The following is a 54,700-nucleotide window of genomic DNA, read 5'->3' as shown; positions in this document are numbered from 1 at the left end:
GTCTTCGTTGATCACCCGCAACGGGCCGAAGCTGACGTAACGGGGGTCGTAGTAGTTGGCAAAGGAGAAGGTATGGCGCGAGGACAGCCAGCCATGCTCGGCCAGGCCACGGGTAGCGCTCTTGCGGATCTGCAGCATGATGGAATCTCCTTGTTCGATGGTTTCGATGGGGCGGGGTGGTCGGTGACCGCTGTGTTTTCCCGTTGGAGAGAAGTATCCGCTTGCGCCCGGGGTTTGAAAAACGGATAGTTTTGACGGCCATCATCGAAAAATTCGAATGCTCAAGCTCAGCCTCGATGCCCTGCAGATCCTGGATGCCATCGACCGCCGTGGCTCCTTTGCCGGCGCCGGCAAGGCCCTGCACAAGGTGCCCTCGACGATTTCCTATACCGTGGCCAAGCTGGAGGAGGATCTGGGTGTGCAGCTGTTCGACCGGGTCGGCCCACGTGCAGAGCTGACCGAGGCCGGGCGCGCGCTGCTGGACGAAGGCCGGCATCTGCTGCGCGCGGCCCGCGAGCTGGAGCTGCGGGTGCGCCGGGTGGCGTCGGGTTGGGAGACCGAACTGACCCTGGCGGTGGATTCGGTGTTCCCGACCTGGCTGCTTGGGCCGGATATCGCCGCATTCCGTGAGGCCGAGGCACCGACCCGGTTGCGGTTGATCGGCGAGGCCCTGTCCGGCACCTGGGAGGCCCTGCTCGACCGCCGTGCGGACCTGTTGGTCGGCGCGCCGGGCGAAGGGCCCAGTGGTGGCGGCTATGTGGTCGAGCCGCTGGGCACGGTGGAGTTCGTGTTCGCGGTCGCACCCGAACATCCGTTGGCCAACGTGTCGGGCGTCCTGGGTCGCGAGCAGCTGGTCGAGCATTGCGCGATCGCCGTTTCCGATTCGGCGCGCAGGCTGCTGCCGCGCACGGTGGGCCTGTTGATGGGGCAGGAGATGCTGACGGTGCCGGACATGGCCAGTAAATTGAAGCTGCAGTGCGAAGGCGTGGGCTTCGGCTTCCTGCCCGAGCCGTGCGCGCGCGCTGCAGTGGCGCGCGGCCAGCTGGTGATCCGTGAGGTGGAGGAGCACAAGCCGGAAGAGACCTTCTGGCTGGCCTGGCGCACCGGTGAGGATGGCGCGGCATTGCGCTGGTGGCGCGAGCGCTTGCGCAGGCCGGAGCTGCTGTCGCAGTGGTGGGAGGCAATGGCCAGGGGGTAGGGCTTTGGCAGGGCTGCGCCCTGCACCCGCCGAGGCCAAAGCAACAGCAACAGCGTGCATTCCGTGAGATGGCGGGGTGGGTCCGGTTGCGGGGGACGCCGTGAATCCGTCCATGGAGGCTCGGTCGCCGCATCCATGCGGCTCACGCCCCCGCAACCGGACCCACCCCGCCTTTGACAGTTTCCGGCGATCTGTCGGTGCTGGTGCGGTCGGTGGGTGTCGACCTTGGTCGACACGGTAGATCCACGCCATGCGTGGATGCTCTTCGATCAATTGTCGAAATGTTCGAACTCGATGGAGATTCATCCACGCATGGCGTGGATCCATCAGATCGCGGAAATCTGTCAGAGGTGGGGCGGTGTCGGAGTGCGGGGTGTCAGCCGCATGGATGCGGCTGCCAAGCCTACATGGACGTACTTGCGGCGTCCCCGCACTCCGACACCGCCCCGCCATCCCACGGAATGCGCGCTGTTGCTGTTGCTCCGGCTCTGGCTGTGGCCTCTGAAGGTGCAGGGCGCAGCCCTGCCGAAAAACACGCATAAAAAAACAGCAGGCCGAGGCCTGCTGTTTCGGTGTAATGGTGCGCCCGGAGAGATTCGAACTCCCGACCGCCTGGTTCGTAGCCAGGTACTCTATCCAACTGAGCTACGGGCGCCAATTACATAAACTTGTTGTGCCGACTGTGTATGGTGCGCCCGGAGAGATTCGAACTCCCGACCGCCTGGTTCGTAGCCAGGTACTCTATCCAACTGAGCTACGGGCGCGCGGTACACAATCAACTTACTGCCTAATTTTACTGCATTTTCAGCGGCGGATGCTGAAAACCTGTCGAGTGGTGCGCCCGGAGAGATTCGAACTCCCGACCGCCTGGTTCGTAGCCAGGTACTCTATCCAACTGAGCTACGGGCGCCCTGCGACAGGAGCGGAATTATGCGGATGTCGGCGCACACCGTCAACAGTTTTGTGAAAATTTTCATCCAACTGAATGAAAAAGCTGTCCGCCACGGCATCCGGTGCCTTGAGCCAGGCGAAGTGATCGGCGCGCGTGCCCAGTTCCTGCGCGGACAGCACGCGCAGCTTCGCGTCCACATTCGGCAGCTTTGCCAGCAACGCCTGCATCGACCCGGTCGGGGCCAACCAGTCGTGTTCCATCAGCACGGCCTGGGCGCTGCCGTGCACGCGCGCCATCTGTGCGTCGAGGTCTTCACCCATGCCCGCGGCGGCGTAGTGGTTGTTCAGGCCGACGCGCGCCCAGTCGGCGATCAGTCCGCGTGCTTCGGTGCCACCGAAGCCGAGACGACGGCCATGCAGCACGCCCTGGCGCTGCGCGATCCACGGCAGGAAACGGTAAACCAGTGGCAGCAGCCAGCCGCGCGGTGGCGGGAATCCACGCCAGAACGGTGAGCCGCTGGCCGCCAACCACAAGTGGTGGAAATGCAGAGGGTTGCGGCCGGCATGCACGCAGGCCAGCTGCCCGCCCAGGCTGTGGCCACCGATGATCCAGGGCAGGGGGCCTGCTTCCTCGTCGGCGGCCGCCATGACCGCTTGGCTGGCCGGCAGATCCTGCTCGAGTACCTCGCGATAGCCCCAGTCGTGCGCGCGCGACGGGCGTAGTGAGCTGCTGCCGTTGCCGCGCCACTCATGCAGGTAGACCGCCACGCCCTTCGCTGCCAGCGCCTGTGCCAGCGGCAGGTAGTGGCGCGCGGCCACACCCAGCGCTGGCAGCCACAACAAGCGGGCGATGGCCTGTGCGGGCATGCAGGCCATCACTTCGTAGCGATGCCCGTCGTTGCACTGCACTGGAAGGAGGGCCGGCGTCAGGTTCATGCGTGCGGTGCAGCGCCGAAGTGGTCGAGCACCAGCACCTCGCTGCGGCCGGGGGCATAGCCCTGCTGCAGGCCGCGCGCAACGTAGTCGATGCCGGCTTCGCAGGCGTTGGCCAGGCTCAGGCCGTTGCACAGCTGCGCGGCGATGGCCGAGGCCAGCGTGCAGCCAGTGCCGTGCGCATCCAGCGGCAGGCGGGCGTGGATGAATTCTTCGCTGCTCACGCCGTCGAAGTAGCGGTCGATCACGCGGTTGCCTTCCTGCAGGTGGCCACCTTTCAGTAGCACCGCACCGGCGCCCAGGTCGAGCAGGGCGGAGGCTACCTGTTCGGCGTCATCGCCGTTCCCGATCTTCCATCCGGCCAGCAGCTCCGCTTCCGGCGTGTTCGGGGTGATCAGCGTGGCCAGCGGGATCAGCCGCTCACGCATTGCCTGCAGAGCGTTGTCTTCCAGCAGGCGCGCGCCGCTGGTGGCGACCATCACGGGGTCCAGCACTACGTGCGGCGGGCGATGGCGCTCCAACGCATCGGCGACGGCATTGATCACCTCGGTGTTGGCCAGCATGCCCAGCTTCACCGCATGGATGTCGAAGTCATCGAAGCAGGCATCCAGTTGTGTACGCAGGAAATCGATCGGCGGCACGTGCACGGCTATGACGCCACGGGTGTTCTGTGCGGTCAGTGCGGCGATCGCGGAGAGCCCGTGCACGCGATGTGCTGCAAAGGCCTTCAGGTCGGCCTGGATGCCTGCGCCACCGCCGGAGTCGGAGCCGGCGATGGTGAGGGCAGATACGGGAGTGGTCGGGCTCATCCAGCGATTGTGCCGTGGTCCGGCAGGGGAAGGTAGATCCACGCCATGCGTGGATGCCTTTGATCCGTCAGGCGGGGTCAGATCCCTTTTCCGCAGGAAAAGGGATCTGACCCCCAGAGTGCGGCCCTCAATGCCGCCAGCGCGCCCACTGCTGGTACACCACATAACCCAGGCCGGTCAGGCCGGTGAGCAGGGCGGGAGCAAGCAGGGCGTCGTACTGCCAGCGCGCGAACAGCCAGGCGCCGATCACGCCGCCGGCAAGGAAGCCACTGATGATCAGGCCGCTGAGGGTCAGTCGTCGCACCTGCAACGGCAGCCCGCGCAGCAGGTGGCCCAGGCCGATGCCGAGATCGGTGAACATGCCGCTGAGATGGGTGGTGCGTACCACCGCGCCGCTGAAGGTCGTAGCCATTGCATTCTGCAGGCCGCAGGCCATGGCGGCGGCCAGTGCGCCCCAGATCTGGTGCTCTTCAAACAGCGGAATGGCCACCAGCAAAAGAGCCGATTCCAGCGCCAGTGCCACGCCGTAGCGCCGGCCCAGCTGCAGGGTGCTGTCCTGGATCAGCAGGCCGCTGAGCATCGCGCCCAGCGAGAACGCGATCAGCAGGCCCCACAGGTGGCCGACCGCGCGCCAGTCGCCCTGGGCCAATGCCATGCCGAGCTGGCTGGTGCTGCCGGTCATGTGGCTGACCGCCTGATGCTCGAACCCGAGGAAGCCGACCACGTTGACCATGCCGGCCACGCACGAGAGTGCGACCGCGCCGATCCAGACCCAGGTGGGCAGGCGTATTCCCATCGGCGAGGCCCCTCAGGGCCCGCCGAAGCCGCCGTTGAACTGCAGCTCGCTGAAGGTGTTGCTGGCCGGGTCGAACACGGCGCCCCAGAACTGTGCGCCGCCATCGCAGAAGCGGATCGCTTCACGGGCCGGATTGACGCCGCTGTCGTCAGGCAGGTGGAAGGCGTTGATGTAGATCAGCCGCTTGCCGGCGCTTTCGATGCCGACGTACTGGCGGTCGAAGTCCAGCACCTTCGGGACCTGCGCTTCCAGCGACGACAGCTTCGCCTCCAGCTGGTCGACCTGCTGCCGGCTGGGCGCCCAGTAACCCGACACCCGCCCGGCCTCGCGGCCGGGGCTGGGGCGCGAGCAGGTGTCGAGCACCTGCGCGGCGATGATCGGGCGGGTGACCACCCAGGACTGGCCGGTGCGCTCGGCGGTGGGCACGCTGGCCGGGCCGCGCGTGGTCGTACAGGCACCGAGCACGGCGGCGAGGGTGATCGCAGCCGTGGGCAGCAACAGGCGCGTGCATCGGTTCACAACACCTCCGAAGCGTAATCGGCCAGGCGCGAACGCTCGCCACGGCGCAGGGTGATGTGCGCACTATGCGGCCAGTTCTTGAAGCGGTCCACCGCGTAGGTCAGGCCCGAAGTGGTCTCGGTCAGGTACGGGGTGTCGATCTGCTCGACGTTGCCCAGGCAGACGATCTTGGTGCCGGGGCCAGCGCGGGTGATCAGCGTCTTCATCTGCTTGGGGGTGAGGTTCTGCGCCTCGTCCAGGATCAGGTAGCGTGACAGGAAGGTGCGGCCGCGCATGAAGTTCATCGAGCGGATCTTGATGCGGCTGGCCAGCAGGTCGTTGGTGGCCTGGCGGCCCCAGGTGCCGCCTTCCTGGTTGTGCGTGAGCACTTCCAGGTTGTCGGTCAACGCGCCCATCCACGGCGTCATCTTCTCTTCCTCGGTACCGGGCAGGAAGCCGATGTCCTCGCCCACGCTGACCGTGGCGCGGGTCATGATGATCTCGCGGTAGCGCTGCTGGTCCATCGTCTGCGCCAGGCCGGCGGCCAGTGCCAGCAGGGTCTTGCCGGTGCCGGCGGTGCCCAGCAGCGTGACAAAGTCGATCTCCGGGTCCATCAGTGCGTTGAGGGCGAAGTTCTGCTCGCGGTTGCGTGCGCTGATGCCCCACACGGCGTGGCTGCCGTGGCGGAAATCATCGACCAGCGACAGCACCACCTTGCCATCGCCGACGACGCGGCTGACGCGCAGCTCGACTTCATCCTCGCCTGGCAGGTAGACGTACTGGTTCGGATACCACTCCTCGCCGTCCTGTGCCTGGATTTCGTAATGCGAGCGGCCCTTGTCGCTCCAGCTGCGCAGGTCGTCGCCGTGGCGTTTCCAGAAGTCTTCCGGCAGCTCGGTAGCGCCGGTGTAGAGCAGGCTGAAATCGTCCAGCGCGCGGTCGTTCTCGTAGTCCTCGGACACGATACCGGCGATGGCGGCCTTGATCCGCAGGTTGATGTCCTTGGAGACGAACACCACCGGCAGGTCGGGGGTTTCTTCCTTCAGGGCCAGGATCGCGCCGAGGATGGCGTTGTCCGGGATCACCTTGCCGAAGCTCTTGCCAGCATCGAAATGACTGGTCTGGAAGCGCAGCTTGCCGGCGCTCTGCTTGCCGCGCAGCTGCAGGCCATTGGGCCGCTGCAGCGGAATGCCGTCGGCCAGGTTGTCCAGCCCGGAGGCCTGCACCAGCTCGTTGAGGAAGCGGCTCACCTGGCGGGCGTTGCGGCTCGCCTCGGAGGTGCCCTTCTTGCCGTTGTCCAGCTCTTCGATCACCTGCATGGGCAGGTAGACGTCGTGCTCCTCGAATTTGAACAGCGCGGTGGGATCGTGCATCAGCACGTTGGTATCCAGCACGTAGATGCGCTTGCCTCGGGTCATCGTCGATTCCTGGTTACGGACAGGGAAAAACCACCACGGCCTGCTGCGGGGCAGGGTGATGGCAGACACAGTAGGCAGTGGGACTCACTTGGACTGGGAGGCCTTCAGTTCGGCGAGAACGGCATCGGCATGGCCGGCAACCTTGACCTTGCGCCAGGACTGCACGATGCGGCTGTCGGGGGAAATCAGGAAGGTACTGCGTTCGATGCCACGTACCTGCTTGCCGTACATGTTCTTCATCCTGATCACGTCGAAGGCGCTGCACAGCGCTTCGTCGCCATCGCTGACCAGCGGGAAGTTGAAGCCCTGCTTGGCACAGAAGTTGTCGTGCGACTTCACCGAGTCGCGCGAGACGCCCAGCACGACGGCGCCGGCTTTCCTGAACTTCGGCAGCAGGGCGTTGAAGTCGATGCCTTCGGTGGTGCAGCCCGGGGTGCTGTCTTTGGGATAGAAGTACAGCACCAGCCATTGGCCGGCATAGTCGCCGAGGGTGGCCTGGTCGCCGCCGGACAGGGCCAGCGGCAGGGAGAGGGTGGTGCTGTCCAGGGTGTCGCCGTTGTTCATGAGGTCCTTCTGTCGAGCCTGGGTTCTTGCCATTACAGCTACATGAAACGCCACGCGCCCGTGAGAGACGCGCGAAGAATCAGAACTTCATCGGATCCATGATCGCGTCCAGGTTCAGGTGGTCGCAGAACTCGAGGAAATCGTCGCGCAGCGCGGCGATGTGCATGTTGGCCGGCACGCCGATGGTGACCTGTGCGCTGAACATTTCCGCGCCGGTCTGCATGGCGCGGTAGCGCGTGCTCTGCAGGTTCTCGATGGTGATGCCCTGGCGGTCGAAGAAGTCGGCCAGCTGGAACAGGATGCCCGGCTTGTCGGCGGCGATCACTTCGACGATGTACGGCAGCAGGTTGGACTGCGCCTGCTTGGCGGCGGTGCGGTACCAGACCAGCTTCAGGCCTTCCTCGCGCTCCAGCCGGGTCAGCATCGCTTCAAGCTTGGCCACCGAGTCCCAGGAGCCGGTGGCCAGGGCGGTGACCGAGACATCGCGGCCGACCGTGGCCAGGCGTGCATCCACCAGATTGCAGCCGCTGTCGGCGATGCGGCGGGTGACGGACAGCAGGGGGGACTCCGGATGCGTCGTATAGGCGTTGATCAGGAGGTGGTTTTCGCTCGGCGCGGGGCGCGGGGTGGTGTCGGTCAAGGCGATTCCGGGTAATGCATGCGTTAGTCTGAATGCCCGCCAGAGGCGGGGATCCACCGGTGTCCAGCATACTTGCCCGTGCTTTCGCGCCGCAAGTAACATTCAAGTCGCCCCCGGCCTTTCGTGGCGGGCGTTTTCCCTTCCCAGCCAAGAGCAGCACGTCCTTGTCCCTTTCCGGCCTCATCACCGCGCTGGCGACCCCGTTCCGGGCCGACGGCGCCCTCGATCCCGACGGTTGGCAGCGCCTGCTGCACCTGCAACTGGAAGGTGGCGTCCATGGCGTTGTCGTAGCCGGCTCTACCGGCGAAGCGGCAACGCTCACCGACGCCGAGTACGACCTGCTGCTGGCCAGCGCGGTCGAGCGCATCGGCGGCCGCATTCCGGTCCTGGCCGGTACCGGCCTTTCGGGCACTGCCAAGACCATCGAACAGACCCGTCGTGCCGCCGCCCTCGGCGCCAGCCACGCGCTGGTGGTCACGCCGCCGTACGTGCGCCCCACCCAGGCCGGTCTGATCGCGCACTACCGTGCGGTGGCCGACCAAGGCGGGCTGCCGGTCGTGCTGTACAACGTGCCCGGCCGTACCGGTTGCGACATGCAGCCTGAGACCGTGGCCGAGCTGGCCAGCCACCCCAACATCGTCGGCATCAAGGAGGCGGTGGGTGACACCGGCCGGGTGCAGGCGCTGCTCGCCCTGCGCAGCCCACAGTTCGCCGTGCTCAGCGGTGACGACGGTACGGCCGCGCGTTCGATCCAGGCCGGTATCGACGGCCTGATCTCAGTGGGTTCCAACGTGCTTCCCGGTGCCTACCGCCGGATGTGCGAGCTGGCCGCCGCACACGACCACGAAGCCACCGCGTCGTGGGATGCGCGCCTGCATCCCTTCCATGATTTCTGCGGCGTCGAACCGAACCCGATCCCGGTCAAGGCGCTGCTGCGCCGCATCGGCATCGGTCACGACCTGCGCCTGCCACTGCTGCCGTTGTCGGCAGCGCATCATCCGGCTGCCGACCATCTTGCCGGCGACATCGCCGCCCTCGAAGCCCTTTCCAGCCACTGACCTTCCGTCTTGGTCTGACCCAGGAGATTCACATGCGTCAATCCGTTTCCACCGTCCGCGTGCTGTCCTATGCCCTGCTTGCCGTGGCGGTCGCTGCCGGCACCACCGGCTGCTTCAAGCGCGGCGCCAAGGGCGACTACGCCCTGGCCCCGGAAATGCGTCCGCTGGAAGTGCCGCCGGACCTGAACCTGCCCAATGCCACCACCGACAACAAGGTGCCGACGTTGGCCTCGGCCACCAAGCCGGCGGCGCCGGTTGCTGCGGCTCCGGCAGCCGGCAGCACCGGTTTCACCATTGCCGGTGGCAAGGATGAAGCCTTCGCCAAGGTCGGTACCGCACTGGAAGGCGTGGAGGGCGTGACCATCGCCAGCCGCGCGCAGTTGCTGGGTTCGTACGACGTGGCCTACGAGGGCAGCAACTTCCTGGTCCGCGTAGTGGCCGTCGATGCCGGCGCCTACATCTCCGCGGTTGACCCGCGTGGCCTGCCGGCCACCGCCGAAGCGCCGGTGAAGCTGATCGCCGCGCTGAAGGCGAAGCTCGCCCAGTAAGGGCTGGTCGGATGGCTGCGGGCCTTGGTCCGCACCCGCTCTGGTAGCGGCCGACCTTGGTCGGCGCTTTTGTGCCAACCAAGGTTGGCACCTACCAGGTTGCGCGGTTGGCACCTGCCGGAGCGCACGGTTGGGGTCTGCCGAAGAACAGAAAAGGGCGCCCATGGGCGCCCTTTTCGTTACCGCCGTGGGCGCTTCTCAGCGCTCCAGCAGCTTCAGCTTGTCCGGCTTGCCATCCCATTCGCCGGCGTCGGCGGGCGGGTCCTTGCGCACGGTCAGCACCGGCCATTCCTTCGCCAGCTCGGCGTTGAGGGCAACGAAGCCTTCCTGTCCGGCAGGAACATCGTCCTCCGGGAAGATCGCATTGACCGGGCACTCCGGCTCGCAAAGGGTGCAGTCGATGCACTCATCCGGGTCGATCACCAGGAAGTTCGGGCCTTCGTGGAAGCAATCCACGGGGCACACTTCCACGCAATCGGTGTGTTTGCACTTGATGCAGTTTTCGGTGACGACAAAGGGCATGGGCTTGGGGGTGGATCGATTCCTGAACCTGCCAATTCTAGAACAGGTTGGCCCCCGGTGTCGGCGCGGGGCGCAGAACGGGCGTCTGGCAGGCGCGACCGTGGGAGTCATTGGCGGCACGGCGGGGGCTGTGCGACGCTGCGGGGCACTCGGTCGCCCACCGTGGCCGGACTCCCTTCCCAGCAGGATCGTCCATGTCCCAAACCCAGCCCAGCACCGCGCCCCATGGCGGTGAGAACACTGCATTCATCGTCCTGATCAGCTGCGTGGCCACCCTTGGTGGATTCCTGTTCGGTTTCGACAGTGGTGTCATCAATGGCACGGTCGATGGCCTCCGCCAGGCCTTCAACTCCAGTGAGGCGGCGCTCGGTTTCGAAGTCGCCTCGATGCTGCTGGGCTGCGCGATCGGCGCCTTCCTGGCGGGGTGGCTGGGTGATCGCCTGGGACGCCGCGGTGTCCTGATCGTGTCAGCGCTGATGTTCCTTGTCTCGGCGCTCGGTGCCGGCGCGGCCCACGCGTCCTGGCTGTTCATCGCCGCCCGCGTGCTGGGCGGTTTCGCGGTGGGCGCGGCCAGCGTGATGTCACCGGCCTACATCGCCGAAGTCGCCTCGGCGCGTTACCGCGGCCGGCTGGCCACGGTGCAGCAGATGGCGATCATCTGCGGCTTGTTTGCGGCCTTCCTCAGCAATTACCTGCTGGCGCGTGCCGCCGGCGCCTCGACCGAGCCCCTGTGGCTGGGCCATGAGGCCTGGCGCTGGATGTTCTGGATGCAGGTGCTGCCCTCGGGGCTGTTCCTCCTGTTGTTGCTGGTGATCCCGGAAAGCCCCCGTTTCCTGGTGTTGAAGGGGCGCCAGGGGCAGGCGAAGACGGTGCTGGCGCGGCTGTACGGCGAGGCCGCGGCCACGGCCAAGCAGGCCGAGATCGAGGCGAGCCTGGCCCAGGACCAGCACAAGCCGCGCTTCGGCGACCTGCGCAACAAGGCCACCGGCAAGCTGCGCCCGATCCTCTGGGTGGGTATCGGCCTGGCCATGTTCCAGCAGGTGGTCGGCATCAACGTGGTGTTCTACTACGGCGCGGTGCTGTGGCAGGCGGTGGGTTTCTCGGAAAGCGACGCGCTGCTGATCAACGTGTTGTCTGGCGCGCTGAGCATCGGTGCCTGCCTGCTGACGGTACTGCTGATCGACCGCATCGGGCGCAGGCCGCTGCTGTGGATCGGTTCGGTCGGCATGTCGGTGGCGCTGGTGCTGATGGTGGTGGCGTTTGCCAGCGGCAGCCTCGTCGATGGGCGCCTGCAGCTGTCCGATGGCATGGGGCGGCTGGCGCTGGTGGCAGCCAACGTCTACGTGGTGTTCTTCAACATGTCCTGGGGCCCGGTGATGTGGGTGATGCTGGGCGAGATGTTCCCCAACCAGATCCGCGGCCCGGCGCTGGCGGTGGCGGGTGCGGCGCAATGGACCTCGAACTTCGCGATCACCGTGACGTTCCCGATGCTGCTGGCCGGCATCGGCCTGGCCGGCGCCTATGGCATCTACGCCGTCGCGGCGATCCTCTCGATCGTCTTCGTGGTCCGCTACGTGCGCGAGACCAAGGGCAAGGAGCTGGAGCAGATGGAAGGCTGACGGCCGGCCTGTGTTTCTGCGCCTCCTTTCTTCGTGGGGAGGCGGCAGGCCAGCCGATCCAGGACACGCCGTGAACCCATCCATGGGGGGTCGATGGCGCCATCCATGGCGCCATCGAGCCCCCATGGATGGGCTTTAGCGTGTCCAGGCCAGGGTGGCCCGCCCCCTCAACGCAGGAAAAGGGAGGCGCTACTGCGACCAAACCGATCGATGCCAATGCAAACCCCGGAAAACAGAAAAGCCCGCACAAGGCGGGCTTTTTCCGGTTCCTGCTGCGGCGACTGGCGCTCCCTAGGGGACTCGAACCCCTGTTTTAGCCTTGAGAGGGCCACGTCCTAACCACTAGACGAAGGGAGCGTAACTGTGTCGCTGCCGAGGCAGGAGCGCTAGTATATGCACCTCGATGCCATTGGGCAATCCCGAAACTTCAACCGGAAGCGCCAACATCATTTCCCCTGCTACATCACCGTTCAGCCTGCGCGTCATCCCGCGCGACCAGCACACGATCTCCCGCAAGGACATCAGCCCGAACGCCCTGCGCGTGCTTTATCGCCTGCGCGATGCCGGCTTCGGCGCCTACCTTGTCGGCGGCGCGGTGCGCGACCTGCTGGTCAATGGCCAACCCAAGGATTTCGACGTGGCCACCGATGCCACGCCCGAACAGGTCAAGCAGCTGTTCCGCAACTGCCGCCTGATCGGTCGTCGGTTCCGCCTCGCCCACGTTGTGTTCGGCCGCGAAATCATCGAAGTCGCCACCTTCCGTGCCAACAGCGATGACGGCAGCGGCGACCGCGAGATGGAAAACGGCATGCTCGTGCGCGACAACGTGTACGGCACCATCGAAGACGACGCGGTCCGCCGAGACTTCACCTGCAACGCCCTGTACTACGCCATCGAGGACTTCTCGGTGCGCGACTACACCGGCGGCTTCGAAGACGTCCAGGCGCGCCTGATGAAACTGATCGGCGATCCCGAGCAGCGTTATCGGGAAGACCCGGTGCGCATGCTGCGTGCGGTGCGCCTGGCGGCCAAGCTCGGCTTCCAGATCGAAGAGGGTACCGCCGCGCCCATCCCGCACCTGGCCGGCCTGCTCAACGAAGCCGCGCCGGCGCGCCTGTTCGAGGAAGTGCTCAAGCTGTTCCTGTCCGGGCACGGCGTGGCCAGCTTCGAAGGCCTTGAGCGTTACGGCCTGCTCGACGTGCTGTTCCCGGAGAGCGCCAGGGCGCTGAAGTCCAACCGCACCGGCGCGCTGCGCCGCATGCTGGTCGAGGGCCTGGCCAACACCGATGCTCGCGTGGCCAACGACGAGCCGGTCTCGCCGGCGTTCCTGTTCGCATTGCTGCTGTGGCCGGCGTTCTGCCGCGCACAGGCGACCCTGCTCAAGCAGGGAGTGGCACCGGAAGAGGCGCAGCGCCGCGCCGCCGACCGGGTCACCGTGCAGCAGCTCAGCACCATCGCGCTGCCGCGCCGCTTCTCGCTGCCGATGCAGGAGATCTGGCTGCTGCAGTCGCGCTTCAGCTCGCGCCAGCGCAAGCGCGTATTCCGTACCCTGACCCACCCGCGCTTCCGCGCCGCGTTCGATTTCCTCAGCCTGCGCCAGGTCGCTTCGTCCGAGCATGCAGTGGATGTCGAGTTCTGGCGCGAAGCACAGGCGCAGTCCGGTCGCGAGCTGGAGTCGTCGCTGGATGCGATGCACAGTGAAGACGGCGATGACGAGAGCGGGGCACCGCGCAAGCGCCGCCGTCGCCGTCGACGTCCCGGTGCTGCTGCGGCGGGCGAGTAAGCGATGACCCTCGCCTGGATCGGCCTCGGCGCCAACCTTGGCGACGCGGCCGCGACCGTGGGCGCGGCGATTGCCGCGCTGGACGGCCTGCCGGGAACGCGCCTGCGACAGGCCTCGCGGCTCTATGCAACCCCGGCCTGGGGCAATGAAGACCAGCCGCCGTTCGTCAATGCCGTGGCTGCGGTCGAAACCACCTTGGCGGCCGATGAGTTGCTGCAGGCCATGCTGGCGCTGGAGCGGGGCTTTGGCCGCGTGCGCGATCCGGCGGTGCACTGGGGGCCGCGCGCGCTGGACCTGGACCTGCTGCTGTATGGCACGCAGGTGACCGACCTGCCCGGCCTGCAGGTACCTCATCCCTATCTGCACGAGCGTGCCTTCGTGTTGGTGCCACTGGCCGAAATCGCGCCTGATCTGGCCATTCCCGGTCATGGCAGCGTGCGGGATGCAGTGGTGCGGGTGGATGCCTGCGGGATTGCGCCGATAGGGTGATAATGACCGGGTTATCTCCCCCGGTTATCAGCACATGAGCACCCACGCAGACAGCAAGCCCTGGACCGTTCCCGCCCTGGCCGAGGCCAAGCGCAATGGCCAGAAGCTGGTCATGTTGACCGCCTACGACGCCGGCTTCGCCCGCACCTTCGATGCCAACGGCGTCGATCTGATCCTGATCGGCGATTCGCTGGGCATGGTCGTGCAGGGTCATGATTCGACCCTGCCGGTGACCGTGGCCGACATGGTCTACCACACCCGCGCCGTGGCCCGCGTGCTGCAGCGTGCGCTGCTGGTGGCCGACCTGCCGTTCGGTGCCGATGCCACCCCGGAACGCGCGCTGGATGCCTCGCTGCAGCTGCTGCAGGCCGGTGCCGAGATGGTCAAGATCGAAGGTGCCGGCTTCAAGGTCGACATCATCCGCTACCTGGTCGAGCGCGAGATTCCGGTCTGCGCGCACCTGGGCCTGACCCCGCAATCGGTGCTGCGCCTGGGCGGCTTCAAGATCCAGGGCCGCGGCGATGCTGCGCGCCAGCTGGTGGAGGATGCCAAGGCCGTGGCCGCCGCAGGCGCCAGCATCATGGTGCTTGAATGCGTGCCGACCCCGGTCGCCGCCGAAGTGACCGCTGCGGTGGATGTGCCGACCATCGGTATCGGTGCTGGCCCGCAGTGCGATGGCCAGGTGCTGGTGCTGCACGATTTCCTCGGCCTGGACAGTGGCCATCGCCGTCCCAAGTTCGTCAAGGATTTCCTTGCCGAAGGCGGCTCGGTGGCCGGTGCCACCCGCGCATTTGCCGACGCCGTGCGCGACGGCAGCTTCCCCGACGAACAGCACGCGTACGCCCAATGATCCAGACCTTCAACGAGCTCGGCGCGCTGCGCGGGCAGATCGCCCAGTGGAAGCGCGAGGGCCTGCGCGTGGCGCTGGTGCCGACCATGGGCAACCTGCATGGGGGCCACCATTCGCTGGTGACCCTGGCCCGCCAGTACGCCGACAAGGTGGTGGCGAGCATCTTCGTCAACCCGACCCAGTTCGGCCCCAACGAGGATTTCAGCCGCTACCCGCGCACGCCCGAGGCCGACGTGGCCGGGCTGGAACAGGTCGGCTGCGATGCCGTGTGGCTGCCCAGCGTGGAGGCGATGTATCCGCTGGGCGTGGACAGGACCACGCGCATGCACGCGCCGGGTGTCAGTGAAGTGCTGGAAGGTGCCAGCCGCCCGGGCCACTTCGATGGCGTGTGCACGGTGGTGGCGCGCCTGTTCCTGCAGGTGCAGCCGGACGTGGCCGTGTTCGGCCGCAAGGACTACCAGCAGCTTGCCGTGATCAAGCAGATGGTGGCCGAGCTGTCGTTCCCGATCCAGATCGTCGGTGCGGAGATCGTGCGGGACGAGGATGGCCTGGCCAAGAGTTCGCGTAACCAGTACCTGAGCGCCGAACAGCGCCCGGTCGCGGCCACCATCCACCGCACCCTGCTGGGGATGCGCGAAGGCTACGTGGCCGGGCAGGCACGTGATCGCATCGAGGCTGAGGCCACTGCCGCATTGCAGGCGGCCGGTTTCCAGGTTGACTACGCGGTGCTGCGCACTCCGGAGCTGGCCGAGCCGACCTTCGACGGCGGCGGCCGGGTGGCGCTGATCGCCGCACGGCTGGGTACCACCCGGCTGATCGACAACCTGGAGTTCTGAACTCCGGCGGCGCCGCGCGATGCATGGGGTCAGATCCCTTTCCCAGGGGAAAAGGGATCCGCCTCCGGTTTCACCGCCTACCTGAACAGGTTGCCGGCCGTAATGCCCGGCGCTGTGCGGGTGCTAGAATCCGCTCTTTCCTTTGCCGTTGCAGCGCCCCCATGCACCTGTCCCTGCTCAAGACCAAGATCCACCGCGCCACCGTCACCCATTCCGAGCTGAACTACGAAGGCTCGATCGCCATCGATGACAACCTGCTGGCTGCCACTGGCATCCGCGAGTTCGAACAGGTGCACATCTGGGACGTGACCAACGGTGCGCGCTTCTCGACCTATGCCATCCGCGCCGAAGCCGGCAGCGGCGTTGTCTCGCTCAACGGTGGCGCCGCGCGCCACGTGCAGGTCGGTGACATCATCATCATCGCCGCGTTCGCCAGCATGACCGAGCAGGAAGCTGACAGCTTCAAGCCGAAGCTGGTGTACGTTGATGGCAAGAACCAGATCACCCACACCAACGACACGATCCCGACCCAGGCCGCATGACAACGAACAACGGATTCGACTCGCTGCATTCCCACGCCCAGCGCCTGAAGGGCGCAAGCATTCCCAGCCTGCTCGCCGCCGAACCCGGCCGCGTGCAGGACCTGGCGCTGCGGGTCGGTCCGTTGTACGTCAACTTCGCCCGGCAGAAATACGATGCCGCGGCGCTGCAGGCGTTGCTGGCGCTGGCTGCCGAGCGTGATGTCGGTGGCGCCATCACCCGCCTGTTCCGTGGCGAGCAGGTCAATCTGACCGAAGGTCGCGCCGCGCTGCACACCGCGCTGCGTGGCGACGTGGTCGATGCGCCGGTGGCGGCCGAGGCCTATGCCACCGCGCATGGCATCCGCCAGCGCATGGGCGTGCTGGTGCGCGCGCTGGAAGACAGCGGCGTGACCGATGTGGTCAGTGTCGGCATCGGGGGTTCCGACCTCGGCCCGCGCCTGGTCGCCGATGCGCTGCGCCCGGTCAGCGGTGCGCGCCTGCGCGTGCATTTCGTGTCGAACGTGGACGGCGCCGCCATGCAGCGCACGCTGGCCACGCTGGATCCGGCGAAGACCGCCGGCATCCTGATCTCCAAGACCTTCGGCACGCAGGAAACGCTGCTCAACGGCCAGATCCTGCACGACTGGCTGGGTGGCAGCGAGCGCCTGTATGCGGTCAGCGCCAATCCGGAGCGCGCCGCCAAGGCCTTCGCGATCGCCGCCGATCGCGTGCTGCCGATGTGGGACTGGGTCGGTGGCCGTTATTCGCTGTGGTCGGCGGTCGGTTTCCCGATTGCGCTGGCAATCGGCTTCGAACGTTTTGAACAGTTGCTGGAAGGCGCGGCGCAGATGGATGCGCATGCGCTGGATGCACCGCTGGAGCGCAACCTGCCGGTGCTGCACGGCCTCACCGACATCTGGAACCGCAACCTGCTGGGCCATGCCACGCACGCGGTGATGACCTACGACCAGCGCCTGGCGCTGCTGCCGGCTTACCTTCAGCAGCTGGTGATGGAAAGCCTGGGCAAGCGCGTGCAGCGCGACGGCCAGCCGGTCACCGTCGACACCGTGCCGGTGTGGTGGGGTGGGGCGGGCACCGATGTGCAGCACAGCTTCTTCCAGGCGTTGCACCAGGGCACCAGCGTCGTTCCGGCCGACTTCATCGGCTGTGTGCACAACGATGATCCCTATACGATCAATCACCAGGCCTTGCTGGCCAACCTGCTGGCGCAGACCGAAGCGCTGGCCAATGGCCAGGGCAGCGAAGATCCGCACCGCGACTACCCGGGGGGCCGGCCGAGCACGCTGATCCTGCTCGACGCGCTGACCCCGCAGGCGCTGGGTGCACTGATCGCCATGTACGAGCACGCTGTGTACGTGCAGTCGGTGATCTGGAACATCAACGCCTTCGACCAGTTCGGTGTCGAACTGGGCAAGCAGCTGGCCAGTGGCCTGCTGCCGGCGCTGCAGGGCGAGGATGTGGCGGTTGCCGACCCGATGACCCGCGAGATCCTGGCGCAGTTGAAGGGCTGATGCCCGGGTAGTGCCGGCCGCTGGCCGGCATCCAGGCGATGCTTCAATCGTTCACGAGGTTGCCGGCCAGCGGCCGGCACTACCGGCGCATGGCGTGGCGTCTCACCGGCTCGGATCGCGTTCCGGGCTGGGCCGCTTGGCCAGCTTGCGCTGCAGTGAGCGCCGGTGCATGCCGAGCAGGCGTGCGGCCGCTGACACGTTGCCGCCGGTCTCGTGCATCGCCTGCTGGATGTGTTCCCACTGCAGGCGGCTGATCGGCGTCATCGCATCGGGCACTTCCATTTCGCCATCGTCGGCCGGGCCGTCGTCCTCTTCACCGAGGGCGCGCAGGATCATCGGCACCGTGGCCGGCTTCGGCAGGTAATCATCCGCGCCCAGCTTGATCGCCTCCACTGCGGTGGCGATGCTGGCATAGCCGGTCACCAGCAGGATGCGCATGTCCGCGCGCAGTGCGCGCAGCGGCTGGATCAGCGCCAGGCCGGAATCGCTGCCCAGCTTCAGGTCGATCAGCGCGAACGCCGGCGGATGCTGGCGGGCCAGTGCCAGGGCACTGGCGGCATCCTGTGCGGTCTGTGTTTCCAGGCCCTTGCGGGCCAGGCTGCGCTGCAGGGTGCGCAGGTACAGCTCGTCGTCGTCGACCAGCAGACCAAGGGTTGAGGCGCTCATGGGGTTTCCTCGCGTGGGGCCAGCGGCAGGCGGAAGCCGACGCGGCTGCCGGCCCCCTGGGCCGGGCGCATCCACATCTCGCCGTCGAGGCGTTCGATGGTGGCATGGGACAGGGCCAGGCCGACGCCCATGCCCTCGCTCTTGCTGCTGCCGAACAGCTTGCCCGGCAGCACGGCGGCACGGGCGTCGAAACCATGGCCGTAGTCGCGTACTTCGCCGATCAGGTCGTCGCCCTCGATGCGCAGGTCCAGGTCCACGCGCGGCCGGCCGGCCTTCTCGCCGGCATCGGCGGCATTGTTGAGCAGGACCATCAACAGATGGCCTACGCCCGGGTCGAGCGGCAGCCGCAGCGGCGCATCGTCATTGCGGTGCAGGTCGATGGTCGGCCGCACCAGGCGCCATTGTTCAAGTACCTGCTGGGCGCTGGAATGGCTGCGGCCCGGCGCGTCGGCCGAGGCTGGTGCGGCCAGCGCCAGCACACGTTCCCGGCACTGCACCAGCAGCTCGCGCAGGGTTTCCATGTCTTCGCGCACTTCAGGCTCTTCGCTGCGCTCGGCGACATCGTCGGCGAGCAGGGTCATGGTCGCCAGCGGTGTGTTCAGCTCATGCGCGACCGAGGCGGCATGGGTGGCCAGGGCGACGATGCCCTCGTTGCGGGCGAAGCGCTCACGCAGCGCCGACAGTTCCAGTTCGCGCTCCCGCAGGGCCAGTGCCAGGCGGGTGGAGAAGGCCAGCACCACTGTGGCGGAAATCAGGAAGTTGGCGACCACGCCCCAGCGATTGAGGTCCTGAGAGCGGAAGTAGCCGTCCGGCAGCGCCTGCCCGAAAATGCCGCTGGCGGCGTAGCCGAGCAGGCAGGCCAGCGCGACCGCCAGTGCCCAGCGCAGGGGCAGGGCGAAGGCGGCCAGCGCGATCAGGATCAGGAACAGTGAGCTGAACGGGTTGGCCATGCCGCCGCTCCAGCCCACCATCCAGGTCAGGATGATCACGTCCACCAGGATATGGCCGAATGCGGTCAGCGGCGCAGTGTCGGCCGCTTCCGGGCGCAGCTGGGTATAGACGTTGAACAGGGCCAGCACCGCCACGCCGGCCCACAACGGCAGCTGCGGCAACGGCAGGCCCAGCACCCAGGTCGCGACCAGGATGGTGGCGGCCTGGCCGCCTACGGCAAGCCAGCGCAGGCTGCACAGGGTACGGAGAAACGGGGCGTCGGGACCGGTCATTCACGCTCATCGTATGCGTTCATGCGTGTACATGCCTGCGACAATCGGCCGCAGCCGTGCCGCAGGCTGAATGCGAGTCACCCCGAATGCGGGAGTGGGCGGTAGAATGCGCCCATGCACGACGCCGTCACCCGCCCGACTCCCCCCTCCGATGCCACCGCCTGGCCCCGTCGCCAGACCCATGCCGTCCAGATCGGCGGGGTCACCGTAGGCGGAGGCAAGCCGGTGGTGGTGCAGTCGATGACCAACACCGATACCTCCGACGTGGCCTCCAGCGTGAAGCAGGTGGCCGAGTTGTGGCGTGCAGGTTCGGAGATGGTGCGGTTGACCGTCAACACCGTGGAAGCCGCTGCGGCCATTCCGCGCATCGTCGACAAGCTGGCGATGATGGGTATCGATGTACCGCTGATCGGTGACTTCCACTACAACGGCCACCAGCTGCTCACTGCCGAACCGGCATGTGCGGAAGCGTTGGCCAAGTACCGCATCAACCCGGGCAATGTCGGCTTCGGCAAGAAGAAGGACCTGCAGTTCGCCCAGTTGATCGAGTTCGCGATCCGCTACAACAAGCCGGTGCGCATCGGTGCCAACTGGGGCTCGCTGGACCAGGCCCTGGCGGCCAGGCTGATGGACGAGAACAACCTGCGCGAGCAGCCCTGGGACGCCGGCCGCGTGCTGCGTGAGGCGCTGATCCGTTCGGCGCTGGATTCGGCCGAGCAGGCCGTGGAACTGGGCCTGCCGCGCGATCGGATCGTGCTGTCGGCCAAGGTCAGTGGCGTGCAGGAACTGATCGCGGTGTACCGCGACCTGGCGCAGCGCTCGGACTTCGCCCTGCACCTGGGCCTGACCGAAGCCGGTATCGGCAGCAAGGGCATCGTCGCCTCGTCGGCAGCGCTGAGCGTGCTGCTGCAGGAAGGCATCGGTGACACTATCCGCATCTCGCTGACCCCGGAACCGGGCCAGTCGCGCACGCAGGAAGTGATCGTCGCCCAGGAACTGCTGCAGACCACCGGCCAGCGCGCCTTCACGCCGCTGGTCACGGCCTGCCCGGGCTGCGGCCGCACCACCTCCGAGTTCTTCCAGGAACTGGCCAAAGTGGTGCAGAACCATGTGCGCGAGAAGATGCCGCTGTGGAAGATCCACCACCCGGGTGCGGAGAACATGACCCTGGCGGTGATGGGCTGCATTGTCAATGGGCCGGGTGAGTCGCGCCATGCCAACATCGGCATCTCCCTGCCGGGCACGGGCGAGACGCCGGCAGCACCGGTATTCGTCGATGGCGAGAAGAAGGTGACCCTGCGTGGCGACAACATCGCCCAGGAGTTCGTCGCCCTGATCGACGATTACGTCGAACACAAATATGTCCGAAGCGCCGGATAAGCCTGCGATCCTCGCCGCTCCGGAGTCGGCCTCCGGTTTCCGCCACTGGATGGCGCGCAACGCCTGGCGCCTGGTCCTGCTGTTCGGTGGCGTACTGCTGCCGTTGGCGGGCTTCGTCGCCTTGGCTGACGAAGTGCACGAATTTGAATCGTTCCATTTCGATGCGCCGCTGCTGTGGCAGATGCATGGCCTGCATTCGCCATGGCTGGACCGCTTCTTCGTGCTCATCTCGAAACTGGGCTACGAGTGGTTCCTGATCCCTGCTGACGTGCTGATCATCGGTGCGCTGCTGGGCTACCGGCGCTGGCGCGAGGCGACCTTCGTCGCGGTCAGTTTCGCGGGATCGGCGTTGCTGAACATGGGCAGCAAGCACTTCTTCCAGCGCCAGCGCCCCAGCCTGTGGGAGTCGATTGCGCCGGAATCGACGTTCAGCTTCCCCAGCGGGCACGCCATGGGCTCGATGACCCTTGCCGCGACCCTGGTGCTGCTGGCCTGGAATACCCGCTGGCGCTGGCCGGTACTGCTGCTGGCGCCCCCGTTCAGCCTGCTGGTGAGCGTCTCACGGGTCTATCTGGGCGTGCATTATCCCTCGGACATCCTGGCCGGATGGTGTGCCGCGCTGGTTTGGGTGGTAGGGTGCTATCTGGTCATGTTCAGTCGCCGGCATCCTTGGCGACGTCGGGATTCGCCGCCAGCGACGGCCAGCGAAGCATCATCACAGGGGGGTGACGTGGATGACCCTTCCGGGGCGTCTACGTAATAGATCAGTTGTTTCGTTGCAGCAGGTTCTGCAAGACAGGGGGCAAGCACAACGCGCGTTACTGTGATGCGCAAGGCAGAACGCCTGGATCGCGTCCCGGACGCGCTTGCAGGGGTATCGGCGCCCTGCCTAGCTTGACCTGCAATGGCCCCATTCGAAGAGGTACGTGAATGACGATTCGAGTCTACCTGGTGGATGACCATGCGCTGGTCCGCACCGGGATGAAGATGATCCTGTCGGGGGAGACCGACATCGAGGTGGTGGGCGAAGCCGAGACGGGTGAAGACGCACTGCGCGACGTCCGCCAGCTGTTGCCGGACGTGGTGCTGTGCGACCTGCACCTGCCCGGTGTGAGTGGCATGGAAGTGACCGAGCGCATCGTCCGCAGCCACCGCAACACCCGCGTGGTGATCGTATCGGTGCTGGAAGACGGGCCGCTGCCGAAGCGCTTGCTGGAGGCGGGGGCCGCGGGCTACATCGGCAAGGGCTGCGATGCACAGGAGCTGCTGCGCGCGGTGCGCGATGTGGCCATGGGCCGTCGCTACCTGGGCACCAGCATCGCGCAGAACCTGGCCCTGTCGACGGTGGAGGGCAATGGATCGCCGTTCGACAGCCTGTCGCCGCGCGAACTGGAAGTAGCCTTGCTGCTGACCCAGGGCCTGCGCCAGGAAGACATCGCGCGGCGCCTGAGCCTGAGTGCCAAGACGGTGAACACGCACAAGGCGCGGTTGTTCGAGAAGATGGGGATCCACGACAACATCGCGCTGGCGCGCATGGCCAGCCAGTACGGGCTGGTGGATCCGGCGCGGCCGTTGTAAGGGTTTCGGCCAACGGCTGAGCCCCTCGCGGTGGTGCGGTTGGATTTCTGGGGTTGGCCCTGCGGAGGGACCGCGCAGGGGACGCCGTGAATCCATCGCTGAAGGCTCGGCGCGCCATCCATGGCGCTTACGCCCCTGCGCAATCCCTCCGCAGGGCTACCGACAGTTTCCGTGCGCCGCCACCGCGGAATGAAGATTGAAGAGCAGGAGCGGGTCGCGCGCTGTGCGCGCTCGCAGCCTGGGGTCGGATCCCTTTCCCGGCGGGAAAGGGCTCTGACCCCGATCTTCATGTCAGTGGCCGCGCACGCGCTTGATGATCTTCGCGGCGTCGGCGGCGCTGGCGCGCACCTTGTCCCATTCGCCGTCGGCAATCCAGTTGCCCGGCACCATCCACGAACCACCGATGCAGACCACGTTCTTCTGCTCGAGGTACTCGGCGGCGGTGTTCTCGGTGATGCCGCCGGTCGGGCACAGCTTGAGGTCGGCAACCGGGCCGGCCAGTCCCTTGATCATCGCCAGCCCGCCCACGGCTGTGGCCGGGAACAGCTTGCACACGCGGAAACCGCGGGCGTAGAGCGACAGCAGCTCGGTCGGCGTCGCCGCACCCGGCACCACCGGCAGCGGCGCAGCGGCAAGTGCATCAGCCAGCGCCGGCGGCGTCCCCGGGGTCACCAGGAAGTCAGCACCCGCATCGATCGACTGCTGCATCTGCTCCACGGTCAGCACCGTACCGGCGCCCACCACCACGTCCGGCAGCTCGCGCTTGAGCATTGCCAGCGCTTCCATCGCCACCGGCGTGCGCAGCGTCAGCTCGATCGCCGGCAGACCACCTTCCAGCAGCGCCGCACTGACCGCTCGCGCCTGGTCCAGCGTATGAATCGTCACCACCGGCAGGATGCCCGCCGCATGCAACAGCTCCGCCGCCTTCACCTGATGTTGTTCGATACCCATGCTTTTGCCCTTGCCTTTGCTCTTCTTGATTCAGTGGCCGCAGCGCAAATGACGCGCCGGGAATTGTCCAAGGGCAGTAGAGCGCCCTGGCCGGGACCGTGAGCGGCATGAATGCCGCGATCGAGCCCCCATGGGTGAGGGCGCTTTGCTTGCGAAGCACCGCTTTGCAAGCGCCCGAACGCCCAACCACCAGCGGTTGGGCCGGCCCCGTAGGGGGTTTACGGCGTGTCCCGGCCAGGGCGCTCTACTGCCCAAGCCGGGAAGCCTGCCGCGGCTTTTCGCGTCAGGCGTCTTTCGCCTCATGCGGCGCCGCCGCCGCTGCGGCATCGTGCCCCAGCTCATACTCCGCGTCGTACTCCCACGGCCCGCCATCGGCCGCCGCCGGCCCGCACGAAATCGAAATCGCGCCCTGGTCGGCCGGGCCCACCACGCGACGGTTGATCGCGAACAGGTTGCGGCCCAGGTCATGCGCGGCCGGCGCGGTGTTCGGCGCCAGCGGACGTGCTGCCCATTCCGCCGCGTCCACCAGCACTTCCAGCGTGCCGGCCTCGCCGTCGAGGCGGATCATGTCGCCCTCGCGGACCTTGGCCAGCGGGCCACCACGCGCCGCTTCCGGCGTCACATGGATGGCCGCCGGGATCTTGCCCGACGCACCGGACAGGCGGCCGTCGGTGACCAGCGCCACGCGCCGGCCCTGGTTCTGCAGCAGGCCCAGCAGCGGTGCCAGCGAATGCAGTTCGGGCATGCCGTTGGCACGCGGGCCCTGGTAGCGCACCACCGCCACGAAGTCCTGCGGCAGCAGGCCACCGGCGTGCAGCTTGTTCAATACCTGCGGTGCATCGACCACCACCGCAGGTGCTTCGATCGTCCGGTACTGCGGTTTCACCGCCGACAGCTTGATCAGCGACTTGCCGAGGTTGCCACGCAGCAGGCGCAGGCCACCCTGGTGCTCGAACGGATTGTCGACGCCACGAACCACTTCGTCATCGGCGCTGTGTTCCAGGCCCGGCAGGTAGACCAGCCGGCCGTCACGCAGTTGCGGCTCGCGCGCATAGTCGGACATGCCGCCACGCGCGACGCTGACCAGATCGCCGTGCATCAGGCCCGCCTTGATCAGCTCGCCGAACACGAAGGCCGGGCCGCCAGCGGCCGCGAAACGGTTCACGTCGGCCTCGCCGTTCGGGTAGACACGGGCCAGCAGCGGAATCAGCTGCGACAGTTCGTCGAAGTCGTCCCAGGTCAGCACGATGCCGGCCGCACGCGCCACCGCGATCCAGTGGATGGTGTGGTTGGTCGAACCGCCAGTGGCCATCAGCGCGATGACCGCGTTGATGATCGCGCGCTCGTCGATGATCCGGCCCAGCGGGCGGAAGTCGTCGCCCAGTGCGGTGATGTCCAGCGCGCGTTCGGTTGCCTCGCGGGTCAGGGCGTCGCGCAGCGGCGTGCCCGGATTGACGAACGATGCGCCCGGCAACTGCACGCCCATGGCTTCCAGCAGCACCTGGTTGGAGTTGGCCGTGCCGTAGAAGGTGCAGGTGCCCGCACCGTGGTACGACGCGGACTCGGCTTCCAGCAGCTCTTCGCGGGTGGCCTCACCGGCGGCGTAGCGCTCGCGCACTTCGGCCTTCTGCTTGTTCGGGATGCCCGGGGTCATCGGGCCGGCCGGTACGAACACCGCCGGCAGATGGCCGAAGGCCAGCGCACCGATCAGCAGGCCCGGCACGATCTTGTCGCACACGCCGAGGTAGACGGTGGTATCGAACATGTCATGGCTGAGGCCGATGGCCGTGGCCTGGGCAATGACATCGCGCGAGAACAGCGACAGCTCCATGCCACCACGGCCCTGGGTGACACCGTCGCACATCGCAGGGACGCCGCCGGCGACCTGTGCGGTGGCGCCCAGCTCGCGGGCGATGTCGCGGATCTGTTCGGGATAGGTCTCGAACGGCTGGTGGGCCGACAGCATGTCGTTGTAGGCGGTGATGATGCCCAGGTTCGGCGTCACGCCGCCGCGCAGGCGGCTCTTGTCGGTGCCGCCGCAGGCGGCGAACCCGTGGGCGAGGTTGCCGCAACTCAGGCGGCTGCGGAACGGGCCCTCACGCAGGGAGGCATCGATCGCGGCCAGATAGGCGGCGCGCGAGGCGGCGCTGCGGCGGATGACGCGCTCAGTGATGGCTTGCAGTTGAGGATGGAGGCTCATTGGCTACCGGCGTTCATGGTGGCGAGAGGCAAGCGGCGGCACGGCGCCGCCGCCGACATCAATCAGCCCAGTGGACGCGCAGGCGCGCGCCTTCCAGGTTGATCGCATTGAGTATCGGGTACTGCTGGGCGTCGTTGCTGTCCAGCGCCTGGCGCAGTACCTGCAGCTTCTGCTTGCCACGCAGCAGCAGCAGGCGCTGGCGGCACTGGCGCAGGCCGTGCGGGGTCAGCGTGATGCGCAGCGGCCACTGGTTCGCGCCTGGGCAGCCGGTGGCATCCAGCGCGGCATAGGGCAGGGTGCTTTCCAGTGCGCGTGCGAGGTCTTTCGAGCCAGGGAACAGCGAGGCGGTGTGCCCGTCGTTGCCCATGCCCAGCGCTACCAGGCTCGGCGGCTGGCTGTGCTGCGCCTGCAGGTTGGCGGTGTACACGCATTCGGGCAGTGGCTTGCCGATCCGTACCAGCGGATCGAAGTGGGCGCCCTCGGTGCGCTTGAGCAGGTGCTCGCGCACCAGCCAGGCGTTGCTGTCGCGATCCTGCGGCGACAGCCAGCGCTCGTCGGCCAGGCTCACTTCAACCCGGTCCCAGTGCACGTCCAGCTCGGCCAGTGCCTGGTAGACCGGGGCCGGCGTGGTGCCGCCGGACAACAGGATGCGGGCGCGGCCCACTTCATTGATGTCGTGGTTGAGGGTGCGTGCCATCTCAGCGGCCACCGCTTCGATCCAGCCGTCGGCGTCGCTGTGCTGGATGAACTCGATGCGGTTGTCGTGGAAGCTGGGGTTCATGCGGCAACTCCTGGTGCGTCACGTTCGGCGTCGGTGGCATAGGCGGCGGCGCCCAGCAGTCCGGCGTGGGGATGCATCACCGCCAACGAGGGCACGCGCGCCATGATCGAGGAGAAGCGGCCCTTGTGTTCGAAGCGCTGGCGGAAACCGGAGTGCTGCAGCGAATCGAGCATCTTCGGGGTCAGGCCTCCGGTCAGGAACACGCCATCCCAGGCGCCCTGGGTGAGCACCAGGTCACCGGCGATGGCGCCGAACACGGCGCAGAACACGTCCACGGTGCGCATTGCCTGCGGATCACCGTGCAGGGCACGGGCGGTCACGTCCACCGGCTGCAGCTGGCCCGGGTCGATACCGGCCATCTCGCACACGGCGCGGTGGATGTTGACCAGGCCGGGGCCACAGATCAGGCGCTCGTTGGAGACGCGGCCGAACTGTTCGGACAGGATCTCGAGGATGCGGATCTCTTCCGGAGTTCCCGGCGGGAAACTGACATGGCCGCCTTCGGTTTCCAGCGGATAGCAGCGGCCGTGGCGCATGATCAGGCCGCCCACGCCGAGGCCGGTACCCGGCCCGATCACTGCGTAGTTGCGCGGCTGGCCCGGCTTGCCCGGAACCCAGGCGGCACCGCCGACCTGGACCACGTCCTCGGGCTGCAGCAGTGAGATCGCCATCGCCTGTGCGGCAAAGTCGTTGATCAGGTGCAGTTCGTCGAAACCGAGCATCGCTGCGGTGCGGTTGCGCGAGATCACCCACGGATGGTTGGTGATGCGCGCTTCATCGCCATCAACGCGACCGGCCACTGCGAACACGCCGCGGCTTGCGCTGGCGCCGATCTGTTCCAGGTGGTGGCGCGCGGCATCACCCAGCGAAGGGAACTCCGCCACCGCGTATTCGCGGATGCTGTCCTTCCGCAGCGGCGCGTCCTGCGAGGTATCGGCCAGGGCGAAGCGGGCGTTGGTGCCGCCGATGTCGGCCACCAGCACCGGCTGCGAGCTGGCGCTCATGCCGACGCTCCGCTGTCCGGTGCGTCCACGCCCTGCGGCAGGAACTCGCCGGCATTGCTCGGGCCCCATTGGCCGGCGGGGTAGGGCTCCAGCGGCAGCTTGGCGTCCTTCCACGCGTCGGCGACGCTGTCGATCCAGGCCCACGCTGCACGCACTTCGTCGTCGCGCACGAACAGCGTGTGATTGCCATTGAAGGCATCCAGGAACAGGCGCTCGTACGCGATGCGGCGATGCAGGCCGGTTGGCACTGACAGTTCCAGTTCCAGCGGATGCAGTTCCAGTGCGCCCCATTCCGGGCCGGCCAGGCTGCTCATCAGGCCCAGTTCGATGTTTTCCTGCGGCTGCAGCTGGAACACCAGGCGGTTCGGTGCGGCCTGCGCGCGCTGCGGGCGCTCGAACAGCCAATGGGTGACCGGCTTCAGCGTGACCACCACGCGGGTGGTGCGCTCGGGCAGGCGCTTGCCGGTGACCAGATGGAACGGCACGCCGCTCCAGCGCCAGTTGTCGATATGCGCGGTGACACCGGCGAAGGTTTCCACGTCGCTGCCTTCCGGCGGCTGGTAAGCCTGCGCCGGCTGGCCGTTGATGGTGCCGGCGGTGTAGCGGCCGCGGATGCTGTCACGCGCGGCGTGCTTCGCGTCGAGCGGGCGAAGGGCGCGCAGCACCTTGACCTTCTCGTCGCGGATGCGGTCGGCTTCCAGCGACGCCGGCGGCTCCATCGCCACCATGCACAGCAGCTGCAGGATGTGGCTCTGCACCATGTCGCGCAGCGCGCCGGAGCGGGCGTAGTAGGCGTCACGGCCGTCCACGCCTTCGCTCTCGGCCACCAGTATGTGCACCGATTCGATGTAGTTGCGGTTCCACACCGCTTCCAGCAGCGTATTGCCGAAGCGCAGCGCGATCAGGTTCTGCACTGCCGCCTTGCCCAGGTAGTGGTCGAGGCGGAACACGCGGTCCTCGTCGATCCACTGGCCGATGGTGCTGATGATTTCCTCGGCGCTCTCGCTGTCGCTGCCGATCGGCTTCTCCAGCATCAGGCGTGCCGGCGCGGCGAGGGCGCCGCCCTTGGCCAGGCCTTCGCAGGTGGAAATGTACAGGCCCGGCGGAATGGCGAGGTAGCTGACGCACTTGCGGTGCACCAGGTCGGAGACCGCAGCGGCAACCGAGTCGACGTCGCGCAGGTCCACCGAACGGTAGTCGATGCGGCGCAGCAGGGCAGCGATGTCGTCCTGCGTGGCCATCGGCATGGCCTGCTGCAGGCGCGGCCGCAGGATGTCATGGAAGGCTTCGGTGTCATGCCCGGACAGGGCCAGTGCGCGGATGCGGAAGTCCTCCGGCAGCAGGCCGTCGCCAAGCAGGCGAAGCAGCGAAGGGAACAGGTAGCGCTGGGCCAGATCACCTGTGGCACCGAACAGGAAGAGGGTGTCGTGCATCGCTCGAGTTTCAGATCCGGGTGACATCGTTGTCAATCGCTTCATGGCTGGGTTCGGGGGACATCCGCGCAACTGCCTGTCCGAGGTTCGTCAGGGGCGATCTCCGGAGTTGCGGAAGACCGTTCCATTCGAAACCACTACCTCGGCGGAACCTTCGTTCAACCGCCGACGCAGATCGGTGCGCACCGATCATCGGATAGTGCCACGTGAAAACGTTTACATGGCAGAATGGGCAACTGTATTCGATTGCAGTGCTCGCCGTCATGCGGCAGGCGCGCAATCATCACTGCCATCGGGAGGGCCGAGGCAGTCCCAAAAGACAGCCCGGCTTCGGGCGGACCGGATAGGTGATATGGCAAAAGTGCAGTTGCAGGGTGTGCGCAAGGTCTATGACAACGGCCAGGTCGCGGTGAAGGACGCCACCTTCGAGGTCGCCGATGGCGAGCTGATGGTGCTGGTCGGTCCGTCCGGCTGTGGCAAGTCGACCCTGTTGCGGATGGTGGCGGGCCTGGAAGAGATCAGCGGTGGCACGCTGACCATTGGTGATCGCGTGGTCAACGACGTGGCGCCGAAGGATCGCGACATCGCCATGGTGTTCCAGAGCTACGCGTTGTATCCGCACATGACCGTGGCCGAGAACCTGGCCTTCGGCCTGAAGCTGCGCGGGCATGACAAGGCGACCATCGACAAGCGCATTGCCGAGGCGGCGCAGACGCTGGGCCTGACCGAGATGATGGACAAGCTGCCCAAGGCGATGTCCGGTGGCCAGCGCCAGCGCGTGGCACTGGGCCGGGCGCTGGTGCGCGAGCCGGCGGTGTTCCTGCTCGACGAGCCGCTGTCCAACCTCGACGCCAAGCTGCGCCACAGCGTGCGTACCGAGATCGCGCAGCTGCACCGCAAGCTGGGCACCACCATGATCTACGTGACGCACGACCAGGTCGAAGCGATGACCCTGGGCCAGCGCATCGTGGTGCTGAAGGACGGCATCATCCAGCAGATCGATACGCCGATGGCGCTCTACGATCGCCCGGCCAACCTGTTCGTGGCCGGTTTCCTCGGCAGCCCGGCGATGAACGTGCTGCGTGGCACGCTGCAGGGCGATGCCGGCGGCGTGAGCGTGGTCGACGGCGAATGGCGTGCACCGCTGGGCCAGGCGACGATCGATCCGGCATGGCTGCAGAAGCCGATCGCGGTGGGCGTGCGCCCGGAGCACCTGCAGCCGGCGGCTGCCGATGATGCGCATGCATTCACCGCGCGCATCGAAGGCATCGAGCCGGTCGGCAACGAGATCTTCGTCAATCTGAGCAGTGGCCAGCATGCGCTGACCATGCGCGTGGCACCGCAGTCGCTGCCAGCAGTGAGCGAGCAGATCCGCGTGGCGATTCACCCGCAGGGCCTGCATTTCTTCAACCCGGAAACCGGCGAGCGGCTCTGATTCTGTAGAGCCGAGCCCATGCTCGGCTACTTCGTTGCAGTGCGGACCAACGGTCCGCACCCACCGGGTCGGTCAGTAGATCCACGCCGTGCGTGGATGAGGGCGCGTCAGATTCAGCGGGCCAGGCCATCCAGCAGCGGCACGCGCTGCGCAATGGCATCACCCACCTGCAGCTCGGCGTCGCCAGCTTCCAGCGGCAGCACCGCCAGCGCCAGGTCATCGGCTACGCTGGCGATCGTGCCCAGCGTCGCGCCGTCCTGCAGCACGCCATCGCCGGCCTGTGCCGGTGCCGCAGTATGCAGCAGCTGCACCGCGCGCTTGGCCTTGCCGAGGAAGTGGGTGCGGGCGACGATTTCCTGGCCCGGGTAGCAGCCTTTCTTCACGCTGTAGCCATTCAGGCGGTCCAGGCCCAGCTGCTGCGGGGTCCACACTTCGCGCTGGCTTTCGTCCAGGCGCGGCAATCCGTAGCGCAGGTCGGCCTGGCGCCAGGCGAGGGCGAAGGTGGCCTCATCGGTTTCGCTGCCGGATGCAACGGCAGCCGCCGCCCCGATGCGCAGGGTGCGCGGCAGGGCGTCGCTGCCCAGGTCCAGCTCCCAGCCGTCACCTGCAGCGAGCGCGATCGCGGCGCCGCTGGCAGCCTCGGGTGCAGTGAACGCACCGGCCACGGCCAGATCGCTGCGCACCTGTACCTTCACCTTGCGACGGAACACGAAGCGCTGCAGTTGCGACGCAATCGCATCGGCATCGCCGTCGGCCAGCACCAGCATCACGTGATCGTCGGCCAGCCGGAGCAGCTGGAACACTGCCAGGGTGCGGCCCTTGGCACTCAGCCAGGCGCTCCACTGCCAGTGCAGCAGGGGCAGGGCGGTGACATCGCTGCTGAATTGGGCGTGGGCGAAGGCGGCCGCATCCGGGCCCTGCAGGCTCAGCAGCTGGTGGCCGGGCAGGCGCGGATATCCGACGAAAGCAGGGGGCAGGTTGTCAGGCACGTGAACGAGGTCTAAAATTTGTGCGTTGCGAGACCGAACATGATAGGCCAAACAACCCCCACTCCCGACGACGAATCTGAAGCCCCGCTGGTCCCCGCGGCACCCGTGCCCGTGGAACAGGAAAAAGCAGAGGAATTCGGCGGCCGCGGCGGACTTGATCCGGTGCGGTATGGCGATTGGGAGAAAAACGGACGCTGCATCGATTTCTGATCAGCATTGAGCCAACGCGGCCGCGTGCCGCCCAGCCGAGACAACGAGCCCAGCGAATGGCGACCAGACAACGCCCACTTTCCCCGCACCTTCAGGTGTATCGCTGGCAGATTCAGATGGCCACCTCGATCCTGCATCGAGCCACTGGCATCTTTCTGTCTGTTGGTGCCCTCATCATCGCTGCCGGCCTGCTGGCCCTGATGATGGGGCCCGAGTCCTGGAACTGCTTCACCGGCCATGCCGGGGCCTGGTATGGCCGCGTGTTCCTGTTCGCGTGGACATGGTCGTTCGCCTATCACCTGTGCAATGGCATCCGCCATGTAGTGCAGGACTTCGCCATCGGCTTCAGCATCCCTGCCTTCATCCGCAGCAGCTGGCTGTCGGTCATCGGCAGCCTGGTGATCACCCTTCTGGTGTGGGCCTATGTGATGTTCGGAGGTGCCGCGTGAGCAAGTTCCGTACCCCGCTGAAGAACGTGCGCGGCCTGGGCTCGGCCAAGACCGGCACCGAGCATTTCGTGCACCAGCGCCTGACCGCCGCCGCGCTGGTGGTGCTGGGCATCTGGTTCCTGGTCTTCGTACTGGGCCTGCTGGGCTCGGATTACGCGACCGCCGCCGCCGCCGTGGCCAAGCCGTGGAATGCAGTGCCGCTGATCGGCCTGCTGATCGCCATGTTCTGGCACGCGCAGCTCGGCATGCAGGTCGTGCTGGAAGACTACATCCACGAATCGCTGCTGGCCCTGGTGCTGCAGACCGCGGTGAAGTTCGTCGCCGTGCTCGGCATGATCGTCAGTGTGTTTGCGGTGGGCCGCATCGCCCTCGGCGTTGCCTGAGCCCAGGCACCTACACAGGAATCCAGATTAGATGTCCGCTTACAAGATCACCGAACACAAGTACGACATGGTCGTGGTCGGCGCCGGCGGTGCCGGCCTGCGCGCCACGTTCGGCCTGGCCGCCAAGGGCCTGCAGACCGTGTGCCTGACCAAGGTCTTCCCGACCCGTTCGCACACCGTCGCCGCCCAGGGCGGTATTTCGGCCGCACTCGGCAACATGGGCGAGGACGACTGGCGCTACCACTTCTTCGACACCATCAAGGGTTCGGACTGGCTGGGTGACCAGGACGCCATCGAGTACATGTGCCGTGAGGCCATCCCGGCCATTATCGAACTCGAACACTACGGCGTGCCGTTCTCGCGCACCGCCGAAGGCAAGATCTACCAGCGTCCGTTCGGTGGCATGACCACCAAGTACGGCGAAGGCCCGGCGGCGCAGCGTACCTGCGCGGCGGCCGACCGTACCGGCCACGCGATGCTGCACACCCTGTACCAGCAGTCGCTGAAGCACGATGCGCGCTTCATGATCGAGTACTTCGCGCTCGACCTGATCTTCGACGACGAAGGCGCCTGCCGCGGCGTGCTGGCCCTGGACATGTCCGATGGCACGCTGCACCTGTTCCGCGCCCAGGGCGTGGTGCTGGCCACCGGCGGCTACGGCCGTGCCTACTTCAGCGCTACCTCGGCGCACACCTGCACCGGCGACGGTGGCGGCCTGGCCATGCGTGCCGGCATCGCCATGCAGGACATGGAGTTCGTGCAGTTCCACCCGACCGGCATCTACGGCGCCGGCTGCCTGATCACCGAGGGTGTCCGCGGTGAAGGCGGCATCCTGCGCAACAGCAGCGGCGAGCGCTTCATGGAGCGCTATGCACCGCACTACAAGGACCTGGCCTCGCGCGACGTGGTCAGCCGTTCGATGACCATCGAGATCCGCGAAGGCCGCGGCGTCGGCGAGCACAAGGATCACATCCTGCTCGACCTGACCCACCTCGGCCCGGGCGTGATCGACGAGAAGCTGCCGGGCATCGCCGAGAGCGCCCGCATCTTCGCCGGCGTCGACGTGCACAAGCAGCCGATCCCGGTCATTCCGACCGTGCACTACAACATGGGCGGCATCCCGACCAACTACCACGGTGAAGTGGTGCAGAAGGTCGGCGACAACGACAACGCCGTGGTGCCGGGGCTGTACGCCATCGGCGAAGCGGCCTGCGTGTCCGTGCACGGCGCCAACCGCCTGGGCTCGAACTCGCTGCTCGACCTGGTGGTGTTCGGCCGTGCGGTGGCCAACCGCTGCGCCGAGACCATCAAGCCGGGCGCCGCGCACAAGCCGCTGCCGGCCGATGCCTGCGACAAGGCGCTGGGCCTGCTGGACAAGCTGCGCCACGCCAACGGCGATACCCCGACCTCGGTCATCCGCGACCGCATGCAGCGCACCATGCAGGCCGACGCGGCCGTCTTCCGCACCAGCCAGACGCTGAAGGAAGGCTGCGAGAAGATGGACAAGATCTTCGACTCGTTCCAGGACGTGAAGGTCTCCGACCGTTCGCTGGTCTGGAACTCGGACCTGATCGAGACCTACGAGCTGAACAACCTGCTGCTCAACGCGGTGGCGACGATCAACTCGGCTGAACAGCGCAAGGAAAGCCGTGGTGCGCATGCGCACGAGGACTATCCGGACCGCGACGACGTCAACTGGCAGAAGCACACCCTGGTCAGCGTCGACGAGAAGGGCAAGTGCAGCTTCGACTACCGTCCGGTGCACATGTACACGTTGACCGACGACGTGTCCGTGGTGCCGCCGAAGCCGCGCGTGTACTGATCCGACCCCGCCTACCATGCAATCCGCGCCCACGGGCGCGGGCCGCCTGAGCCAACGAGAGCAGCCATGGCCGAGTTTTCACTCCCCAAGAATTCCAAGATCACGAAGGGCAAGCACTTCCCCGTCAAGAACGGCGGCAAGAATGTGCGCACCTTCAAGATCTACCGCTGGAGTCCGGACGACGACAGCAACCCGCGCACCGATACCTATGAAGTCGATCTGGACGCCTGTGGCCCGATGGTCCTGGACGCCCTGATCAAGATCAAGAACGAGATCGACCCGACCCTGACCTTCCGCCGCTCCTGCCGCGAAGGCATCTGTGGTTCGTGCGCGATGAACATCGACGGCACCAACACCCTGGCCTGCACCCGAGCCATCTCGGACTGCGGCAAGAAGGAAGTGCCGATCTACCCGTTGCCGCACATGAACGTGGTCAAGGATCTGGTTCCGGACCTGACCCACTTCTACGCGCAGTACGCCTCGATCAAGCCGTGGATCCGCACCCAGACCCCGGCACCGCCGGACCGTGAGCGCCTGCAGTCGCCGGAAGACCGCAAGAAGCTCGACGGCCTGTATGAGTGCATCCTGTGCGCCTGCTGCTCGACCAGCTGCCCGAGCTACTGGTGGAACGGCGAGCGTTACCTGGGCCCGGCGATCCTGCTGCAGGCCTATCGCTGGATCATCGACTCGCGCGATGAGGACACCGGCGCGCGCCTGGACGATCTGGAAGATCCGTTCAAGCTGTACCGCTGCCACACCATCATGAACTGTGCCCGGACCTGCCCGAAGGGCCTGAACCCGGCGCTGGCGATCGCCGAGATCAAGAAGCTGATGATGGAGCGCCGCGCCTGATACACGGCGCAGGGTAGATGCATGACCCCAGTAGAGCCACGCCATGCGTGGCTTTGCTGTATCTGGAGAAGCACGATGGAAGACGATGTCCTGCTGAAGAAGCTGCGCTGGCGCTGCCGCCGCGGCATGCGAGAACTGGACCAGCTGTTTGGCCGCTACCTGGACCACGAATGGCGCACTGCGCCGACCGAAGAGCGCGAGGTTTTCCTGTTCCTGCTCGACTGCGAGGACGATAAGTTGTGGCGCTGGTTCATGGGCTATGAGGCCTGCCCGCATGCGCACGCGATCCCCCTCATGCAGAAGATCCTCGCCCTCAAGCCTTGAGTGGCGCCCCTCGCGGCTGCAGGCCGCCGCCCAGGTCGTGGTGCTGCTGGCCGCCCCCTGGTTGCTGCGTGCCTCCGATCTGCCTGCGCGGCTGCTGATGCCCGCGCTGCTGCTGGCCTGGGGCGTCGGGTTGGCCGAACTGGCCTGGCGCCAGCGCCGGCCGCGCGTGCAGGTGCTTCTGCCTCCGCTTCCCGGGCCACTGCAGGTGGCCGGGCGGGACGTCGATACGCCAAGGCTGGTCGTGCGTGGCCCATGGCTGTTGTTGCTGTGGCGTGAGGATCGGCGCCGCCGGCGCCTGCTGTTCTGGCCGGATGTGCTCGATTCCGGGCAGCGACGTGAACTGCGACTGGCCGTGGCCGCACGCAGCGTTTCCCGTCAGCCCCGGTCGATGGCACCATAAGCTGAATTGACCGGCGTGCCTGCATGTTCAAACCCATTCCCGTGGCCATTGGCCTGCGCTACCTGCGCGCCAAGCGCCGCAACGGCTTCATCTCCTTCATCTCGATGGCATCGATCCTGGGCATCGCGCTCGGCGTTACGGTGCTGATCACCACTCTGGCGGTGATGAGCGGTTTCCAGAAGGAAATCCGCAGTCGCCTGCTGCAGATGACCGCACACACCACCATCAGCCGCGACGGTGAACCGATGCCGGACTGGATGCGCGTGGTCGATGTCGCCCGCAAGGATCCGCGCGTGGCGGGTGCCGCGCCGTACATCGAGATCCAGTCGATGATCAGCGGCCCGCGCGTGCAGGGTGCGATCATCCAGGGCATCGATCCGGCCCTGGAGCCGAAAGTCTCGGTGATCGACAGGAAGGTCACCAAGGGCAGCTATGACAGCCTCAAGCCGGGCAGCTTCAACCTGCTGCTGGGCAAGGAGCTGGCGATCTGGCTGGGCGTGGACGTTGGCGACCAGGTGCTGGTGACTTTTGCCGAAGTGCAGGGTACGCCTGCCGGTGCAGTGCCACGGATGAAGCGCTTCACCGTCAGCGGCATCTTCGAGGCCGGGTACAACGAGGTCGATCGCGGCGTCGGCTTCGCCAACATGCAGGACCTTGAGCGCGTGCTGCGTAGCGACGGCGCCACCGGCGTGCGGCTGAAGCTGCACGACATGGACCGTTCGCTGGAAGTGGGCGTGGACCTGGCGCAGAGCCTCGGTGGCGCCTATCGCGTGAGTGACTGGACGCAGCAGAACGCCAATCTCTACCACTCGCTGCGCATGGAGAAGGTGGTGATGGGCATCCTGCTGTCGCTGATCATCGCCATGGGGGCCTTCAACCTGGTGTCCTCGCAGGTGATGCTGGTGACCGACAAGCAGGCCGACATTGCCATCCTGCGCACCCTGGGCCTGACCCCGGGCGGGGTGATGCAGGTGTTCATGGTGCAGGGCTCGTTGATCGGCATCTTCGGCACGCTGGCCGGCCTGATCGGTGGCATCACCCTGACCCTCAACCTGGAACGCATCCTCGGCGCCATCGAGAGCGTGTTCAACGTCAAGCTGCTGCCGGAGGATGTGTACTACATCACCGGCCTGCCGACCGACATGCAGACCGGCGACGTGGTGGCGATCACAGTGGTCGCGCTGCTGATGAGCTTCCTGGCCACCCTGTATCCCGCCTGGCGGGCAGCACGCACCCAGCCGGCGGAGGCCCTGCGTTATGAATAAGGTCGTCAACCGCGGCGATGAAGTGATCCGCGCCGAAGCGCTGGGCAAGACCTATGCCGAAGGGCGCATGCAGACGCCGGTGTTCGATGGGCTGGACCTGACCGTGACTGCTGGCGAGACTGTGGCGATCATCGGTGCCTCCGGTGCCGGCAAGAGCACGCTGCTGCACCTGCTGGGCGGCCTGGACATTCCGACTGCCGGCGAAGTGTATGTGACCGGCCAGCGCATGTCGGCGCTGTCGGATACCGCGCGCGGTCTGCTGCGCAACCAGGCGCTGGGCTTCGTCTACCAGTTTCATCACCTGCTGCCGGAATTCACCGCGCTGGAAAACGTGATGATGCCGGTGCTGCTGGCCGGCACCGCCGTGGCCGAGGCGAGCAGCCGGGCGACCACGCTGCTGGAAGCGGTCGGCCTCGGCCATCGCCTGGACCACAAGCCGGGCGAGCTGTCCGGCGGCGAACGCCAACGTGCCGCAGTGGCGCGTGCGCTGGTCAACCATCCGGCCTGCGTGCTCGGCGACGAGCCGACCGGCAACCTGGATGACCGCACCGCCGGCACCGTGTTCGAGCTGATGCTGGAACTCAACCGCGCGCGCCATACCAGCCTGGTGCTGGTGACCCACGACCGCAGCCTGGCGCGGCGCCTGGACCGGGTGCTGGAGCTGCGCGAAGGGCGCCTGCACGCGCTGGCCCACGCCGACGTCTGAGTGCTGGGACCGCTTTGGTAGAGGCCGGCCTTGGTCGGCTGCTCCTGCAGGGCAAGCGCCAACCAAGGTTGGCGTCTCCCGTGGTCCGGCCAGTAGCCGCCGACCGGCGGCTGAATGGGGCGCGAGCCGTCGCGCCGGCGTTGCCAGCCCAGGCGCATGATGGCGACAGTTCCCCGAGGAGATCGCCATGAAGACCCCGATCCTGATGGCCGGACTCTGCCTGGCACTGGCCGCCTGTGCGACGACCGGCCGGCTCAGCAGTACCGAGAAACTGGATCTGTACCGTGCCCACGCCGGCGCGCCGCAGAACGACATGCAGTTCTTTGGCAGCCTCAATGGCTGGACCGAGCTGGGCGACAGTGCGCTGGCGGTGTGGACCCGTCCCAGCGAAGCCTATCTGCTGGAGTTGAATGGTCCCTGCCAGGACCTGCCGTATGCGACCGCCATCGGTCTGACCAGCAGCATGGGCCGTGTGTCGTCGCGCTTTGACAAAGTGCTGGTACGCGACCCCACCGGCGGCCCGCGCCTGCCGTGCTTCATCAACAGCATCCGCAAGCTGGATGTGAAGGCACTGCGCGCGTCCGAGCAGGAGCTGCGCCAGGCGCAGGTGCAGGAGCGCGAGGAAAACACCGCACCGGCGAAATGATCGAAAAAGGGGACGGAGGGGATTAAGTCGTTTGTGGCACAAACGACTTAATCCCCTCCGTCCCCTTTTGGGTTGTCAGGTTTCCGGGGTGAAGCCGGCCGGCTTTTCCGCGTCCTTCTCGAACAGGAACTTGACCAGTTCGCCTTCAAGGAACGCACGATGTTCCGGCGTGCGCGGCGACAGCCGGTTCTCGTTGATCAGCATGGTCTGGTGGGCCAGCCACGCGGCCCAGGCCTGCTTGCCGATGTTGTTGAAGATGCGCTGGCCCAGCTCGCCGGGGTAGGGCACGAAGTCCAGGCCCTCGGCATCGCGTTGTTCGTACTGGCAGAAGACGGTTCGGGGCATGGCATTCACTCGTGGTTACGGGGTTTGCTGGAATTTCGTTTCGGCGTCTTGATCGTGGCGCCGTCGAGCAGTTTGCGGATCGGTGCCGGCAGGCCCAATGCGGGTAGCTCGTCGTTGGCGACCCAGCGCAGCGTGGGTTCTTCCACACGCAGGCCGCGCACCTTCCGTGACAATACCTGCAGGTGCAGCCTGTAGTGGCTGAAGGTGTGCTGCAGCACCGGCAGTTCCTCTGCATCTTCCAGCGAGCCGTCGACATGTGCGTCGAACCAGTCCTGCAGGTCGCTGCCGGCCTCGGCCTGCGGCAGCGTCCACAGCTGCGCCCAGATGCCGGTGTCCGGCCGCTTCTGCAGCAGCACGCGTTGCTGGGCGTCGCGCAGCAGCAGGGCGACCGCTTCGCGTTCGGGCAGGGTCTTGCTGGGCTTGGGCGTGGGCAGTTCAGTGGTGCGGCCTTCGCGCCGCGCCACGCACGCGTCCTGCAGCGGGCAGATCACGCAGGCCGGCTTGGCCCGGCTGCATACCGTCGCGCCCAGATCCATCTGCGCCTGGGTGTAATCGGCCATGCGCCCGGCCGGCACCTGCGCGACGTGCGTCTGGGCAATCGCCCACAGTTGTTTCTCGATGGCCGGCAGGCCGGGAAAGCCGTCGATGCCGTGGTAGCGGCTGAGCACGCGCTTGACGTTGCCGTCGAGAATCGCGAACCGATCGTTCCATGCCTGGCTGAGGATCGCACCGGCGGTGCTGCGGCCGATGCCGGGCAGGGCATGCAATGCATCGAAATCGCGCGGCAGGTCGCCGTCGTGCAGTTCCACGCAGCGCTTTGCGGCGGCATGCAGGTTGCGTGCGCGGGCGTAGTAGCCGAGCCCGGCCCACTGCGCCATCACCGCGTCATTGCTGGCGGCGGCGAGCTCGGGCAGGGTTGGGAAGTGCTGCAGGAACCGCTGGAAGTACGGGATGACCGTGGCCACCTGGGTCTGCTGCAGCATGATCTCCGACAACCAGACCCGATAGGGGCTGCGCGGGTGCTGCCAGGGCAGGTCATGGCGACCGTGGTCGTCGAACCAGTGCAGCAGGCGGGCGACGAAGTCGTCTTCCTTGGCAGTGTCGGCGCTGGCGTGCGGCTGGCGGGGCATGAGTGTTCCGGAAGGAGGCAGCCACCCATGGGGTGGCTCTACCAGATCGCAGTAGAGCCACGCCATGCGTGGCTGCACGGTGTATCAGGCGCCCAATGCTTCGGGCAGCAGGGCGTCGACGAAGGCTTCCGGGTCGAATACACGCAGGTCTTCCGGGCGCTCGCCAATGCCGGCGAAGCGGATCGGAATGCCGAACTCGCGGGCCAGTGCGAACACCACGCCGCCCTTGGCGGTGCCGTCCAGCTTGGTCACCACCAGGCCGGTCACGTTCACTGCGGCATTGAACTGGCGCAGCTGCGACAGCGCGTTCTGGCCGGTGGTGCCGTCGATCACCATCAGCACCTCGTGCGGGGCGGTGGGGTCGATCTTGCCGAGCACGCGGCGGATCTTGCCCAGCTCGTTCATCAGCCCGGACTGGGTGTGCAGGCGGCCGGCGGTATCGGCGATCAGCACCGAGGTGCCGCGGGCCTTGCCGGCCTGCAGCGCGTCGAATGCCACCGAAGCGGCATCGGCGTTCTGCCCCTGCGCAACCACGGCCACGCCGTTGCGCTCGCCCCAGGCCTGCAGCTGGGCCACGGCGGCGGCGCGGAAGGTATCGCCGGCAGCCAGCATCAGGCTGTGGCCGTCATCCTTGAAGCGCTTGGCCAGCTTGCCGATGGTGGTGGTCTTGCCGACGCCGTTGACGCCGACGGTGAGCACTACGAAGGGCTTGGCATTGCGGTCGATCACCAGCGGCTTGGCCACCGGCTGCAGGATCGCGATCAGCTCGGCGCGCAGCGCGGCCAGCAGCGCATTGGCGTCGGCGAACTCGCGCGACTTCATGCGCTTGCGCAGGCCCTCGACCAGATCGGTGGTGGCGCCCACGCCGACGTCGGCGGTGATCAGGGCGGTTTCCAGCTCGTCCAGCAGATCGTCGTCGAGCTTGGGGTTGCGCGAGAACAGGCCGCCGAAGCTGCGCGCGATGACGCTGTTGCGCAGGCGCTCGCGCCAGCCGGGCTTGCCGGCGGGCGCCGGAGGGGCATCCACCAGCGCAGGCAGGTCGGTGGCCGGGGCGGTGGGTTCCTCGACCGGAATGACCGGAGCCAGAGGAGCCAGCACAGCGGCCGCAGCGAGCGCTTCAGCCTGGACGTCCTCGGGCGCGGTGGCCGGCTGCGCAGCTGGCACGGCAGGCACTTCGGCGACCGGGGCCGATTCCGGTGCAGGTGCGGGTGCATTGGCTTCGACCACCGCGGCGGTGGGTGCGTCTTCGGCCGGGGCGGCCGACGGGAACGCCGCCGCCAGCTCTTCAGCCGAGTAGTGCTGGGTCTTGGACGCCTCCGTGGTGGGGGCATCCTGGGGCTTCTTGCGGCGGAAAAAACTGAGCATTGGCAAAAGGCGCTGAAATCAGAGGGATATGCTACCACTCGGGCCTGTCGGGCCGATGTGGACTCAAGGTCGCGGCCGGCCGGCCGTTAACCGGTCCGGAGGGTTGCGCGGAGCGGCCCGGAGACCGCCATGAACAACGTGATGGGAATCGCCCTCGGCGGGATGCGTGCGGCCCAGCAGGGCGTGCAGGTGGCAGCGCACAACGTGGCCAATCTGGCCACCCCCGATGCGCAGCGCCTGCAGTTGCAGCGCGGTGCCACTGGACAGGGTGGGGTGCAGGCCTCGGTGACTGCCTCCGGCGCTGATGTCGGTGCACCGCTGGGAGATCTGCTGGCGGCGAAAGCCGAGGTGGTGGCCTTCGCCGCCAATGCGTCGGTGATCCGCCGCCAGGACCCGTTGCTGGGTTCGCTGCTGGATCGGGAAGCCTGAGCCCCCTCGGCAGGCGCGAACCGCCGCCCTTGGTGGGTGCCAACCCTGGTTGGCATGCTTACCCGCCCTGGCAGGTGCCAACCTTGGTTGGCACGCAGACCCCGTTCTGGTAGGTGCCAACCTTGGTTGGCACGCTTTTGGGGCGCCAACCAAGGTTGGCCTCTACCAAGGCACCGCTGGGCCATGCCCGGCGACCACCGCCTCGATCAGGCCGACAGCTCCAGCAGCAGCTTGTTCAGGCGCGCCACATAGGCACCCGGATCCTTCAGGCTGTCACCGGCGGCCAGCGCGGCCTGGTCGAACAGCACCCGGCCGAGGTCGTCGAAGCGCGCGCCATCGGCTTCGGCGTCGAGCTTGGCGATCAGCGGATGGCCCGGGTTGATCTCCAGCACCGGCTTGCTGTCCGGCACCTTCTGCCCGCTGGCTTCCAGGATCTGGCGCATCTGCAGGCCCAGGTCCTGCTCGCCGATGGCCAGCACCGCCGGCGAATCGGTCAGGCGGTGCGACACGCGCACCTCGGCCACTTCGTCACCCAGGACCGTCTTGAGCCGCTCGACCAGGCCCTGCTTGTCCTTTGCTGCCGCTTCCTGTGCCTGCTTGTCCGCATCGGTTTCCAGTGCGCCCAGGTCGAGATCGCCACGGGCGATGTCGACGAAGCCCTTGCCGTCGAAATCGGTCAGGTAGCCCATCAGCCACTCGTCGATGCGGTCGGTCAGCAGCAGCACTTCCACGCCCTTCTTGCGGAACACTTCCAGGTGCGGACTGTTGCGTACCTGGCTGTAGCTCTCGCCGGTGAGGTAGTAGATCTTGTCCTGGCCTTCGGTCATGCGGCCGATGTAATCGGCCAGCGACACGCTCTGCGCATCGCCGTCGCCGCGGGTGGAGGCGAAGCGCAGCAGGCCGGCCACCTTCTCGCGGTTGTTGTAGTCCTCGGCCGGGCCTTCCTTCAGTACCTGGCCGAATTCCTTCCAGAACGTGGCGTACTGCTCGGGCTTGTCGGTGGCCAGCTTCTCCAGCATGTCCAGCGAACGCTTGGTCAGCGCCGATTTCATCGAATCGATGACCGGGCCGGACTGCAGGATCTCGCGCGAGACGTTCAGCGACAGGTCGTTGGAATCGACCACGCCCTTGATGAAGCGCAGGTACAGCGGCAGGAACTGCTCGGCCTGGTCCATCACGAACACGCGCTGCACGTACAGTTTCAGGCCCTTGGGCGCATCGCGGTGGTACAGGTCGAACGGCGCGCGGCCGGGCACGTACAGCAGCGAGGTGTACTCCAGCTTGCCCTCGACCTTGTTGTGGCTCCACGCCAGCGGGTCGCTATGGTCGTGCGCTACGTGCTTGTAGAACTCGGTGTACTCGGCGTCGCTGATCTCGGTGCGCGGGCGGGTCCACAGCGCGCTGGCGCGGTTGACGGTCTCCCACTCGACGGCGGCGCCTTCTTCGCCACCTTCCTTCGGCATCTGGATCGGCAGACCGATGTGGTCCGAGTACTTCTTGAGGATGCTGCGCAGGCGCCAGCCATCGGCGAAGTCGTGCTCGCCTTCCTTCAGGTGCAGCACGATGCGGGTACCGCGCTCGGCCTTGTCGACGGTGGCCACTTCGAAATCGCCTTCGCCACGCGAGGTCCAGCGCACGCCTTCGGCCGCAGCCAGGCCGGCGCGGCGCGAGGTCACTTCCACTTCGTCGGCGACGATGAAAGCGCTGTAGAAGCCGACGCCGAACTGGCCGATCAGCTGCGAATCCTTCTTCTGGTCGCCGGACAGCTGCCGCAGGAAGTCGCCGGTGCCGGACTTGGCGATGGTGCCGAGGTGGGCGATGGCTTCGGCGCGGCTCATGCCAATGCCGTTGTCTTCGATGGTGATGGTGTGGGCGGCGGCGTCGAAGCTGACGCGCACGCGCAGCTCGCTGTCGCCTTCCAGCAGCGCCGGTTGGGTCAGGGCCTCGAAGCGTAGCTTGTCGGCGGCGTCGGCAGCGTTGGAGACCAGCTCGCGCAGGAAGATTTCCTTGTTGGAGTACAGCGAGTGGATCATCAGCTGCAGCAGTTGCTTGACTTCGGTCTGGAAGCCAAGGGTTTCGGTCTGGGTGGTCTCGGTCATCGATAGGGCTCCATGTGCAATGCCGCGCCAGCGCGTGCGGCCTCGCCAAGGGGTAGGGGTGATTGTCCCGAAATCAAGGGGTTGTTCGGCCGGGCTGCGCCCGGCACCCGCAGAGGCCAGAGCAACAGCCGAAGCACAGCGGGCTATCCGTGGGATGGCGGGGCGGTGTCGGATTGCGGGGACGCCGTGAACCCGTCCTTGGGGGCTTGGCCGCGGCATCCATGCCGCGGACACCGCGCAATCCGACACCGCCCCGCCTTCGATAGTTGGCCGGCGGCCAGTAGATCCACGCCATGCGTGGATGGAATCTCTCAGATATCGAAATCCAAACCAGGGTCAGATCCGTTTTCCGCAGGAAAACGGATCTGACCCCGCCTGCATGTCGAGCATCGGATCGCGTCTGGGGTAGAGCCCCCTGAGTCAGGGGGCGGCCGCGAAGCGGCGGGGGTATGGAAGCTGGTAAGTGGGGCCCGCGTTTCGCGCAGCGAAGCGTGGGAGCGACAGCGCGCATGCGTTGGCGCGTCCCCGGCCGCGGGCCGGCCGAACTACAATCCCACTCATGCTGAAATTCTTGAATACCTCCCGCCGGGGGCGCCAATGAGCGGCCGTGGGGGCAACGACGGCCAGGTCCGCATCATCGGCGGTCGCTGGCGCAATACCCGCTTGCCGGTGCCGACCCTGCCGGGGCTTCGGCCCAGCAGCGACCGTGTGCGCGAGACCCTGTTCAACTGGCTGATGCCCAAGCTGGGCGGGGCCCGCGTCCTGGACCTGTTCGCAGGCAGCGGCGCATTGGGGCTGGAAGCCGTCTCGCGCGGTGCCGCCCACGCCACCCTGGTCGAGCGCGATGCGCAGCTGGGACGCAACCTGACCGCCGCCGTGGCCAAGCTGCAGGCCAGCGACCAGATCAGCGTCGTGCAGGCCGATGCCCTGCGCTGGCTGCAGGGTGCGCAGGCGCAGCAGGCCGATCTGGTGTTCATCGACCCGCCATTCGCCGATGGCCTGTGGCAGGACGTGCTGGCCCAGCTGCCGCGGCACCTGGCCGCCGATGCCTGGCTGTACCTGGAATCGCCGGCCGGCCACGTGCCGGTGCTGCCGCAGGGCTGGCTGCTGCACCGCGAGGGCGGCACCCGTGAGGTGCGCTTTGCCCTGTACCGCCGTGCCACTGCTACACTTTGACCTCATCTGAACATCTGCTACCGCCCATGACCGTGGCCAACCGCCGCATTGCCGTCTATCCCGGCACGTTCGACCCGATCACCAACGGTCACATCGACCTTGTGAGCCGGGCCGCGCCGCTGTTCGAAAAGGTCGTGGTCGGCGTGGCGCAGAGCCCGTCGAAGGGCCCGGCGCTGCCGCTGGAGCAGCGCGTGCAGCTGGCGCGGGGCGCGCTGGGCCACCATGGCAACGTCGAGGTCATCGGCTTCGATACCCTGCTGGCCCATTTCGTACGCTCGGTCCAGGGCGGGGTGCTGCTGCGCGGCCTGCGCGCGGTGTCCGACTTCGAGTACGAATTCCAGATGGCCAGCATGAACCGCCACCTGATCCCCGAGGTCGAGACCTTGTTCCTGACCCCGGCCGAGCAGCACAGCTTCATTTCGTCCTCGCTGGTCCGCGAGATCGCGCGCCTGGGCGGCGACGTGTCCGGTTTCGTGCCGGCCGCGGTGCTCGAAGCCCTGCGCAAGGTCCGCGAAGCGAAGTCGGCACAGTCGTAAGCCCCGCTGTACCCGCACCCCATTACGTACACCACCACGCACCATTCCGGGAGGAAACCCATGAACACCACCATGCGCGCGATGCTGATCGCTTCGTTGGCCCTGGCCTTCACCGCCTGCAAGAAGGAAGAGGCCGCTCCGGTCGACGAAGCCAAGCAGGCCTTGGTCGCTCCGGCCAAGGATGACGATGCCGGCTGGAAGAAGTACCTGCAGGAAGTGGCGATCCAGAACATGGGCAACATCACCAACAGCCCGTTCCTGTATTACCTCTCGCCGGAATCGGACCCGGACTTCCAGGCCAAGTACGAGCGCCAGACCGAGAGCGCGACCCAGGCCGTGGCCCGTGGCGTGCAGCCGGGCAACATGCTGGCCTTCGGTTCGTCGGCCTCGGGCAAGATGGCTGACATGATCCAGGCCGTGTTCAAGGACGTGTCGCCGGATTCGATGAAGGGCGTGCGCGTCGTCTTCATCGGCCAGTCGGCCGACAACGCCCGCGTGCAGGCGGCGATCCAGCCGACCGGTGCCGAGTACATTTTCGTCGAAGCCAAGTAATACCGAGCCATGGCGGCCATGCTCCGGCATGGCCCGGGCGGCGTCCTGCAAGGGCGCCGCTGATGACCTGACCGGCCCGCGCGCCCGCGCTGGCCGGTCCTTTGTCCCAAGGCGCGGGCGAGGAGTATCGCCATGTCGCTGAAAATCAACGAGCTCTGCGTCAACTGCGACGTCTGCGAGCCGGCCTGCCCGAACCAGGCCATTTCGATGGGTGAAACCATCTACGTGATCGACCCTGCCCGCTGCACCGAATGCGTGGGCCATTTCGACGAACCACAGTGCGTGGTCGTCTGCCCGGTCGAGTGCATCGACCCGGATCCGGAGATCGTGGAAACGGAAGACCAGTTGCTGGCCAAGCTGCGCCAACTGCAGCACGATCACCCCGAACTCTACGCGGAGCCCCCATCCGAATGAAGACGCTGATCGTCCGCCCCCTGTTGCTGCTCGGCCTGCTGCTGAGCCCGGTTGCCTGGGCCGACGGCCCGGCCCGTGCCGAACGCCCCGATGGCGCGGCCATTGCCAGCGGCCACGCGCTGGCCACCCAGGCCGGCATCGATATCCTGGCGCAGGGCGGCAACGCCTTCGACGCTGCGGTGGCGGTCTCGTCCACGCTGGCGGTGGTCGAGCCGATCAGTTCCGGACTCGGCGGCGGCGGCTTCTTCCTTCTGCACGAAGCGGCCACCGGCAAGGACGTGATGCTGGATGCACGCGAGACCGCACCGGCGGCGGCCACGCCGCAGGCCTTCCTCGACAAGCAGGGCAACCTCGACCGCGACCGCTCGGTCAACGGTGCGTGGTCGGCGGGTATTCCCGGCCTGCCTGCGGCGCTGGTCGAACTGTCGGCCAAGCACGGCAAGCTGCCGCTGTCTGCATCGCTGCAGCCAGCCATCCGCATCGCGCGCGAAGGCTTCCCGGTGTACGACCGCATGGCCAAGGGCTATGCGTCGCGCCGTGAAGTGATGGAGCGCTATCCCGGCACGCGTGAAGTCTATCTGCGCAACGGCAAGCCGATCGCCAGCGGTGACCTGTTCAGGCAGCCGGAGCTGGCGCAGACGCTGGAGCGCCTGGCCGCTGGAGGTTTCGACGGCTTCTACAAGGGCCAGACCGGAAAGCTGTTGCTGGCGGGCGTCAAGCAGGCCGGCGGCAAGTGGACCGCCGAAGAGCTGGCCGGCTATCGCGTGAAGCAGCGCGAGCCGATCGTGTTCAACTACAACGGCTGGAAGATCACCACCGCGCCGCCGCCGTCGTCCGGTGGCATCGCGCTGGCCAGCATGCTGCAGATCCTGGAAGGCTGGGACATCAGGAAGATGGATCCGGCGCACCGTACCCACCTGGTGGTGGAGTCGATGCGCCGTGCCTACCGCGACCGTACGTTCTTCCTCGGCGATCCGGACTTCGTGCAGATCCCGCAGAAGGTGCTGACCAGCAAGGACTACGCACAGGGCCTGCGGGCGACCATCCATCCGGAAAAGGCCACGCCCAGCGACCTGCTGTCGGGCAACCCGACGCCGCTGGAAGACGACGAGACCACGCACTTCTCGATCATCGACCGCGACGGCAACCGCGTCGGCGCCACCCAGACCGTCAACCTGCTGTACGGCTCGGGGCTCATTCCCAAAGGCAGCGGTGTGCTGCTGAACAACGAGATGGACGATTTCGCGCTGAAGCCGGGTACGCCCAATGCCTTCGGCGTGATGGGCTACGAGGCCAATGCGCCGAAGCCGGGCAAGCGCATGCTCAGCTCGATGACGCCGACCTTCATGGAAAACAGCGACAAGGTGATCGTGCTGGGCACGCCGGGTGGCAGCCGCATCATCACCATGGTGCTGCTGGGCATCCTCGGCTACGACGCCGGCCTGGACGCGCAGCAGGTTGCCGCGCTGCCGCGCTACCACCACCAGTGGCTGCCGGATCTGATCGAAGCCGAGGACGATGCGTTCGACGCGGCGACGGTGAAGCAGCTGCAGGCGATGGGCCACAGGATCGACCTGCCGGGCAATGTCGCCGCCGGCGGTCGCGGTTCCAGCCACGTGTGGGGCAACCTGCAGACCGTGGAATGGGACCGCAAGGCGAACAAGCTGTTCGGCGGCAGCGACCCGCGCAATCCGGTGGGCAGTGCCCAGGTCGTGCCGGCCCACTGATGTGGCGGTGCCGGCCACTGGCCGGCAATGTGGCAGATCACCAGGACCCCGCCAACCGGCGGGGTTTCCTGTTTCCTTTCTAGCGATTATTTAACAGTCCGGCGCCGATAATCGACGCATGAAACTCTGGTCTATTCGTGGAAACTCGCAGCGCCTGGACGGCGGCGCGATGTTCGGCAACGCGCCGCGTGCGTTGTGGGAAAAATGGGCGGCTCCGGACGAGCTCAATCGCATCGAGCTGGCCTGCCGTGCGCTGCTTGCCAGTCCGCTGGAAGGCAAGACAGTACTGTTTGAAACCGGTATCGGTGCGTTCTTCGACCCGCGCATGCGCGAGCGTTATGGCGTGCAGGAAAGCCAGCACGTGCTGATCGATTCACTGCGCGAAGCGGGTTTCGAGCACGAGGACATCGACGTGGTGGTGCTCAGCCACCTGCACTTCGATCATGCCGGCGGCCTGCTTGCCGCATGGAGCGAAGGGCGTGAGCCCGAACTGCTGTTCCCCAACGCAACCTATGTGGTTGGTGCGCAGCATTGGCAGCGCGCCGTGCGGCCACACCCGCGCGATCGGGCCAGTTTCATTCCTGAGCTGCCCGGCCTGCTGCAGGCCAGTGGCCGCCTGGAAGTAGTGGAGGGGGAGTACTCGAAGGCGCTCGGCCGCAGCGTGCGCTTCAGCTACAGCGATGGGCATACGCCGGGGCTGATGCTGGCCGAGATCGTTGGCCACGCGCATGCCGGTGAAGATGCGCACGGTGGCGTGGTGTTCTGTGCCGACCTCATACCAGGTCGTTCATGGGTGCACGTGCCGATCACCATGGGCTATGACCGCAATGCCGAATTGCTGATCGACGAGAAACGGCAGTTCCTTGAAGACAAGCTGGCGCGCAACGTGCGGCTGTTCTTCACCCACGACCCGCAGGTGGCGCTGGCGCAGCTGGGCCGTGATGACAAGGGACGTTTCGTGACCCTGCACGAACAGGGCGAGCTGAAGGCGCGCGCCCTGGGTTAATGGCAGAGCCGAGCGTGGGCTCGGCTCTACATCACTCGTCGTTACGACGCCTTCAGGCAGCTGCTCATGAAGGTCTTGCGCGCATCGCCGGCCAGCTTCTTCGCGCCCGCGTCAGCGTTGCATTTGCGCATGCGTTCCTGCTGCGTATTGACCGGCTTGGTTTCGGCGGCCTGGCCACTGAGGCAGGAGCTCTGCGCGGTCTTGTAGGCATCCCCCTTCAAGCCCTTGTTCTTGGCCGAGCATTCGGCCATGCGCTGCTGCTGCGGGGTGGTGGCATTGGCAGTCAGGGGCAGGCCGACCAGCAGGACGGCGGCCAGCAGGAAAGAGGCTTTCATCGGGAGCTCCAAGCGGTGGCGGGTGCGCGGAGCATTCGCTTCCGACCGGTAAGGCCACGTGAAGAATCACGCGTCGGCCACACCCGCGTCCACGGGCGTTCACGTGACGCGGCGAAGCGGGCCGGCGAACGGTTGTCGGGTCAGAGCACTCTCCTGCGGAGAGGGATCCGACCACGGTTCGCCGGATCAGCCGACGCGAGTGCCGAAGATGCGGTCACCCGCGTCGCCCAGTCCGGGCAGGATGTAGCCCTTGTCGTTGAGCTGGGCATCGATGGCCGCAGTGTAGATTTCCACGTCCGGATGGACGGCCTTCACTGCTTCGATGCCTTCGGGCGCGGCCACCAGGAAGATGCCCTTGATGCGACGGGCGCCGGCGCGCTTGAGCATGTCGATGGTGGCGATCAGCGTGCCGCCGGTGGCCAGCATCGGGTCGAGGATCAGTGCGTCGCGCTCTTCCAGGCGGCCGGTCAGGCGCTCGAAGTAGGGTACCGGCTGCAGGGTTTCTTCGTCGCGCTGCAGGCCGACCACGCTGACACGGGCGGCCGGAATCAGCGACAGCACGCCGCTGAGCATGCCCAGGCCGGCACGCAGGATCGGCACCACGGTGATCTTGGCGCCGGCAATGCGCTGCACCGTCACCGGGCCGGCCCACCCGGCCAGGGTGTGCGGCTCGGTATCCAGGTCGGCGGTGGCCTCGTAGGCCAGCAGCGTACCCAGCTCGTTGGCCAGTTCGCGGAAATCCTTGGTGCTGAGCGCAGCGTTGCGCATCAGGCCGATCTTGTGCTGCACCAGCGGGTGGCGCACTTCGACGATCTTCATGGTCGGGAAGGGGAATAGGGAGAGAGGCCGCCATTTTGCCGGATTGGCGGGGCGAAGCCCAAACCGGGCCCGGGGCCGCTGTACATGAATTGTGCAGAGGCATGTCACGGCCATGCAACCTTGCGGACATACCGTGCAGACCCATTCTTAACAGGAATGGGGATTCCCAGTGCATATCAAGACTCCGTTGGCCGTTGCCATCACCCTGACCCTGGCGATGGGGGCCGCCGCCCCGCTGCAGGCCGCCGGGCAGCAGGCGGTAGCCGCCACCGGCGCCGTGGCGGCCGACGCGGTCGACCTGGACCGTATCGAGGTGCGCGCCCAGCTCGAATCGCAGATCCGCGCGGTCGACCTCAAGCGCGGCAGCGACGCCATCGAAGACGCGGTGTCCTCCGATGCCCTGGGCCAGTACCCGGACAAGAACGTGGCCGAGTCGCTGCAGCGCCTGCCGGGCATCAGCGTGACCCGTGACCAGGGTGAGGGCCGTTTCGTGGTCATCCGTGGCCTGGACGCCAATCTCAACAGCGTCAGCGTGGATGGCATCGCCGTGGGCACGCCGGAGGATTCCAGCCGTGCCGCGCCGCTGGACGTGATCCCGTCCGATTCCACCGAACGCCTGCGCGTGGTGAAGTCGCCGACCCCGGACATGCCCGGTGATGCCATCGGCGGTGCCGTGCTGGTGGAATCGGCCTCGGCCTTCGACCGCGACGGTCGCAGCCTGCGTGGCAAGATCGAGGGCAGCCACCAGCAGCTGTCCGGGGAGACCAGCCCGAAGGCGGCCTTCAACTACAGCGAAGTGTTCAACGACACCTTCGGCGTGGCGCTGGGCGTGAACTACCAGAAGCGCCGGTTCGAGTCGGACAACACCGAAGTGGAGTACGACGGCGAGGACGATGCCGCCCCCGGTGACGTGACCGCGATCAACCTGCAGCACCGTAAGTACGAGATCGAGCGCAAGCGCATCGGCGCCAACCTCAACCTCGACTGGCGGCCGGACGAAGACAGCAGGTACTACCTGCGCACGCTGTACAGCCAGTTCGACGATGCGGAGACCCGCCAGCGCGTGATCTTCAACTTCGACGACGCGAAGATGGTCAAGACCGGCACCGACCAGTACCGCCTGGATGGCATGCCGAAGGACTCGATCGACAAGCGCATGCGCTACCGCACCAAGAAGGAAAACACCTTCGCGGCCAGCCTGGGCGGCGAGAACAAGTTGACCAACGCCGTGGTTGATTACCGGATCGGCTACACCCGTACCGAAGAGCGCGTGAACGACGAGATGGAGGCGCGTTTCAAGCTCAACGGCAAGGCGTTCAACGGCAGCCTGGACCAGAGCAGCCGGCTGCCCAGCTACAGCTTCGACAACCCGCAGTGGCTGGACAACAGCAATTACGCGTTCGACCGCTTCGTGCTATCGCCCAAGCAGGTGAACGACAAGGAGCACAGCGCGCAGGTCAACGTGCGCTTCGACGGCGACAGCAGCAGCATCAAGTTCGGTCTGCTCGGCCGCTGGCGCGACCGCGACGTGAATGTGGATGAGCGCGAACTGCGCGTCGGCCCGAAGGTGGCGCTGGCGGGCTGGACCACCTCCTCGCCCGAACATCGCCACGGCAACTTCGGCGACGGCATGGATTCGGCGGCGATGCGTGCCTTCTGGGCGGCCAATGGCAGCCAGTACAGCGCCCGCCCGCAGGACGTCGGCGGCAATGCGATGACGTCGCTGGAAGAGGATTACGTGGCCAGCGAAGACATCTTCGCCAGCTACGCCATGGGTACCTGGGACGTGGGCGCGCTGCGCCTCATCGGCGGCGTGCGCGTGGAGAACACCCGCTTCAAGGCGATCGGCAACCAGGTGGACGTGGCCGCCAACGGCCGCAGCTTCACCGTCACCCCGCGCGTGGCCAACAGCAGCTACACCAACGTGCTGCCGGGCCTGCACCTGCGCTATGACGCGGCTGATGACTGGGTGCTGCGCGCCTCGGCCAACAAGACCGTATCGCGCCCGTCCTTCGGCGACGTCTCGCCGCGCGTGGGTTACAGCCGTGGTGACGAGGAAGTGCGCCTGGGTAACCCGGAACTGGATCCGTACGAGTCGAAGAACATCGACCTGTCGTTGGAGAAGTACATCGGCAGCAGCGGCATCGTTTCGCTGGGCCTGTTCCACAAGTCGATCGATGGCTACATCGTCGAAACCGTGCGCACCAATGATCCGGCCTACGGTGGATTCGATGTGACGCAGCCGATCAATGGTCGCAAGGCCACCGTGCGTGGTGCGGAGTTCAACTGGCAGCAGCAGCTGGCCTTCCTGCCGGACGGCCTGGATGGCCTGCTGGTCGGCGCCAGTGGCACCTGGCTGGATACAAAGTTCGATGCCGGCATCAAGGACCGTGCGGGCGAGGACTTCACGCTGCCGCGCGCTTCCAAGCATGTCTACAGCGCACACATCGGCTATGAAAAGTATGGTGTAAGCACGCGCCTGGCGGCCGTGTACCGCAGCGAGTACCTGGACAGCATCGGCAAGGGGCGCGCATTCGACATCTACGTGGCACCCAACACCCAGCTCGATTTCTCGCTTGACTACAAGTTCACCCCGCGCGTGAGCGTGTACTTCGAGGCGCAGAACCTGCTGGACAAGCCGTTGGAGCTGTACCAGGGCACCCGTTCGCGCACCCTGCAGCTGGAAGAGTACGGCCGCACCTATGCGCTGGGCCTGAAGGTGGCGCTGTGATGGGGCGTGGCGTCACTGTCCTGGCCGCCGCGCTGGCGGCTACGCTGGTCGCCGGCTGCACGCCGGCCACCGGCAACGATCCGGTTGCGGGAGCGGCCTCGCCGGCCGCCAGTGGCGAGCGCAAGGTTGCCACCATCGCCGAAGCGTTCCTGTCACCGATGACCCCGGCCGACAACATCGACTCGCCGGCGGCCTGGCGCGCGCCGGACGGCGTACTGTGGCTGATCGCCACTGCCAAGGCCACCGACAAGCTGGTGGTCTACGACGGCAGCACCGGCCAGCACCTGCGTGACGTCGGCAGCAGCGGCACCGCACCGGGGCAGTTCGACCGCCCAAACGGCATCGCGGTGACCGACGACCTGCTGTGGATCGTGGAGCGCGACAATCACCGCGTGCAGGTACTGCGCCTGCCGGACTTCGCGCCGCTGGCGACGTTCGCGGCGGACGACCTGCGCAAGCCTTACGGGCTGTGGGTCGACCGCCGTGCCGATGGCTACAGCGTCTACGTCACCGACTCCTGGGACAACGGCGAGGATGCACAGGGGCGCGACATCCTGCCGCCGCTGGCCGAGCTGGACAAGCGCGTGCGCCAGTATCACGTGACCCGCAATGGTGAGAAGGTCGACGCGAAGCGGGTGGCCAGCATCGGCGATACCACCGAGACTGGTGCGCTGCGCGTGGTCGAGTCGATCTGGGGCGATCCCGAGAACGACCGCCTGCTGATCGCCGAAGAGGACGAGAGCTACGCCAGCGAGTTCAAGGTCTACACCCTCGCGGGCCGCTTCACCGGCACCACCTTCGGCCGCGACGTGTTCAAGGCACAGGCCGAAGGCGTGGCCCTGCGCACCTGCGGCAAGGATGGCTGGTGGATCACCACCGAACAGGGCAAGCAGCGCAGCGTGTTCCATCTGTTCGACCGGCACACGCTGAAGCCGGTCGGCGCGTTCCAGGGCAATACCGTGGCCAACACCGATGGCATCTGGATGATGCAGCAAGCCAGCACGCGCTTCCCGCACGGTGCGCTTTATGCCGTGCATGACGACCAGGGCGTGGTGGCGTTCGACTGGGAGAGCATCGCCAAGCAACTGGCGTTGCCGCTGGAGTGTGGCGCATGAGCCGGCAGCGCGTGATGCGCACGCTGGCCCTGGGTCTGCTGCTGGCGCTGCCGTCGCTGTCGTTCGCGGCGGCTGAGCCGAATACCCAGGTGCCGGCAGGTAGCCGCCACTACGCAGCGACGACGGTGCCGGACCGCATCGTCGCCTCGCCGGCGGTCGATCCCAGCCATGGGTTCGCAGTGGCCTGGCGCACCGATGGCAGCGTGCAGGCGCCGCTGCTGGAGATCGCAATGGCCGCAGATTCGCCGGCCATCGAAGGCATCCGCCAGGTTCGTGCGACGACCCGCGCGCTGCAGACCGAGAACGGCCTGTCGCACCACCATCGTGCAGATATCGATGGCCTGCAGCCGGATACCCAGTACGTCTACCGTGTGCAGGGAAACGGCAGTTGGAGTGCATGGAACCAGCTGCGCACGCTGGCTGCCGCCGACCAGCCGCTGACCCTGCTTTACTTCGGCGATACCCAGAACAAGAACGTCAGCCATGTCAGTCGCGTGGTGCGTGCCGCGCAGAAGGCCGCACCGCAGGCACGCATGAGCCTGTTTGCCGGCGACCTGGTCAGCGGCGGCGACAACATGGATGACAGCGAGTGGGGCGAGTGGTTTGCTGCCGTCGGCTGGCTGGCGCAGGAAACGTTCGTGGCGCCGGCCATAGGCAATCATGAGTACTTCGAGGAATTCGAGGACACCCCGCAGGAGCGCCGCGTGCTGGGCCGCCAC

At 66.8% G+C, this 54,700-nt stretch carries 57 protein-coding genes and 4 tRNA genes (2 of these 61 only partly in view); 34 read left to right on the top strand and 27 right to left on the bottom strand.

What is annotated here, in order from left to right:
• On the bottom strand, nt 1-138 hold the beginning of the coding sequence (locus tag AC5P7S_RS04765; protein ID WP_005416106.1) for a pirin family protein. The gene continues 564 nt to the left of window position 1, outside the view; 138 of the gene's 702 nt are visible here — the first part of the coding sequence; its start codon is at nt 136-138; its stop codon lies off the left edge, out of view.
• A gap of 139 nt (nt 139-277) precedes the next feature.
• Here AC5P7S_RS04765 and AC5P7S_RS04760 point away from each other — a divergent pair, with 139 nt between their 5' ends.
• Nucleotides 278-1,198, top strand: coding sequence for a LysR family transcriptional regulator (locus AC5P7S_RS04760; protein ID WP_095377457.1), 921 nt, complete (start codon nt 278-280; stop codon nt 1,196-1,198).
• 578 nt (nt 1,199-1,776) lie between these two features.
• Here AC5P7S_RS04760 and AC5P7S_RS04755 read toward each other — a convergent pair.
• From AC5P7S_RS04755 to AC5P7S_RS04710, 10 genes are all read right to left on the bottom strand, one after another.
• Nucleotides 1,777-1,853, bottom strand: a tRNA-Arg gene (locus AC5P7S_RS04755).
• A 32-nt stretch (nt 1,854-1,885) separates the two neighbouring features.
• A tRNA-Arg gene (locus tag AC5P7S_RS04750) sits at nt 1,886-1,962 on the bottom strand.
• A gap of 69 nt (nt 1,963-2,031) precedes the next feature.
• Nucleotides 2,032-2,108, bottom strand: a tRNA-Arg gene (locus AC5P7S_RS04745).
• On the bottom strand, nt 2,099-3,025 hold the full coding sequence (locus tag AC5P7S_RS04740) for an alpha/beta hydrolase family protein (protein ID WP_053500057.1): 927 nt from the start codon (nt 3,023-3,025) through the stop codon (nt 2,099-2,101). The genes AC5P7S_RS04745 and AC5P7S_RS04740 overlap by 10 nt, the downstream gene beginning before the upstream one ends.
• Nucleotides 3,022-3,831 carry a bifunctional hydroxymethylpyrimidine kinase/phosphomethylpyrimidine kinase gene (thiD, locus tag AC5P7S_RS04735; protein ID WP_095377456.1) on the bottom strand — a complete coding sequence of 270 codons (810 nt, stop codon included), beginning with the start codon at nt 3,829-3,831 and terminating at the stop codon, nt 3,022-3,024. Before thiD ends, AC5P7S_RS04740 begins: the two co-directional genes overlap by 4 nt.
• Nucleotides 3,832-3,958: 127 nt before the next feature.
• Nucleotides 3,959-4,627, bottom strand: a complete 669-nt coding sequence (locus AC5P7S_RS04730) for a YoaK family protein (protein WP_053500054.1) — start codon at nt 4,625-4,627, stop codon at nt 3,959-3,961.
• Nucleotides 4,628-4,639: 12 nt separating this feature from the next.
• Nucleotides 4,640-5,146, bottom strand: coding sequence for a hypothetical protein (locus AC5P7S_RS04725; RefSeq protein ID WP_495213608.1), 507 nt, complete (start codon nt 5,144-5,146; stop codon nt 4,640-4,642).
• On the bottom strand, nt 5,143-6,543 hold the full coding sequence (locus tag AC5P7S_RS04720; RefSeq protein WP_005416112.1) for a PhoH family protein: 1,401 nt from the start codon (nt 6,541-6,543) through the stop codon (nt 5,143-5,145). The genes AC5P7S_RS04725 and AC5P7S_RS04720 overlap by 4 nt, the downstream gene beginning before the upstream one ends.
• Before the next feature lie 84 nt (nt 6,544-6,627).
• Nucleotides 6,628-7,107 (bottom strand): peroxiredoxin, encoded by a 480-nt coding sequence (locus AC5P7S_RS04715; protein WP_049411307.1) that lies wholly within the window; start codon nt 7,105-7,107, stop codon nt 6,628-6,630.
• Between the two features lie 79 nt (nt 7,108-7,186).
• Nucleotides 7,187-7,747 (bottom strand): glycine cleavage system transcriptional repressor, encoded by a 561-nt coding sequence (locus tag AC5P7S_RS04710; protein ID WP_005409051.1) that lies wholly within the window; start codon nt 7,745-7,747, stop codon nt 7,187-7,189.
• A gap of 164 nt (nt 7,748-7,911) precedes the next feature.
• Between AC5P7S_RS04710 and dapA the strand changes: the two genes are divergently transcribed.
• On the top strand, nt 7,912-8,805 hold the full coding sequence (gene dapA, locus AC5P7S_RS04705) for a 4-hydroxy-tetrahydrodipicolinate synthase (RefSeq protein ID WP_005416114.1): 894 nt from the start codon (nt 7,912-7,914) through the stop codon (nt 8,803-8,805).
• A 32-nt stretch (nt 8,806-8,837) separates the two neighbouring features.
• Entirely contained in the window at nt 8,838-9,353 is a 516-nt protein-coding gene (locus tag AC5P7S_RS04700; protein ID WP_005416115.1) for a hypothetical protein, read from the top strand.
• A 198-nt stretch (nt 9,354-9,551) separates the two neighbouring features.
• Here the strand turns inward: AC5P7S_RS04700 and fdxA are convergent, their stop codons facing one another.
• Nucleotides 9,552-9,875, bottom strand: coding sequence for a ferredoxin FdxA (gene fdxA / locus AC5P7S_RS04695; RefSeq protein ID WP_005409054.1), 324 nt, complete (start codon nt 9,873-9,875; stop codon nt 9,552-9,554).
• Nucleotides 9,876-10,069: 194 nt separating this feature from the next.
• On the opposite strand from fdxA, the gene AC5P7S_RS04690 reads away from it, so the two are divergent.
• Nucleotides 10,070-11,494, top strand: coding sequence for a sugar porter family MFS transporter (locus AC5P7S_RS04690; protein ID WP_095377455.1), 1,425 nt, complete (start codon nt 10,070-10,072; stop codon nt 11,492-11,494).
• A 282-nt stretch (nt 11,495-11,776) separates the two neighbouring features.
• On the opposite strand, the gene AC5P7S_RS04685 is transcribed toward AC5P7S_RS04690, so the two are convergent.
• Nucleotides 11,777-11,851 (bottom strand) — tRNA-Glu (locus AC5P7S_RS04685).
• Nucleotides 11,852-11,903: 52 nt separating this feature from the next.
• Between AC5P7S_RS04685 and pcnB the strand changes: the two genes are divergently transcribed.
• From pcnB to pgi, 6 genes are all read left to right on the top strand, one after another.
• Entirely contained in the window at nt 11,904-13,277 is a 1,374-nt protein-coding gene (gene pcnB, locus AC5P7S_RS04680; RefSeq protein ID WP_095377484.1) for a polynucleotide adenylyltransferase PcnB, read from the top strand.
• 3 nt (nt 13,278-13,280) lie between these two features.
• Nucleotides 13,281-13,766, top strand: a complete 486-nt coding sequence (gene folK, locus AC5P7S_RS04675; RefSeq protein ID WP_095377454.1) for a 2-amino-4-hydroxy-6-hydroxymethyldihydropteridine diphosphokinase — start codon at nt 13,281-13,283, stop codon at nt 13,764-13,766.
• 34 nt (nt 13,767-13,800) lie between these two features.
• Nucleotides 13,801-14,616 carry a 3-methyl-2-oxobutanoate hydroxymethyltransferase gene (gene panB, locus AC5P7S_RS04670; protein ID WP_049439732.1) on the top strand — a complete coding sequence of 272 codons (816 nt, stop codon included), beginning with the start codon at nt 13,801-13,803 and terminating at the stop codon, nt 14,614-14,616.
• Entirely contained in the window at nt 14,613-15,452 is an 840-nt protein-coding gene (panC, locus tag AC5P7S_RS04665; RefSeq protein ID WP_095377453.1) for a pantoate--beta-alanine ligase, read from the top strand. Before panB ends, panC begins: the two co-directional genes overlap by 4 nt.
• Before the next feature lie 161 nt (nt 15,453-15,613).
• Nucleotides 15,614-15,994: an aspartate 1-decarboxylase gene (gene panD / locus AC5P7S_RS04660; protein WP_005409061.1), complete on the top strand. Its 381-nt coding sequence runs from the start codon at nt 15,614-15,616 to the stop codon at nt 15,992-15,994.
• Nucleotides 15,991-17,505 carry a glucose-6-phosphate isomerase gene (pgi, locus tag AC5P7S_RS04655; RefSeq protein WP_095377452.1) on the top strand — a complete coding sequence of 505 codons (1,515 nt, stop codon included), beginning with the start codon at nt 15,991-15,993 and terminating at the stop codon, nt 17,503-17,505. The genes panD and pgi overlap by 4 nt, the downstream gene beginning before the upstream one ends.
• A 102-nt stretch (nt 17,506-17,607) precedes the next feature.
• Here the strand turns inward: pgi and AC5P7S_RS04650 are convergent, their stop codons facing one another.
• Nucleotides 17,608-18,171 carry a response regulator transcription factor gene (locus AC5P7S_RS04650; RefSeq protein ID WP_005409063.1) on the bottom strand — a complete coding sequence of 188 codons (564 nt, stop codon included), beginning with the start codon at nt 18,169-18,171 and terminating at the stop codon, nt 17,608-17,610.
• Nucleotides 18,168-19,394: an ATP-binding protein gene (locus tag AC5P7S_RS04645; RefSeq protein WP_005416121.1), complete on the bottom strand. Its 1,227-nt coding sequence runs from the start codon at nt 19,392-19,394 to the stop codon at nt 18,168-18,170. Before AC5P7S_RS04645 ends, AC5P7S_RS04650 begins: the two co-directional genes overlap by 4 nt.
• A gap of 114 nt (nt 19,395-19,508) precedes the next feature.
• Here AC5P7S_RS04645 and ispG point away from each other — a divergent pair, with 114 nt between their 5' ends.
• The 3 genes from ispG to AC5P7S_RS04630 all read left to right on the top strand — a co-directional run bounded on the left by ispG (nt 19,509) and on the right by AC5P7S_RS04630 (nt 22,352).
• Nucleotides 19,509-20,774 carry a flavodoxin-dependent (E)-4-hydroxy-3-methylbut-2-enyl-diphosphate synthase gene (gene ispG, locus AC5P7S_RS04640; protein ID WP_049423521.1) on the top strand — a complete coding sequence of 422 codons (1,266 nt, stop codon included), beginning with the start codon at nt 19,509-19,511 and terminating at the stop codon, nt 20,772-20,774.
• The gene (locus AC5P7S_RS04635) at nt 20,755-21,534 is read left to right on the top strand and encodes a phosphatase PAP2 family protein (protein ID WP_095377451.1); all 780 of its coding nucleotides are present in this window, start codon (nt 20,755-20,757) and stop codon (nt 21,532-21,534) included. The genes ispG and AC5P7S_RS04635 overlap by 20 nt, the downstream gene beginning before the upstream one ends.
• Nucleotides 21,535-21,704: 170 nt before the next feature.
• On the top strand, nt 21,705-22,352 hold the full coding sequence (locus AC5P7S_RS04630; protein ID WP_005416124.1) for a response regulator: 648 nt from the start codon (nt 21,705-21,707) through the stop codon (nt 22,350-22,352).
• Between the two features lie 291 nt (nt 22,353-22,643).
• Here the strand turns inward: AC5P7S_RS04630 and eda are convergent, their stop codons facing one another.
• From eda to zwf, 5 genes are all read right to left on the bottom strand, one after another.
• Entirely contained in the window at nt 22,644-23,303 is a 660-nt protein-coding gene (gene eda, locus AC5P7S_RS04625) for a bifunctional 4-hydroxy-2-oxoglutarate aldolase/2-dehydro-3-deoxy-phosphogluconate aldolase (protein WP_049429315.1), read from the bottom strand.
• A gap of 283 nt (nt 23,304-23,586) precedes the next feature.
• Nucleotides 23,587-25,503, bottom strand: coding sequence for a phosphogluconate dehydratase (gene edd, locus AC5P7S_RS04620; RefSeq protein WP_005416126.1), 1,917 nt, complete (start codon nt 25,501-25,503; stop codon nt 23,587-23,589).
• Nucleotides 25,504-25,561: 58 nt separating this feature from the next.
• Nucleotides 25,562-26,284 (bottom strand): 6-phosphogluconolactonase, encoded by a 723-nt coding sequence (gene pgl / locus AC5P7S_RS04615; RefSeq protein ID WP_005416127.1) that lies wholly within the window; start codon nt 26,282-26,284, stop codon nt 25,562-25,564.
• Complete coding sequence (gene glk / locus AC5P7S_RS04610; RefSeq protein WP_005416128.1) at nt 26,281-27,288, bottom strand: glucokinase; 1,008 nt, start codon at nt 27,286-27,288, stop codon at nt 26,281-26,283. The genes pgl and glk overlap by 4 nt, the downstream gene beginning before the upstream one ends.
• Nucleotides 27,285-28,721 (bottom strand): glucose-6-phosphate dehydrogenase, encoded by a 1,437-nt coding sequence (gene zwf, locus AC5P7S_RS04605; RefSeq protein WP_005416129.1) that lies wholly within the window; start codon nt 28,719-28,721, stop codon nt 27,285-27,287. Before zwf ends, glk begins: the two co-directional genes overlap by 4 nt.
• Nucleotides 28,722-29,073: 352 nt before the next feature.
• Between zwf and AC5P7S_RS04600 the strand changes: the two genes are divergently transcribed.
• On the top strand, nt 29,074-30,156 hold the full coding sequence (locus AC5P7S_RS04600; RefSeq protein ID WP_005416130.1) for an ABC transporter ATP-binding protein: 1,083 nt from the start codon (nt 29,074-29,076) through the stop codon (nt 30,154-30,156).
• 113 nt (nt 30,157-30,269) lie between these two features.
• On the opposite strand, the gene ygfZ is transcribed toward AC5P7S_RS04600, so the two are convergent.
• Nucleotides 30,270-31,145, bottom strand: a complete 876-nt coding sequence (ygfZ, locus tag AC5P7S_RS04595; protein ID WP_095377450.1) for a CAF17-like 4Fe-4S cluster assembly/insertion protein YgfZ — start codon at nt 31,143-31,145, stop codon at nt 30,270-30,272.
• Between the two features lie 39 nt (nt 31,146-31,184).
• Here ygfZ and AC5P7S_RS04590 point away from each other — a divergent pair, with 39 nt between their 5' ends.
• The 10 genes from AC5P7S_RS04590 (at nt 31,185) to AC5P7S_RS04545 (ending at nt 38,202) form a co-directional block, all read left to right on the top strand.
• A complete protein-coding gene (locus AC5P7S_RS04590) occupies nt 31,185-31,355 on the top strand; it encodes a DUF1674 domain-containing protein (protein WP_005409075.1) in 171 nt (56 codons plus the stop codon).
• Nucleotides 31,356-31,411: 56 nt separating this feature from the next.
• Nucleotides 31,412-31,804, top strand: coding sequence for a succinate dehydrogenase, cytochrome b556 subunit (sdhC, locus tag AC5P7S_RS04585; RefSeq protein ID WP_005416132.1), 393 nt, complete (start codon nt 31,412-31,414; stop codon nt 31,802-31,804).
• On the top strand, nt 31,801-32,187 hold the full coding sequence (sdhD, locus tag AC5P7S_RS04580; protein ID WP_005409077.1) for a succinate dehydrogenase, hydrophobic membrane anchor protein: 387 nt from the start codon (nt 31,801-31,803) through the stop codon (nt 32,185-32,187). Before sdhC ends, sdhD begins: the two co-directional genes overlap by 4 nt.
• A 31-nt stretch (nt 32,188-32,218) precedes the next feature.
• Entirely contained in the window at nt 32,219-34,009 is a 1,791-nt protein-coding gene (gene sdhA / locus AC5P7S_RS04575; RefSeq protein WP_014036803.1) for a succinate dehydrogenase flavoprotein subunit, read from the top strand.
• Between the two features lie 66 nt (nt 34,010-34,075).
• Nucleotides 34,076-34,861, top strand: coding sequence for a succinate dehydrogenase iron-sulfur subunit (locus AC5P7S_RS04570; protein ID WP_005409079.1), 786 nt, complete (start codon nt 34,076-34,078; stop codon nt 34,859-34,861).
• 75 nt (nt 34,862-34,936) lie between these two features.
• On the top strand, nt 34,937-35,185 hold the full coding sequence (locus AC5P7S_RS04565; protein WP_005416134.1) for an FAD assembly factor SdhE: 249 nt from the start codon (nt 34,937-34,939) through the stop codon (nt 35,183-35,185).
• Nucleotides 35,136-35,585, top strand: a complete 450-nt coding sequence (locus tag AC5P7S_RS04560) for a hypothetical protein (protein ID WP_095377449.1) — start codon at nt 35,136-35,138, stop codon at nt 35,583-35,585. Before AC5P7S_RS04565 ends, AC5P7S_RS04560 begins: the two co-directional genes overlap by 50 nt.
• Nucleotides 35,586-35,608: 23 nt before the next feature.
• Nucleotides 35,609-36,850, top strand: a complete 1,242-nt coding sequence (locus AC5P7S_RS04555) for a lipoprotein-releasing ABC transporter permease subunit (RefSeq protein ID WP_053500548.1) — start codon at nt 35,609-35,611, stop codon at nt 36,848-36,850.
• Complete coding sequence (lolD, locus tag AC5P7S_RS04550) at nt 36,843-37,556, top strand: lipoprotein-releasing ABC transporter ATP-binding protein LolD (RefSeq protein ID WP_032954095.1); 714 nt, start codon at nt 36,843-36,845, stop codon at nt 37,554-37,556. Before AC5P7S_RS04555 ends, lolD begins: the two co-directional genes overlap by 8 nt.
• A 187-nt stretch (nt 37,557-37,743) precedes the next feature.
• The gene (locus tag AC5P7S_RS04545; protein ID WP_005416138.1) at nt 37,744-38,202 is read left to right on the top strand and encodes a DUF6491 family protein; all 459 of its coding nucleotides are present in this window, start codon (nt 37,744-37,746) and stop codon (nt 38,200-38,202) included.
• Between the two features lie 75 nt (nt 38,203-38,277).
• Here the strand turns inward: AC5P7S_RS04545 and AC5P7S_RS04540 are convergent, their stop codons facing one another.
• From AC5P7S_RS04540 to ftsY, 3 genes are all read right to left on the bottom strand, one after another.
• Nucleotides 38,278-38,547: an oxidative damage protection protein gene (locus tag AC5P7S_RS04540; RefSeq protein WP_005416139.1), complete on the bottom strand. Its 270-nt coding sequence runs from the start codon at nt 38,545-38,547 to the stop codon at nt 38,278-38,280.
• A gap of 5 nt (nt 38,548-38,552) precedes the next feature.
• On the bottom strand, nt 38,553-39,677 hold the full coding sequence (mutY, locus tag AC5P7S_RS04535; protein ID WP_095377448.1) for an A/G-specific adenine glycosylase: 1,125 nt from the start codon (nt 39,675-39,677) through the stop codon (nt 38,553-38,555).
• 84 nt (nt 39,678-39,761) lie between these two features.
• Nucleotides 39,762-41,042 carry a signal recognition particle-docking protein FtsY gene (ftsY, locus tag AC5P7S_RS04530; RefSeq protein ID WP_005416141.1) on the bottom strand — a complete coding sequence of 427 codons (1,281 nt, stop codon included), beginning with the start codon at nt 41,040-41,042 and terminating at the stop codon, nt 39,762-39,764.
• Nucleotides 41,043-41,171: 129 nt separating this feature from the next.
• Here ftsY and AC5P7S_RS04525 point away from each other — a divergent pair, with 129 nt between their 5' ends.
• Entirely contained in the window at nt 41,172-41,471 is a 300-nt protein-coding gene (locus tag AC5P7S_RS04525; RefSeq protein ID WP_095377447.1) for a hypothetical protein, read from the top strand.
• 206 nt (nt 41,472-41,677) lie between these two features.
• On the opposite strand, the gene htpG is transcribed toward AC5P7S_RS04525, so the two are convergent.
• Nucleotides 41,678-43,570 carry a molecular chaperone HtpG gene (gene htpG / locus AC5P7S_RS04520; protein ID WP_095377446.1) on the bottom strand — a complete coding sequence of 631 codons (1,893 nt, stop codon included), beginning with the start codon at nt 43,568-43,570 and terminating at the stop codon, nt 41,678-41,680.
• 597 nt (nt 43,571-44,167) lie between these two features.
• Here htpG and rsmD point away from each other — a divergent pair.
• From rsmD to AC5P7S_RS04490, 6 genes are all read left to right on the top strand, one after another.
• A complete protein-coding gene (gene rsmD / locus AC5P7S_RS04515; protein ID WP_005416144.1) occupies nt 44,168-44,746 on the top strand; it encodes a 16S rRNA (guanine(966)-N(2))-methyltransferase RsmD in 579 nt (192 codons plus the stop codon).
• Nucleotides 44,747-44,772: 26 nt separating this feature from the next.
• The gene (gene coaD / locus AC5P7S_RS04510) at nt 44,773-45,282 is read left to right on the top strand and encodes a pantetheine-phosphate adenylyltransferase (protein WP_006433094.1); all 510 of its coding nucleotides are present in this window, start codon (nt 44,773-44,775) and stop codon (nt 45,280-45,282) included.
• Between the two features lie 60 nt (nt 45,283-45,342).
• A complete protein-coding gene (locus tag AC5P7S_RS04505) occupies nt 45,343-45,834 on the top strand; it encodes a hypothetical protein (RefSeq protein ID WP_005409092.1) in 492 nt (163 codons plus the stop codon).
• 132 nt (nt 45,835-45,966) lie between these two features.
• Complete coding sequence (locus AC5P7S_RS04500; RefSeq protein WP_010484376.1) at nt 45,967-46,248, top strand: YfhL family 4Fe-4S dicluster ferredoxin; 282 nt, start codon at nt 45,967-45,969, stop codon at nt 46,246-46,248.
• A complete protein-coding gene (gene ggt, locus AC5P7S_RS04495) occupies nt 46,245-47,975 on the top strand; it encodes a gamma-glutamyltransferase (protein WP_095377445.1) in 1,731 nt (576 codons plus the stop codon). The genes AC5P7S_RS04500 and ggt overlap by 4 nt, the downstream gene beginning before the upstream one ends.
• A 118-nt stretch (nt 47,976-48,093) precedes the next feature.
• Nucleotides 48,094-48,981 carry an MBL fold metallo-hydrolase gene (locus AC5P7S_RS04490; RefSeq protein WP_005416147.1) on the top strand — a complete coding sequence of 296 codons (888 nt, stop codon included), beginning with the start codon at nt 48,094-48,096 and terminating at the stop codon, nt 48,979-48,981.
• A gap of 41 nt (nt 48,982-49,022) precedes the next feature.
• Here the strand turns inward: AC5P7S_RS04490 and AC5P7S_RS04485 are convergent, their stop codons facing one another.
• Together AC5P7S_RS04485 and upp are read right to left on the bottom strand one after the other, a co-directional pair.
• Nucleotides 49,023-49,316 (bottom strand): PsiF family protein, encoded by a 294-nt coding sequence (locus AC5P7S_RS04485; RefSeq protein ID WP_005416148.1) that lies wholly within the window; start codon nt 49,314-49,316, stop codon nt 49,023-49,025.
• A 186-nt stretch (nt 49,317-49,502) separates the two neighbouring features.
• A complete protein-coding gene (gene upp / locus AC5P7S_RS04480) occupies nt 49,503-50,135 on the bottom strand; it encodes a uracil phosphoribosyltransferase (protein WP_005416149.1) in 633 nt (210 codons plus the stop codon).
• A gap of 217 nt (nt 50,136-50,352) precedes the next feature.
• Here upp and AC5P7S_RS04475 point away from each other — a divergent pair, with 217 nt between their 5' ends.
• The 3 genes in view from AC5P7S_RS04475 to AC5P7S_RS04465 are tightly spaced (at most 14 nt apart) and all read left to right on the top strand, a layout consistent with a single transcriptional unit that may run on beyond the window.
• Nucleotides 50,353-52,866, top strand: coding sequence for a TonB-dependent receptor (locus AC5P7S_RS04475; protein ID WP_428993461.1), 2,514 nt, complete (start codon nt 50,353-50,355; stop codon nt 52,864-52,866).
• Entirely contained in the window at nt 52,866-53,981 is a 1,116-nt protein-coding gene (locus AC5P7S_RS04470) for an NHL repeat-containing protein (RefSeq protein ID WP_095377443.1), read from the top strand. The genes AC5P7S_RS04475 and AC5P7S_RS04470 overlap by 1 nt, the downstream gene beginning before the upstream one ends.
• Nucleotides 53,982-53,995: 14 nt before the next feature.
• Nucleotides 53,996-54,700, top strand: the 5' portion of a protein-coding gene (locus AC5P7S_RS04465) for a purple acid phosphatase family protein (RefSeq protein ID WP_242014783.1). Its footprint extends 645 nt past the window's final position; only the first 705 of its 1,350 coding nucleotides appear in the window; its start codon is at nt 53,996-53,998; its stop codon lies off the right edge, out of view.

Source organism: Stenotrophomonas sp. YJH_SMC_32 (assembly GCF_059369975.1).
This window is presented reverse-complemented; position numbering and strand designations above follow the sequence as displayed.

Bases quoted from the DNA above. Each gene is read 5' to 3' on its own strand.
- AC5P7S_RS04760 (WP_095377457.1), top strand. From the start codon at position 278: ATGCTCAAGCTCAGCCTCGATGCCCTGCAGATCCTGGATGCCATCGAC.
- AC5P7S_RS04740 (WP_053500057.1), bottom strand. From the start codon at position 3,025: ATGAACCTGACGCCGGCCCTCCTTCCAGTGCAGTGCAACGACGGGCAT.
- thiD (WP_095377456.1), bottom strand. From the start codon at position 3,831: ATGAGCCCGACCACTCCCGTATCTGCCCTCACCATCGCCGGCTCCGAC.
- AC5P7S_RS04730 (WP_053500054.1), bottom strand. From the start codon at position 4,627: ATGGGAATACGCCTGCCCACCTGGGTCTGGATCGGCGCGGTCGCACTC.
- AC5P7S_RS04720 (WP_005416112.1), bottom strand. From the start codon at position 6,543: ATGACCCGAGGCAAGCGCATCTACGTGCTGGATACCAACGTGCTGATG.
- AC5P7S_RS04715 (WP_049411307.1), bottom strand. From the start codon at position 7,107: ATGAACAACGGCGACACCCTGGACAGCACCACCCTCTCCCTGCCGCTG.
- AC5P7S_RS04700 (WP_005416115.1), top strand. From the start codon at position 8,838: ATGCGTCAATCCGTTTCCACCGTCCGCGTGCTGTCCTATGCCCTGCTT.
- fdxA (WP_005409054.1), bottom strand. From the start codon at position 9,875: ATGCCCTTTGTCGTCACCGAAAACTGCATCAAGTGCAAACACACCGAT.
- AC5P7S_RS04690 (WP_095377455.1), top strand. From the start codon at position 10,070: ATGTCCCAAACCCAGCCCAGCACCGCGCCCCATGGCGGTGAGAACACT.
- folK (WP_095377454.1), top strand. From the start codon at position 13,281: ATGACCCTCGCCTGGATCGGCCTCGGCGCCAACCTTGGCGACGCGGCC.
- panB (WP_049439732.1), top strand. From the start codon at position 13,801: ATGAGCACCCACGCAGACAGCAAGCCCTGGACCGTTCCCGCCCTGGCC.
- panC (WP_095377453.1), top strand. From the start codon at position 14,613: ATGATCCAGACCTTCAACGAGCTCGGCGCGCTGCGCGGGCAGATCGCC.
- panD (WP_005409061.1), top strand. From the start codon at position 15,614: ATGCACCTGTCCCTGCTCAAGACCAAGATCCACCGCGCCACCGTCACC.
- pgi (WP_095377452.1), top strand. From the start codon at position 15,991: ATGACAACGAACAACGGATTCGACTCGCTGCATTCCCACGCCCAGCGC.
- AC5P7S_RS04650 (WP_005409063.1), bottom strand. From the start codon at position 18,171: ATGAGCGCCTCAACCCTTGGTCTGCTGGTCGACGACGACGAGCTGTAC.
- AC5P7S_RS04645 (WP_005416121.1), bottom strand. From the start codon at position 19,394: ATGACCGGTCCCGACGCCCCGTTTCTCCGTACCCTGTGCAGCCTGCGC.
- ispG (WP_049423521.1), top strand. From the start codon at position 19,509: ATGCACGACGCCGTCACCCGCCCGACTCCCCCCTCCGATGCCACCGCC.
- AC5P7S_RS04635 (WP_095377451.1), top strand. From the start codon at position 20,755: ATGTCCGAAGCGCCGGATAAGCCTGCGATCCTCGCCGCTCCGGAGTCG.
- AC5P7S_RS04630 (WP_005416124.1), top strand. From the start codon at position 21,705: ATGACGATTCGAGTCTACCTGGTGGATGACCATGCGCTGGTCCGCACC.
- eda (WP_049429315.1), bottom strand. From the start codon at position 23,303: ATGGGTATCGAACAACATCAGGTGAAGGCGGCGGAGCTGTTGCATGCG.
- edd (WP_005416126.1), bottom strand. From the start codon at position 25,503: ATGAGCCTCCATCCTCAACTGCAAGCCATCACTGAGCGCGTCATCCGC.
- pgl (WP_005416127.1), bottom strand. From the start codon at position 26,284: ATGAACCCCAGCTTCCACGACAACCGCATCGAGTTCATCCAGCACAGC.
- glk (WP_005416128.1), bottom strand. From the start codon at position 27,288: ATGAGCGCCAGCTCGCAGCCGGTGCTGGTGGCCGACATCGGCGGCACC.
- zwf (WP_005416129.1), bottom strand. From the start codon at position 28,721: ATGCACGACACCCTCTTCCTGTTCGGTGCCACAGGTGATCTGGCCCAG.
- AC5P7S_RS04600 (WP_005416130.1), top strand. From the start codon at position 29,074: ATGGCAAAAGTGCAGTTGCAGGGTGTGCGCAAGGTCTATGACAACGGC.
- AC5P7S_RS04590 (WP_005409075.1), top strand. From the start codon at position 31,185: ATGATAGGCCAAACAACCCCCACTCCCGACGACGAATCTGAAGCCCCG.
- sdhC (WP_005416132.1), top strand. From the start codon at position 31,412: ATGGCGACCAGACAACGCCCACTTTCCCCGCACCTTCAGGTGTATCGC.
- sdhA (WP_014036803.1), top strand. From the start codon at position 32,219: ATGTCCGCTTACAAGATCACCGAACACAAGTACGACATGGTCGTGGTC.
- AC5P7S_RS04570 (WP_005409079.1), top strand. From the start codon at position 34,076: ATGGCCGAGTTTTCACTCCCCAAGAATTCCAAGATCACGAAGGGCAAG.
- AC5P7S_RS04565 (WP_005416134.1), top strand. From the start codon at position 34,937: ATGGAAGACGATGTCCTGCTGAAGAAGCTGCGCTGGCGCTGCCGCCGC.
- AC5P7S_RS04560 (WP_095377449.1), top strand. From the start codon at position 35,136: ATGCGCACGCGATCCCCCTCATGCAGAAGATCCTCGCCCTCAAGCCTT.
- AC5P7S_RS04555 (WP_053500548.1), top strand. From the start codon at position 35,609: ATGTTCAAACCCATTCCCGTGGCCATTGGCCTGCGCTACCTGCGCGCC.
- lolD (WP_032954095.1), top strand. From the start codon at position 36,843: ATGAATAAGGTCGTCAACCGCGGCGATGAAGTGATCCGCGCCGAAGCG.
- AC5P7S_RS04545 (WP_005416138.1), top strand. From the start codon at position 37,744: ATGAAGACCCCGATCCTGATGGCCGGACTCTGCCTGGCACTGGCCGCC.
- AC5P7S_RS04540 (WP_005416139.1), bottom strand. From the start codon at position 38,547: ATGCCCCGAACCGTCTTCTGCCAGTACGAACAACGCGATGCCGAGGGC.
- mutY (WP_095377448.1), bottom strand. From the start codon at position 39,677: ATGCCCCGCCAGCCGCACGCCAGCGCCGACACTGCCAAGGAAGACGAC.
- ftsY (WP_005416141.1), bottom strand. From the start codon at position 41,042: ATGCTCAGTTTTTTCCGCCGCAAGAAGCCCCAGGATGCCCCCACCACG.
- AC5P7S_RS04525 (WP_095377447.1), top strand. From the start codon at position 41,172: ATGAACAACGTGATGGGAATCGCCCTCGGCGGGATGCGTGCGGCCCAG.
- htpG (WP_095377446.1), bottom strand. From the start codon at position 43,570: ATGACCGAGACCACCCAGACCGAAACCCTTGGCTTCCAGACCGAAGTC.
- rsmD (WP_005416144.1), top strand. From the start codon at position 44,168: ATGAGCGGCCGTGGGGGCAACGACGGCCAGGTCCGCATCATCGGCGGT.
- coaD (WP_006433094.1), top strand. From the start codon at position 44,773: ATGACCGTGGCCAACCGCCGCATTGCCGTCTATCCCGGCACGTTCGAC.
- AC5P7S_RS04505 (WP_005409092.1), top strand. From the start codon at position 45,343: ATGAACACCACCATGCGCGCGATGCTGATCGCTTCGTTGGCCCTGGCC.
- AC5P7S_RS04500 (WP_010484376.1), top strand. From the start codon at position 45,967: ATGTCGCTGAAAATCAACGAGCTCTGCGTCAACTGCGACGTCTGCGAG.
- ggt (WP_095377445.1), top strand. From the start codon at position 46,245: ATGAAGACGCTGATCGTCCGCCCCCTGTTGCTGCTCGGCCTGCTGCTG.
- AC5P7S_RS04490 (WP_005416147.1), top strand. From the start codon at position 48,094: ATGAAACTCTGGTCTATTCGTGGAAACTCGCAGCGCCTGGACGGCGGC.
- AC5P7S_RS04485 (WP_005416148.1), bottom strand. From the start codon at position 49,316: ATGAAAGCCTCTTTCCTGCTGGCCGCCGTCCTGCTGGTCGGCCTGCCC.
- upp (WP_005416149.1), bottom strand. From the start codon at position 50,135: ATGAAGATCGTCGAAGTGCGCCACCCGCTGGTGCAGCACAAGATCGGC.
- AC5P7S_RS04475 (WP_428993461.1), top strand. From the start codon at position 50,353: ATGGGGGCCGCCGCCCCGCTGCAGGCCGCCGGGCAGCAGGCGGTAGCC.
- AC5P7S_RS04470 (WP_095377443.1), top strand. From the start codon at position 52,866: ATGGGGCGTGGCGTCACTGTCCTGGCCGCCGCGCTGGCGGCTACGCTG.